The 55,118-nt window shown below is 71.6% G+C and carries 56 protein-coding genes and 6 tRNA genes; 45 read left to right on the forward strand and 17 right to left on the reverse strand.

The features are described 5' to 3' along the window. Window positions 1-98: 98 nt before the first annotated feature. The 13 genes from AMA02S_RS23135 (at window position 99) to AMA02S_RS23195 (ending at window position 12,668) form a co-directional block, all read left to right on the forward strand. Window positions 99-2,804, forward strand: a complete 2,706-nt coding sequence (locus tag AMA02S_RS23135) for a LuxR C-terminal-related transcriptional regulator (RefSeq protein WP_157430788.1) — start codon at window positions 99-101, stop codon at window positions 2,802-2,804. Between the two features lie 43 nt (window positions 2,805-2,847). Beyond that, window positions 2,848-3,903 (forward strand): 3-isopropylmalate dehydrogenase, encoded by a 1,056-nt coding sequence (locus AMA02S_RS23140; protein WP_067461493.1) that lies wholly within the window; start codon window positions 2,848-2,850, stop codon window positions 3,901-3,903. A 172-nt stretch (window positions 3,904-4,075) separates the two neighbouring features. Further along, entirely contained in the window at window positions 4,076-5,176 is a 1,101-nt protein-coding gene (locus tag AMA02S_RS23145) for a branched-chain amino acid aminotransferase (RefSeq protein ID WP_067461494.1), read from the forward strand. 290 nt (window positions 5,177-5,466) lie between these two features. Further along, complete coding sequence (cimA, locus tag AMA02S_RS23150; protein ID WP_067461495.1) at window positions 5,467-7,044, forward strand: citramalate synthase; 1,578 nt, start codon at window positions 5,467-5,469, stop codon at window positions 7,042-7,044. Between the two features lie 39 nt (window positions 7,045-7,083). Beyond that, window positions 7,084-7,365, forward strand: a complete 282-nt coding sequence (locus AMA02S_RS23155; RefSeq protein ID WP_067461496.1) for a GNAT family N-acetyltransferase — start codon at window positions 7,084-7,086, stop codon at window positions 7,363-7,365. Between the two features lie 186 nt (window positions 7,366-7,551). Then, window positions 7,552-7,923 (forward strand): SEL1-like repeat protein, encoded by a 372-nt coding sequence (locus AMA02S_RS23160; RefSeq protein ID WP_067461497.1) that lies wholly within the window; start codon window positions 7,552-7,554, stop codon window positions 7,921-7,923. Between the two features lie 65 nt (window positions 7,924-7,988). Continuing rightward, on the forward strand, window positions 7,989-9,233 hold the full coding sequence (locus AMA02S_RS42100) for a cellulose binding domain-containing protein (RefSeq protein ID WP_157430789.1): 1,245 nt from the start codon (window positions 7,989-7,991) through the stop codon (window positions 9,231-9,233). 165 nt (window positions 9,234-9,398) lie between these two features. Continuing rightward, a complete protein-coding gene (locus AMA02S_RS23170; RefSeq protein WP_067461499.1) occupies window positions 9,399-10,163 on the forward strand; it encodes a fumarylacetoacetate hydrolase family protein in 765 nt (254 codons plus the stop codon). 61 nt (window positions 10,164-10,224) lie between these two features. Continuing rightward, on the forward strand, window positions 10,225-10,860 hold the full coding sequence (locus AMA02S_RS23175) for a DUF2461 domain-containing protein (RefSeq protein WP_067461500.1): 636 nt from the start codon (window positions 10,225-10,227) through the stop codon (window positions 10,858-10,860). 156 nt (window positions 10,861-11,016) lie between these two features. Continuing rightward, window positions 11,017-11,088: transfer RNA gene (locus AMA02S_RS23180), tRNA-Gln, on the forward strand. A 22-nt stretch (window positions 11,089-11,110) separates the two neighbouring features. After that, window positions 11,111-11,183 (forward strand) — tRNA-Glu (locus AMA02S_RS23185). A 175-nt stretch (window positions 11,184-11,358) separates the two neighbouring features. Next, window positions 11,359-11,431 (forward strand) — tRNA-Glu (locus AMA02S_RS23190). 262 nt (window positions 11,432-11,693) lie between these two features. Continuing rightward, window positions 11,694-12,668, forward strand: coding sequence for a tellurite resistance/C4-dicarboxylate transporter family protein (locus AMA02S_RS23195; protein ID WP_245667756.1), 975 nt, complete (start codon window positions 11,694-11,696; stop codon window positions 12,666-12,668). A gap of 3 nt (window positions 12,669-12,671) precedes the next feature. On the opposite strand, the gene AMA02S_RS23200 is transcribed toward AMA02S_RS23195, so the two are convergent. Beyond that, window positions 12,672-14,732, reverse strand: a complete 2,061-nt coding sequence (locus AMA02S_RS23200) for an MMPL family transporter (protein ID WP_084265507.1) — start codon at window positions 14,730-14,732, stop codon at window positions 12,672-12,674. Window positions 14,733-14,845: 113 nt separating this feature from the next. Then, the gene (locus AMA02S_RS23205; RefSeq protein WP_067461502.1) at window positions 14,846-15,430 is read right to left on the reverse strand and encodes an ArsR/SmtB family transcription factor; all 585 of its coding nucleotides are present in this window, start codon (window positions 15,428-15,430) and stop codon (window positions 14,846-14,848) included. 207 nt (window positions 15,431-15,637) lie between these two features. Here AMA02S_RS23205 and AMA02S_RS23210 point away from each other — a divergent pair, with 207 nt between their 5' ends. From AMA02S_RS23210 to AMA02S_RS23250, 9 genes are all read left to right on the forward strand, one after another. Beyond that, entirely contained in the window at window positions 15,638-16,120 is a 483-nt protein-coding gene (locus AMA02S_RS23210; RefSeq protein WP_067461503.1) for a helix-turn-helix domain-containing protein, read from the forward strand. Window positions 16,121-16,299: 179 nt separating this feature from the next. Next, window positions 16,300-16,647, forward strand: coding sequence for an NADH-quinone oxidoreductase subunit A (locus tag AMA02S_RS23215; protein WP_067461504.1), 348 nt, complete (start codon window positions 16,300-16,302; stop codon window positions 16,645-16,647). Between the two features lie 14 nt (window positions 16,648-16,661). After that, window positions 16,662-17,597 carry a hypothetical protein gene (locus tag AMA02S_RS23220; protein ID WP_245667757.1) on the forward strand — a complete coding sequence of 312 codons (936 nt, stop codon included), beginning with the start codon at window positions 16,662-16,664 and terminating at the stop codon, window positions 17,595-17,597. After that, a complete protein-coding gene (locus tag AMA02S_RS23225; protein WP_067461506.1) occupies window positions 17,590-18,480 on the forward strand; it encodes an NADH-quinone oxidoreductase subunit H in 891 nt (296 codons plus the stop codon). The genes AMA02S_RS23220 and AMA02S_RS23225 overlap by 8 nt, the downstream gene beginning before the upstream one ends. Window positions 18,481-18,526: 46 nt before the next feature. Further along, complete coding sequence (locus AMA02S_RS23230) at window positions 18,527-19,039, forward strand: NADH-quinone oxidoreductase subunit J (protein WP_067461507.1); 513 nt, start codon at window positions 18,527-18,529, stop codon at window positions 19,037-19,039. Beyond that, the gene (gene nuoK, locus AMA02S_RS23235) at window positions 19,036-19,341 is read left to right on the forward strand and encodes an NADH-quinone oxidoreductase subunit NuoK (protein ID WP_067461508.1); all 306 of its coding nucleotides are present in this window, start codon (window positions 19,036-19,038) and stop codon (window positions 19,339-19,341) included. Before AMA02S_RS23230 ends, nuoK begins: the two co-directional genes overlap by 4 nt. Continuing rightward, window positions 19,338-21,248, forward strand: a complete 1,911-nt coding sequence (locus tag AMA02S_RS23240) for an NADH-quinone oxidoreductase subunit 5 family protein (RefSeq protein WP_067461509.1) — start codon at window positions 19,338-19,340, stop codon at window positions 21,246-21,248. The genes nuoK and AMA02S_RS23240 overlap by 4 nt, the downstream gene beginning before the upstream one ends. Further along, window positions 21,245-22,735, forward strand: coding sequence for a complex I subunit 4 family protein (locus AMA02S_RS23245; protein WP_245667759.1), 1,491 nt, complete (start codon window positions 21,245-21,247; stop codon window positions 22,733-22,735). The genes AMA02S_RS23240 and AMA02S_RS23245 overlap by 4 nt, the downstream gene beginning before the upstream one ends. Beyond that, the gene (locus AMA02S_RS23250) at window positions 22,735-24,162 is read left to right on the forward strand and encodes an NADH-quinone oxidoreductase subunit N (protein ID WP_067461510.1); all 1,428 of its coding nucleotides are present in this window, start codon (window positions 22,735-22,737) and stop codon (window positions 24,160-24,162) included. The genes AMA02S_RS23245 and AMA02S_RS23250 overlap by 1 nt, the downstream gene beginning before the upstream one ends. A gap of 4 nt (window positions 24,163-24,166) precedes the next feature. Here the strand turns inward: AMA02S_RS23250 and AMA02S_RS23255 are convergent, their stop codons facing one another. The 7 genes from AMA02S_RS23255 to AMA02S_RS23285 form a co-directional block, all read right to left on the reverse strand. Continuing rightward, window positions 24,167-25,252 (reverse strand): glycoside hydrolase family 113 protein, encoded by a 1,086-nt coding sequence (locus AMA02S_RS23255; protein ID WP_067461511.1) that lies wholly within the window; start codon window positions 25,250-25,252, stop codon window positions 24,167-24,169. Window positions 25,253-25,375: 123 nt separating this feature from the next. Further along, window positions 25,376-25,771, reverse strand: a complete 396-nt coding sequence (locus AMA02S_RS23260) for an NUDIX hydrolase (RefSeq protein ID WP_067461512.1) — start codon at window positions 25,769-25,771, stop codon at window positions 25,376-25,378. Window positions 25,772-25,776: 5 nt separating this feature from the next. Continuing rightward, complete coding sequence (locus tag AMA02S_RS23265) at window positions 25,777-26,586, reverse strand: SAM hydrolase/SAM-dependent halogenase family protein (protein WP_067461513.1); 810 nt, start codon at window positions 26,584-26,586, stop codon at window positions 25,777-25,779. Window positions 26,587-26,649: 63 nt separating this feature from the next. Beyond that, window positions 26,650-26,994: a DUF202 domain-containing protein gene (locus tag AMA02S_RS23270; protein WP_067461514.1), complete on the reverse strand. Its 345-nt coding sequence runs from the start codon at window positions 26,992-26,994 to the stop codon at window positions 26,650-26,652. Beyond that, window positions 26,991-27,374 (reverse strand): YidH family protein, encoded by a 384-nt coding sequence (locus AMA02S_RS23275; RefSeq protein ID WP_067461515.1) that lies wholly within the window; start codon window positions 27,372-27,374, stop codon window positions 26,991-26,993. The genes AMA02S_RS23270 and AMA02S_RS23275 overlap by 4 nt, the downstream gene beginning before the upstream one ends. Before the next feature lie 126 nt (window positions 27,375-27,500). Beyond that, complete coding sequence (locus AMA02S_RS23280; protein ID WP_067461516.1) at window positions 27,501-28,130, reverse strand: MerR family transcriptional regulator; 630 nt, start codon at window positions 28,128-28,130, stop codon at window positions 27,501-27,503. A gap of 167 nt (window positions 28,131-28,297) precedes the next feature. Next, complete coding sequence (locus AMA02S_RS23285; protein WP_067461517.1) at window positions 28,298-29,017, reverse strand: IclR family transcriptional regulator; 720 nt, start codon at window positions 29,015-29,017, stop codon at window positions 28,298-28,300. A 101-nt stretch (window positions 29,018-29,118) separates the two neighbouring features. Between AMA02S_RS23285 and leuC the strand changes: the two genes are divergently transcribed. From leuC to AMA02S_RS23305, 4 genes are all read left to right on the forward strand, one after another. Continuing rightward, window positions 29,119-30,570 (forward strand): 3-isopropylmalate dehydratase large subunit, encoded by a 1,452-nt coding sequence (leuC, locus tag AMA02S_RS23290; protein WP_067461518.1) that lies wholly within the window; start codon window positions 29,119-29,121, stop codon window positions 30,568-30,570. Between the two features lie 12 nt (window positions 30,571-30,582). Beyond that, window positions 30,583-31,170: a 3-isopropylmalate dehydratase small subunit gene (gene leuD, locus AMA02S_RS23295; protein ID WP_067461519.1), complete on the forward strand. Its 588-nt coding sequence runs from the start codon at window positions 30,583-30,585 to the stop codon at window positions 31,168-31,170. A 134-nt stretch (window positions 31,171-31,304) separates the two neighbouring features. Continuing rightward, the gene (locus AMA02S_RS23300) at window positions 31,305-31,538 is read left to right on the forward strand and encodes an SCO5555 family protein (RefSeq protein WP_067461520.1); all 234 of its coding nucleotides are present in this window, start codon (window positions 31,305-31,307) and stop codon (window positions 31,536-31,538) included. A gap of 157 nt (window positions 31,539-31,695) precedes the next feature. Continuing rightward, window positions 31,696-31,974: an HU family DNA-binding protein gene (locus tag AMA02S_RS23305; RefSeq protein WP_067461521.1), complete on the forward strand. Its 279-nt coding sequence runs from the start codon at window positions 31,696-31,698 to the stop codon at window positions 31,972-31,974. 184 nt (window positions 31,975-32,158) lie between these two features. On the opposite strand, the gene AMA02S_RS23310 is transcribed toward AMA02S_RS23305, so the two are convergent. Both AMA02S_RS23310 and cofC read right to left on the reverse strand, forming a co-directional pair. Beyond that, the gene (locus tag AMA02S_RS23310; RefSeq protein WP_067461522.1) at window positions 32,159-32,365 is read right to left on the reverse strand and encodes a hypothetical protein; all 207 of its coding nucleotides are present in this window, start codon (window positions 32,363-32,365) and stop codon (window positions 32,159-32,161) included. Window positions 32,366-32,375: 10 nt separating this feature from the next. Continuing rightward, entirely contained in the window at window positions 32,376-33,044 is a 669-nt protein-coding gene (gene cofC, locus AMA02S_RS23315) for a 2-phospho-L-lactate guanylyltransferase (protein WP_067461523.1), read from the reverse strand. 85 nt (window positions 33,045-33,129) lie between these two features. On the opposite strand from cofC, the gene AMA02S_RS23320 reads away from it, so the two are divergent. The 4 genes from AMA02S_RS23320 to AMA02S_RS23335 are packed head-to-tail and all read left to right on the forward strand — an operon-like array spanning window position 33,130 to window position 37,308. Further along, on the forward strand, window positions 33,130-33,981 hold the full coding sequence (locus tag AMA02S_RS23320; protein WP_067461524.1) for a lysophospholipid acyltransferase family protein: 852 nt from the start codon (window positions 33,130-33,132) through the stop codon (window positions 33,979-33,981). A gap of 17 nt (window positions 33,982-33,998) precedes the next feature. Beyond that, window positions 33,999-34,988 (forward strand): NAD(P)H-dependent glycerol-3-phosphate dehydrogenase, encoded by a 990-nt coding sequence (locus AMA02S_RS23325; RefSeq protein WP_067461632.1) that lies wholly within the window; start codon window positions 33,999-34,001, stop codon window positions 34,986-34,988. 13 nt (window positions 34,989-35,001) lie between these two features. Next, window positions 35,002-36,162 carry a PLP-dependent transferase gene (locus tag AMA02S_RS23330; protein WP_067461525.1) on the forward strand — a complete coding sequence of 387 codons (1,161 nt, stop codon included), beginning with the start codon at window positions 35,002-35,004 and terminating at the stop codon, window positions 36,160-36,162. A 21-nt stretch (window positions 36,163-36,183) separates the two neighbouring features. Continuing rightward, on the forward strand, window positions 36,184-37,308 hold the full coding sequence (locus tag AMA02S_RS23335) for a D-alanine--D-alanine ligase family protein (RefSeq protein WP_067461526.1): 1,125 nt from the start codon (window positions 36,184-36,186) through the stop codon (window positions 37,306-37,308). A 28-nt stretch (window positions 37,309-37,336) separates the two neighbouring features. Here the strand turns inward: AMA02S_RS23335 and AMA02S_RS23340 are convergent, their stop codons facing one another. Further along, the gene (locus tag AMA02S_RS23340; RefSeq protein ID WP_067461527.1) at window positions 37,337-39,307 is read right to left on the reverse strand and encodes a beta-propeller domain-containing protein; all 1,971 of its coding nucleotides are present in this window, start codon (window positions 39,305-39,307) and stop codon (window positions 37,337-37,339) included. 300 nt (window positions 39,308-39,607) lie between these two features. On the opposite strand from AMA02S_RS23340, the gene AMA02S_RS23345 reads away from it, so the two are divergent. The 5 genes from AMA02S_RS23345 (at window position 39,608) to AMA02S_RS42105 (ending at window position 42,445) form a co-directional block, all read left to right on the forward strand. Next, complete coding sequence (locus tag AMA02S_RS23345; protein ID WP_245667761.1) at window positions 39,608-40,267, forward strand: flavin reductase family protein; 660 nt, start codon at window positions 39,608-39,610, stop codon at window positions 40,265-40,267. A 77-nt stretch (window positions 40,268-40,344) separates the two neighbouring features. After that, window positions 40,345-41,772, forward strand: a complete 1,428-nt coding sequence (locus AMA02S_RS23350) for a protein kinase domain-containing protein (RefSeq protein ID WP_067461528.1) — start codon at window positions 40,345-40,347, stop codon at window positions 41,770-41,772. Between the two features lie 408 nt (window positions 41,773-42,180). Continuing rightward, window positions 42,181-42,254, forward strand: a tRNA-Leu gene (locus tag AMA02S_RS23355). Window positions 42,255-42,259: 5 nt separating this feature from the next. Further along, window positions 42,260-42,332, forward strand: a tRNA-Leu gene (locus AMA02S_RS23360). Window positions 42,333-42,363: 31 nt separating this feature from the next. Continuing rightward, window positions 42,364-42,445: transfer RNA gene (locus AMA02S_RS42105), tRNA-Tyr, on the forward strand. A gap of 63 nt (window positions 42,446-42,508) precedes the next feature. Here AMA02S_RS42105 and AMA02S_RS23365 read toward each other — a convergent pair. Beyond that, the gene (locus tag AMA02S_RS23365) at window positions 42,509-42,715 is read right to left on the reverse strand and encodes a DUF397 domain-containing protein (protein ID WP_067461529.1); all 207 of its coding nucleotides are present in this window, start codon (window positions 42,713-42,715) and stop codon (window positions 42,509-42,511) included. Continuing rightward, on the reverse strand, window positions 42,712-43,599 hold the full coding sequence (locus tag AMA02S_RS23370; protein ID WP_067461530.1) for a helix-turn-helix domain-containing protein: 888 nt from the start codon (window positions 43,597-43,599) through the stop codon (window positions 42,712-42,714). Before AMA02S_RS23370 ends, AMA02S_RS23365 begins: the two co-directional genes overlap by 4 nt. Before the next feature lie 75 nt (window positions 43,600-43,674). Here AMA02S_RS23370 and AMA02S_RS42110 point away from each other — a divergent pair, with 75 nt between their 5' ends. Both AMA02S_RS42110 and AMA02S_RS23375 read left to right on the forward strand, forming a co-directional pair. Continuing rightward, window positions 43,675-44,082, forward strand: coding sequence for a hypothetical protein (locus AMA02S_RS42110; RefSeq protein ID WP_157430790.1), 408 nt, complete (start codon window positions 43,675-43,677; stop codon window positions 44,080-44,082). A 158-nt stretch (window positions 44,083-44,240) separates the two neighbouring features. Next, a complete protein-coding gene (locus AMA02S_RS23375) occupies window positions 44,241-44,738 on the forward strand; it encodes an ATP-binding protein (RefSeq protein ID WP_169806876.1) in 498 nt (165 codons plus the stop codon). Window positions 44,739-44,901: 163 nt separating this feature from the next. On the opposite strand, the gene AMA02S_RS23380 is transcribed toward AMA02S_RS23375, so the two are convergent. Both AMA02S_RS23380 and AMA02S_RS23385 read right to left on the reverse strand, forming a co-directional pair. Beyond that, window positions 44,902-45,351, reverse strand: coding sequence for a DUF3515 domain-containing protein (locus AMA02S_RS23380; protein WP_439951604.1), 450 nt, complete (start codon window positions 45,349-45,351; stop codon window positions 44,902-44,904). Further along, window positions 45,344-45,577 carry an Lrp/AsnC family transcriptional regulator gene (locus tag AMA02S_RS23385; RefSeq protein ID WP_067461533.1) on the reverse strand — a complete coding sequence of 78 codons (234 nt, stop codon included), beginning with the start codon at window positions 45,575-45,577 and terminating at the stop codon, window positions 45,344-45,346. The genes AMA02S_RS23380 and AMA02S_RS23385 overlap by 8 nt, the downstream gene beginning before the upstream one ends. Window positions 45,578-45,709: 132 nt before the next feature. Here AMA02S_RS23385 and AMA02S_RS23390 point away from each other — a divergent pair, with 132 nt between their 5' ends. From AMA02S_RS23390 to thiD, 3 genes are all read left to right on the forward strand, one after another. Beyond that, window positions 45,710-46,630: a thiamine-phosphate kinase gene (locus tag AMA02S_RS23390; protein WP_067461534.1), complete on the forward strand. Its 921-nt coding sequence runs from the start codon at window positions 45,710-45,712 to the stop codon at window positions 46,628-46,630. 101 nt (window positions 46,631-46,731) lie between these two features. Further along, window positions 46,732-47,547: a cellulose binding domain-containing protein gene (locus AMA02S_RS23395; RefSeq protein ID WP_084265510.1), complete on the forward strand. Its 816-nt coding sequence runs from the start codon at window positions 46,732-46,734 to the stop codon at window positions 47,545-47,547. Between the two features lie 35 nt (window positions 47,548-47,582). Further along, a complete protein-coding gene (thiD, locus tag AMA02S_RS23400) occupies window positions 47,583-48,395 on the forward strand; it encodes a bifunctional hydroxymethylpyrimidine kinase/phosphomethylpyrimidine kinase (RefSeq protein ID WP_067461535.1) in 813 nt (270 codons plus the stop codon). A 69-nt stretch (window positions 48,396-48,464) separates the two neighbouring features. Here the strand turns inward: thiD and rpmB are convergent, their stop codons facing one another. Continuing rightward, complete coding sequence (gene rpmB, locus AMA02S_RS23405; RefSeq protein ID WP_030164391.1) at window positions 48,465-48,659, reverse strand: 50S ribosomal protein L28; 195 nt, start codon at window positions 48,657-48,659, stop codon at window positions 48,465-48,467. A 454-nt stretch (window positions 48,660-49,113) separates the two neighbouring features. Here rpmB and AMA02S_RS23410 point away from each other — a divergent pair, with 454 nt between their 5' ends. The 5 genes from AMA02S_RS23410 (at window position 49,114) to rsmD (ending at window position 55,116) form a co-directional block, all read left to right on the forward strand. Then, the gene (locus AMA02S_RS23410) at window positions 49,114-50,691 is read left to right on the forward strand and encodes a DAK2 domain-containing protein (protein ID WP_067461536.1); all 1,578 of its coding nucleotides are present in this window, start codon (window positions 49,114-49,116) and stop codon (window positions 50,689-50,691) included. A 33-nt stretch (window positions 50,692-50,724) separates the two neighbouring features. Next, window positions 50,725-52,911, forward strand: coding sequence for an ATP-dependent DNA helicase RecG (gene recG, locus AMA02S_RS23415; protein ID WP_067461537.1), 2,187 nt, complete (start codon window positions 50,725-50,727; stop codon window positions 52,909-52,911). 62 nt (window positions 52,912-52,973) lie between these two features. Beyond that, window positions 52,974-53,054: a putative leader peptide gene (locus tag AMA02S_RS45085; RefSeq protein WP_369688404.1), complete on the forward strand. Its 81-nt coding sequence runs from the start codon at window positions 52,974-52,976 to the stop codon at window positions 53,052-53,054. Between the two features lie 43 nt (window positions 53,055-53,097). Continuing rightward, window positions 53,098-54,012, forward strand: coding sequence for a HEAT repeat domain-containing protein (locus AMA02S_RS23420; RefSeq protein WP_067461538.1), 915 nt, complete (start codon window positions 53,098-53,100; stop codon window positions 54,010-54,012). A 522-nt stretch (window positions 54,013-54,534) separates the two neighbouring features. Next, window positions 54,535-55,116: a 16S rRNA (guanine(966)-N(2))-methyltransferase RsmD gene (gene rsmD, locus AMA02S_RS23425; protein ID WP_067461539.1), complete on the forward strand. Its 582-nt coding sequence runs from the start codon at window positions 54,535-54,537 to the stop codon at window positions 55,114-55,116. Window positions 55,117-55,118: the final 2 nt, after the last annotated feature.

Raw genomic sequence — 55,118 nt, forward strand, 5'->3', positions numbered from 1 at the left:
CCTGGGAAGGGCCATGCTTCGCGATCGTGTGGTGACGCGCCGTGGCCGTTTCCGGTCCGCTGCATCCGCGGCCCGTCCCGCGTCCATACGATCGGAAGGTGGGGACAACCTGGCCTTTCACCGGTCGTGGGGCGACGCTCGATGAGGTGCGCGAGCTGCTCGGGACCAGCGGCGGGCACGGCGTGGTCGTCGCCGGGGAGGCCGGAGTCGGCAAGACGCGGTTGGCGACGGAGGCGCTGAACCGGCTGGAACCCGGCCGGTACCGGGTGGTGCGGGTCGGCGCGACCCGCGCGGGCGCCCGGATCCCGTTCGGCGCGTTCGGGCACGTGCTGCCGGCGCGCCGGCCCGGGACCGCGGTGATCAACCCGCTGCGCTGGGCGGCGGACGCGGTGGGCTCCCAGGGCGACCCGGCGCGGCTGCTGCTGGCGGTGGACGACGCGCACCTGCTCGACCCGAGTTCGGCGGCCCTCGTCCACCATCTGGTCGTGCACGAGCGGGCGAGGGTGCTCGCGACCGTCCGGACCGGCGAGTCGATGCCCGACCCCGTCCTCGCCTTATGGAAGGACGACCTGGCGCGGCGCCTGGAGCTGGAGCCGCTGCCGGTGGCCGAGACGGGGACGGTGCTGGAGGCCGTCCTCGGCGGGCAGGTGGAGAGCGGCACGACCCGCAGGCTGTGGCGGGAGACCCGCGGCAACCTGCTGTTCCTGCGTGAACTCGTGCTTGCCGGGACCGCCGCCGGCCGGCTGGCACAGGCGCGGGGAGTCTGGCGCTGGCGGGGCGACCTGCCGCTCACGCCACGGCTCGGTGAACTGGTCGAGGCGCGGCTCGGCACCGTCGGCCCCGATGAGCTGGCCGTGCTGGAGTACGTGACGTTCGGGGAGCCGGTCGGCGTGCCGGTGCTGGCCGCGCTCACCTCGCCGGAGGCCGTCGAGCGGGCCGAGGAACGGCACGTGATCGACCTCGTCCGGCGGGGGCGGCGGCTCCAGGCGTGGCTGGCGCACCCGCTGTTCGGCGAGGTCACCCGCGACCGGACCCCGGTGCTGCGGGCGCGGCGCCGGCGGGCCGCCCTCGCCGACGCGGTGGAGCGCACCGGCATGGGCCGCCGCGAGGACCTGCTGCGCGTCGCGGTCTGGCGGCTGGACAGCGGTACCGCGGCCGCCCCGGCCCTCGCCGTCCAGGCGTGCCTGCGGGCCCGCGGCGCCTACGACCTCGTCCTCGCCGAGCGGTTCGCGCGGGCGGCTCTGGAGGCGGGCGGCGGGCTGGAGGCGGCGCTCCCGCTCGCCGGGATCATGTACGTGACCGGTCGTGCCGAGGAGGGCGAGACGCTGCTGGCGACGGTGGCCGCGTCCCCGGCGGACCGTCCCCGCACCGACCGGGAGCGTTCCAGATACGCCACGACCCGCGCGCTCGGTCTCGTCCTCGCGCTCGGCCGGGGCGAGGACGCGCTGCGCCTGCTGGACGAGGCGAGGACGGGCATGACCGGCCGCGTCGAGCTGCGTGACATGGACCTGCTCGGGGCCCGTGTCCACCTGCTCCTCGGCGAGTTCGCGCCGGCCCGGGAGGCGCTCGGCCGCGCACGGGCGTCCGGGCCCATGCCCGAGGACCAGGCCGTCCACGCCGTCGCGGCGGACTGCGTGGAGAAGGCGCACGCCGGACGGGCGGAGGAGTGCCTGCGGCTGATCGGCGGGCTGCCCGCCGGCGCGGTCGGCTGGCGCCACGAGGTCTCGGCGGTGGAGCTCGACCTCGCCTGCGCGCGGATGCTGGCCCTGCTGTTCTCGGGCGCGGCGGGCCGCGCCGAGGCGGCGAGCCGCGACATGCTCGAACGCTTCGCCGGATACGGCGAATGGGACCTCGGTGTGGCGGCCTTCCTCGGCCACCGGGCCCAGATCCAGCGGGTCAGGGGAGCCATCCAGGACGCGCTGCGCTCCTGCCGGGAGGGCGTCGCCCGCCTTGGCGCCGGACGCGGCGACGGGCGCACCGGGTTCGCGGGCCTCTGCCACGGCGAGATGGCGCAGTCCGCGGCGCTGCTCGGCGACCTGCCCGCCGCCGAGCGGGCGCTCGCCGAGGCCGGGCGCCGGACGCTGCCGACCTACTACCTGATCGACTTCCCGTACCGGCTGGCCGGGACGTGGGTGACGCTGCTGCGCGACGGCGCCTCCGCCGCCCGGGACGCCGCGCTCGCCACGGCCGCCGAGGCCGGTGCGCACGGCATGCACGGGTACGAGATGTTCGCGCTGCACGACGCCGTCCGGCTGGGCGAGCCGGGACGGGCCGCCGGGCGGCTCGCCGAGCTGGCCGCGCGGATGGACGGGCCGCTCGTCCAGACCTGCGCCCGGCACGCGGCGTCCGCCGCCGCGCGGGACGGCGGCGCCCTCGACGCGGTCGCCGAGGACTTCGCCGGGATGGGGCTGATCCTGCACGCCGCCGAGGCCGCCGCCATGGCCGCCCGCGCGCACCGGCGGGCCGGTTCCGGCCGCGCGTCCCAGGCGTCCGAAATCCGGGCCTGGAGCCTGGCGCGGCACTGCCAGGGCGCCCGCACCCCCGCGCTCACCGGGCTCGCGGCGCCGGGGCTCACCGAGCGGCAGCTGGAGATCGCCAGGTTCGCCGCGCAGGGACTCGGCAACCGGGAGATCGCCGAGCGGCTCGTGCTGTCGATCCGGACGGTCGCCAACCACCTCGGCGCGGTCTACGACCGGCTCGGCGTCCGCGACCGGAGCGACCTGCCCGCCGCGCTCACCCGGGACGGCCCCCGGACGAGCCCGCAGGTCGAACGCCTGCCGCGAGACCGACGTCCCGGAATTTGAGACGAAAGCCCAAGCACTGAGACGTTTGCAGTAGAGTGCGCGCATGGCTTCCCGCAGCATTCGACTGGCCGTCATCCCCGGTGACGGGATCGGCCCCGAGGTGGTCGCCGAGGGGCTGAAGGTCCTCGACGCCGTCGCCCCGTCCGGTGACCTGACGTTCGAGCAGACGCCCTACGACCTGGGCGCCGCGCGCTGGCACCGCACCGGGGAGACGCTGCCCGACTCGGTGCTGGAGGAGTTGCGCGGCCAGGACGTCATCCTGCTCGGCGCCGTCGGCGACCCGAGCGTGCCGAGCGGCACGCTGGAGCGCGGTCTGCTGCTGCGAGCCCGGTTCGAGCTGGACCACTACGTCAACCTGCGCCCGGTGAAGCTGTACCCGGGCGTCTCCACCCCGCTGGCCGGCCTGGCGCCCGCCGACATCGACATGGTCGTCGTCCGCGAGGGCACCGAGGGCCCCTACACCGGGGTCGGCGGCGTGCTGCGCAAGGGCACCCCGCACGAGGTCGCCACGCAGGAGAGCGTCAACACCGCCCACGGCGTCGAGCGGGTGATCCGCTACGCCTTCGACGTCGCGGCGTCCCGGCCGCGGCGCAAGCTCACGCTCGTCCACAAGGACAACGTCCTCACCTTCGCGGGCGATCTCTACCAGCGCACGCTGAAGCGGGTCGCCGAGGAATACCCGCAGGTCAGCACCGACTACTGCCATGTCGACGCGGCCACGATGTTCTTCGTCAGCCAGCCGCAGCGCTTCGACGTGATCGTCACCGACAACCTGTTCGGCGACATCATCACCGACCTCGGCGCCGCCGTCGCCGGCGGTATCGGCCTCGCCGCGTCCGGCAACGTCAACCCGGCCCGCACCGCCCCGTCGATGTTCGAGCCGGTGCACGGCAGCGCCCCCGACATCGCGGGTCAGGGCAAGGCCGACCCGACCGCCACGATCCTGTCGGTCGCCATGCTGCTCGACCACGTCGGCGCCGGCGAGGCCGCCCGCCGCGTCGAGCGCGCCGTCTCCGACGACCTGGCCGAGCGGGCCGCCCTCGGGGCCCGCTCCACCGCCCAGATCGGCGACGCGATCACCAAGCGAGTATCCGGCTAGGGCGCGCCTTCCCGGCTTGATCAGGGACACTCCGGGCGCGCCGCGTGGCGCGCCCGGATTTCTGTGTGCGCCGCGGGCGGAGGAGTAGGTACTAGACGAAGTACGACAATGAGGACTAAAGACGTCGATGTGGCAACGGGGCCGCACCGGCGATCCGCGAGAGGAAACCGCGATGAGCAAGACCCTGGATTTCGAGATCACGCCCAGCGAACGGCCCGCGTCCGCAGCAGAGCGGGCGCGCATCCTGGCCGATCCGGGCTTCGGGCGGCACTTCACTGACCACATGGTCACCATCCGGTACTCCGCGGACCGGGGCTGGCACGACGCGAAGCTCGAACCGTACGGCCCCATCCCCATGGACCCGGCCAGCCAGGTGTTCCACTACGCCCAGGAACTGTTCGAGGGTCTCAAGGCCTACAAGCGACCGGACGGCTCGATCGTCACCTTCCGTCCGTACATGAACGCCGCGCGGATGAACCGCTCCGCGCACCGGATGGCCATGCCGGAGATCCCCGAGCAACTGTTCGTCGACGCCGTGGAACTGCTCGTCCGCACCGACCGCGCCTGGGTGCCGGACGCCGAGGGCCACAGCCTGTACCTGCGGCCCTTCATGTTCGCCACCACCCGCGCGCTCGGTGTGAACAGCCCGGCGAACGAGTTCCTGTTCATGATCATCGCGTCTCCGTCCGGCCTGTACTACCCGCGCGGCGTCAAGCCGGTCTCGGTGTGGCTGTCGCAGGACTACACCCGCGCCGCGCCTGGCGGCACCGGGGAGGCCAAGTTCGGCGGCAACTACGCGGCGTCCTTCGCGGGCCAGGCCGAGGCCGTCGCGCAGGGGTGCGACCAGGTCGTCTGGCTCGACGCGGTGGAGCACCGCTGGGTCGAGGAGGTCGGCTCGATGAACCTGATGTTCGTCTACGGCTCCGGCTCGCAGGCCCGCCTGCTCACCCCCGCGCTCACCGGCACCCTGCTCGCCGGGGTGACCCGCGACTCGATGCTGAAGCTGGCCCCCGACCTCGGCGTCCCGGCCGAGGAAGGCAAGATCAGCATCGACGAGTGGGAGGCGGGCTGCGCGTCCGGCGAGATCACCGAGGTCTTCGGCTGCGGCACCGCCGCGATCATCAGCCCGGTCGGGCACGTCAAGGGCGCCGACCGGGCCTGGTCGATCGGCAACGGTGAACCGGGCGAAGTGTCGATGCGGCTGCGCCAGGAGCTGATCGGCATCCAGTACGGCACCCGCCCCGACCCCTACGGCTGGGTCCACCCGATATAGAGAATGCTTCGCGATCCGCCCCGGGAGGCTCGCCGTCGGCATTGCCTCCCGGGGCAGGTAGCGCGCTCGCGTGACGGTTCAGGTGGTCGCGGGATCAGATCGTCTCGACATGTGAGACGAATGTGCCATCATCGTGGACGGTATGGCAGACTGGCCGCATCATGCGCCACAGCCTCGTGATTATCGGCTGGCGCGCCGGCATCTAACGGGACAACGCCGGCGCGCAGACCTCTCACGTCCGTGAGGGGTCTTTTTTGTGTCCTGGCGCTGATCCCCTGGGGGTCCACACCATGCAAGGCGACGCTTTCCACGTCTACGACACCACCCTGCGCGACGGCTCGCAGCAGGAGGGGCTCAACCTCTCCGTGCCCGACAAGCTTGCCATCGCGCGGCACCTCGACGACCTGGGCATCGGCTTCATCGAGGGCGGCTGGCCGGGCGCAAATCCCAAGGACACCGAGTTCTTCAGGCGGGCTCGAACAGAGCTCGACCTGAGGCACGCGCAGCTCACCGCGTTCGGCGCGACCCGCCGGGCCGGTGTGCAGGCGGCCGACGACCCCCAGGTCGCCGCCCTGCGCGAATCCGGCGCGTCCGTCGTGACCCTGGTCGCCAAGAGTCACGACAGGCACGTCGAGCTGGCCCTCCGCACCACCTTGGAGGAGAACCTCGCGATGATCCGCGACACGGTCTCCCACCTGCGTGCGGAGGGCCAACGAGTCTTCCTGGACGCCGAGCACTTCTTCGACGGCTACAACGCCAACCGCGCCTACGCGCTGGAGGCCGTCCGCACCGCCGCCGAGGCGGGCGCGGACGTCATCGCGCTCTGCGACACCAACGGCGGCATGCTCCCCGACGAGCTGGCCGAGATCGTCCACGACGTGGTCTCGCTGGGGGCGCGGGTCGGCATCCACTGCCACGACGACTCCGGCTGCGCCGTCGCGAACTCGCTCGCCGCCGTCCGGGCCGGCGCGACGCACGTGCAGGGCTGCGCCAACGGCTACGGCGAGCGCAGCGGCAACGCCAACCTGTTCACCGTCGTCGGAAACCTCCAGCTCAAGCGGGGGATGCCGCTCGTCACCGACGCCCAGCTCGCCGAGATGACCCGGATCGCGCACGCCGTCTCCGAGGTCACCAACGTCGTGCCCGCCTCCCAGCAGCCCTACGTGGGCCTGTCGGCGTTCGCGCACAAGGCCGGCCTGCACGCCTCCGCCGTCAAGGTCGACCCCGACCTCTACCAGCACATCGACCCGTCCGCCGTCGGCAACGACATGCGGATGCTCGTCTCCAGCATGGCCGGTCGCGCCTCCGTCGAGCTGAAGGGCAAGGAGCTCGGCTACGACCTGTCCGGCGAGAAGGCCAAGGCCGTCGTGGAGCGGGTCAAGGACCTGGAGGCCACCGGCTACACCTTCGAGGCCGCCGACGCCTCGTTCGAGCTGCTGCTGCGCGAGGAGCTCACCGGCGTCCGGCAGCGGCACTTCGAGGTCGAGTCGTGGCGGTCCATCGTGGAGCGCCGTCCGGACGGCTCCATGGTCAGCGAGGCCACCGTCAAGCTGCACGCCAAGGGTGAGCGGATCATCGCCACCGGCGAGGGCAACGGCCCCGTCAACGCCCTGGACAACGCGCTGCGCGTCGCGCTCGGACGCCTCTACCCCGAGCTGGCCCGGCTGGAGCTCATCGACTACAAGGTCCGCATCCTGGAGGGGACGCACGGCACCGGTGCCCGCACCCGGGTGCTCATCGAGTCCGCTGACGGCGAGCGGGAGTGGGGCACGGTCGGCGTCGAGGACAACGTCATCGCCGCGTCCTGGCAGGCGCTGGAGGAGGCCGTCACCTACTGCCTTCTGCACGCGGGCTACGAGGCCGGCTGATCCGGGAATGACCGCGGCCGCGCGGGCATTATCGGGGGCATGGGAAACGAGATCACCGACAACGCGCCCCGCGGCCGCTACGAGATCCGGGTGGACGGCGACCTCGCCGGGTTCGCCGAGTACGAGACGCAGCCCGGCCAGGTCGTCATCACCCATACCGAGGTCGATCCCGCCTTCGAGGGGCGGGGCGTGGGCGGCGCCCTGGCCAGGGGTCTGCTGGACGACCTCCGGGCCAAGGGTGTGTCGGTCGTCCCGCGCTGCCCGTTCATCAGGACGTGGATCGACAAGCACCCCGACTACGCGGATCTCGTGGCCGCCTGAGTGTTTCGTCCCGGACGGTCGCAGGTGTCCGAGATGCTTGCCGATCGGCTGGAACGGGAGAAATTTCGGCGAACATAGGGAAATCGGTGGCGGATTTCCTGTGCTGCCGTCACCATTGTTCCTAGCACGGCACGTGTGACGTTCCCGCGTGCCGTCCCCCCGCCATCGAACCACCGGAGTGATCGCATGCCTGTCCGACCCTGGAGCCCCGAGGACCTTGGGTGTCCCACGGACGGTAGCTGGGTCGATGTGGCGTTCGGGCTGGGCGAGATGTACGAGCACGAGAACGACCTGGAGTCGGCCGCCGACTGGTATCGGCGCGCCGCAGAGTCCGACCACGCCGAGGCCGCGCTGCGTCTCGGTGCCGTGCTCGGCCGGATGGCCGACGACCATCGCGCCGACGACTCGGCCGAGGATCTGCTGGCCGAGGCCACGCGCTGGCTCAGCGGGGTTCCGCTGGCCGCCGCCCCCGACGCCATCGAGCTCATCACCGACATGCTCAACCGGCACCAGCGGCAGGCCGCCCGCCGCGGCCTGGAGCCCGCCGCCACCGGTTGACCCGAACCGATCGGCGCTTCCCGTCGTCGGACTCCATGAGATCGACGACAGTGGAAGGTGACGAGTTGAGCGGCGAGGAACCCGGGTACGTCCCCCCGGATCACAGGACCACCGCCGAGTTCCGCGTCCCCGGCGACACCGCCGCGGACCCCGGGGTGACCGGGCCGGACGTGACCGCCACCGACGAACCCCTGGATCCGAACGCGACGTTCCAGGACGTCCCGTCCGATGACCTCCCGGCGGACGATGTCCCATCGGACGACGTCCCGCTCGCGGAGCCGCCGGCCACTGTCACCGATCTCGGCGAGACGCCGGTCACCATGACCGACTCGGCCGCGCCGCCGGTCACCATGACCGACTCGGCCGCGGCCCCGGCGACCGTCACCGACCTCGCCGCAGAGCTCCAGACCTCCCCGGACGCCGTGTCCGCCGGAGAGCCCCAGGACGCGGTGGCGCGGACCCCCGCTCCGGCGCCCAAGCCCGTGGCCGAGACGTTCCCGTGGACGGCGCAGTTCGGCGCACAAGAGCAGCCGCCCGCGACGCCGGCCCTGGCCGGAGCCGCGCTGCACTCTCCGCCGCCCCCCGCGCCCCCCGCGCCATCGGAGGCCGCGCCGCCGAATGAGGCGACCGCTCCGGCCTCCCCGGTCTCCCTCCCGCCGGTGGTCTCGCCGTCCGGCGGAGCGCCCTCCCGCCCGCGGCGCTCGCTGCTCGCCGCCGGGATCGCCGGCGCCGCGCTGCTCCTGATCGGGGTGGTCGGCGCGGCGCTGCTCCTAATCGGCGGCGGCTCGGACGACAAGGACGGCGCGTCCACGACGCCGTCCGCTGTGCCCTCGTCCGGCACGACCGAGGCGCCCACCGGTGCCCCCTCGACCGCGCCCATCGGCGGCCCCACCGGTCCGGCGACGCCCGCCCCGTCCGGTGCGCCGACCGCGACACCTCCCGGGCAGCCGCCCGGCGGGACCGCTCCAGTGGTGCCCACCACCCCGATCGGCCCGGTGGTGACCGGCAACGGGATCACCTACCAGCTCGTCCAGCAGGACGAGGGCTACTACGAGGGCAGCCTGATCATCACCAACCGGACCGGACGGCCGATGACCGCGTGGCGCCTGACGTTCGACGCGCCGTCCGCCGAGGTCAAGAACATCTGGGGCGCGCGGCTCGTCCGCGGCGGCGCCCAGGCCGAGATCGAGAACCTTCCGGGAGCCGCCGCGATCCCGCCGGGCGGAACCTGGGAGGTCCGGTTCGGCGCGGAAGGCGCGGCGGCGACTCCGAAGCGGTGCCGTATCAACGGCAAATCATGCGGCTTCTGACCATCGACGGAGCTCGGCCCGGACCACGGACGGCTTCCCTGCGGCCTCCGGCCTGAGGAGCGGGGCGGCGGTGAACGGCTGCGTGTGGGCAGGCGACCGAGGGACGGCCGGCCGTCTCCTCCCCGCGCAGGAAACCCGCACCCGGTGCGGCGCTAGGCTTCTGACATGCGTATCGCCAGGTTCGCCACCGATGAGGGCATGTCCTTCGGAGTGGTGGAGGAGAACACCGTCGCCGCCATCGCGGCCCATCCGTTCGGAGAACTGACCTTCACCGGGCAGCGCCTCCCGCTCGCCGACGTCCGGTTGCTGGCGCCGATCCTGCCGAGCAAGGTCATCGCGATCGGCAAGAACTACGCCGACCACGCGCGTGAGATGGGCAGCGAGCCGCCCGCCGAACCGGTGCTCTTCGCCAAGCCGTCCACGGCGGTGATCGGTCCCGGCGAGCCCGTCGCCTACCCCCAGAAGCTGTCCCAGCGCGTCGACTTCGAAGGGGAACTGGCCCTCGTCATCGGCCGGATGTGCCGAGAGGTGCCCGCCTCCCGCGCAGCCGAGGTGATCCTCGGCTACACCTGCGCCAACGACGTCACCGCCCGCGACCTGCAGAAGAAGGACGGGCAGTGGACGCGGGCCAAGGGGTTCGACACGTTCTGCCCGCTCGGCCCCTGGATCGAGACCGAGGCCGACCCGTCCGATCTCGCGATCTCCACCACCGTCAACGGCGAGGTCCGCCAGGACGCGCGCACCTCCCTGTTGCTGCACGACGTCCCGTCGCTCGTCGAGTACGTCAGCCAGGTCATGACGCTGCTGCCCGGCGACGTGATCCTCACCGGCACCCCCGCCGGGGTCGGCCCCCTGGAGATCGGCGACGAGGTGACCGTCACCGTCGAGAGCGTCGGCTCGCTCACCAACCACGTCGTCGCCCGGGAATGACGGGCGTCCTGTCGTACGGCGTCCCTAAGCTGGGAGGGGCGCCGTAGGGAGGGGAGGGCCAATGACGTTCACCGGCTTCACCAGCAAGGCGTTCGAGTTCTACGAGGGCCTCCTGGCCGACAACAGCAAGTCCTACTGGACGGCCCACAAGGCGACCTACGAGCAGCACGTGCGCGGGCCGATGACGGACCTCTGCGCCGAACTCGAAGGGGAGTTCGGCGCCGCCAAGCTGTTCCGCCCCTACCGCGACGTGCGGTTCAGCAAAGACAAGACCCCGTACAAGACCCATCAGGGCGGCCACACGGGCGAAGGCTTCTACGTCCAGATCGACGCGGACGGTCTCCTCGTGGCCGGCGGCATGTACGCGCCCACCCCCGAGCAGCTCCGCCGCTATCGCGCGGCCGTCGACTCCGACGCCTCCGGCAAGGCACTCCAGGCCATCGTCGACGACCTCCGCTCCTCGGGGATGGAGATCGCGGGCGACCAGCTCAAGACCCGCCCCCGCGGCACCCCCGAAGACCACCCCCGCCTGGACCTCCTGCGGCACCGCTCGCTGTACGCCCACGAGGGCTGGCCCGCCGATCCCTGGATGCGGACCTCCGAGGTCGTCTCCCGCGTCCGCGGGTCGTGGCGGCGCCTGCGTCCGCTCGTCGACTGGGGGAACGAGCACATCGGCCCGGCCGACTCCACGCGCTGACGCGGCCGCCCCGCCGGCCCGTCCGAACGCCCTCACCTCGGCCCTTGGCGCCGCCCGCGCGAACCTCGGGAATCGTTTTGGCCCAGGTCTCCGGGTCCTGTATTCTCCTTGAGGCGCGAGCGACCGGCCGGAGACGGCCAGAGCTCCGTACCACACTGGGGTATGGTGTAATCGGCAGCACGAGTGATTCTGGTTCACTTAGTCTAGGTTCGAGTCCTGGTACCCCAGCTGCGTCCATTCACATGGACAGGCCCCCGTCGTCTAGTGGCCTAGGACGCCGCCCTCTCAAGGCGGTAACGGCGGTTCGAATCCGCTCGGGGGTACGGTGGCTCACGTCACTCACAGTTCTTCTTTTATCGCTCAATTCGAGTCCCGATCGCCGTCGCCGGTGTTCGGGGCTTTTTGTCGCTCGGGCACCGGGAACCGGTTCGAGGTGGGGGCCGGTGTCCGGTAGGCTGGGCGAGGCCCGAGCGGGAGATCGCAAGGGTTCACAGTCCGGCCCCCGTCGTCTAGTGGCCTAGGACGCCGCCCTCTCAAGGCGGTAACGGCGGTTCGAATCCGCTCGGGGGTACATACCAGAAACCGCAGACCGCCATCGTGGGCGATCTGCGGTTTTTCTCATCACCGCCGGCAGAGGATTCGGTCGGGAAATCGAGCCGGTGGATCGGCTCGTGACGTTCGGCGCGGCACGGTGAAGGTGGCGGCGAGGGCCAGACCCCACCTGGGTGCGCTCAGCGGGTGCAGGCCACGCTCATGCGATACGGACCGTCCGGGCCGCAGATAGAGCAGATCCGCGCCTCGCCAATCCGACCGGCACACGGTAGAAGAAGGCGGTGGACGGCAGCCGAGCGTTGAGGGGCGTCGCCCAACCATGGGGCGCGCAGGTAATGGCCACCGGCATCATCTCGGTGGGTCTGCGCCTCGCCGGCGCACTGTGGGCCGCGCGGGGCCTGATGCTGGTCACCGCCGCGTTGTGGCTCGTCCTCGCGATGACGTTCGCCGGGCTGCTCCTCGACGGCACACGCCGGGAGGCCCTGTCCGCTCCGGCCGCCCTGACGAGCGTGGCGGGCACCGGCGTCCTCGGAAACGGGATCGCGCTCTCCGGTCACTCCGCCGTCGCGGTCGTTCCCCTCGCCCTCACCACGGTGCTCTGGCTGCTGCTCCTCCCGCGTGTACTGCGCCGCCTCTCCCGACGCCTCCCGGGCTCGGCATACCTGGTGACGGTCGCGACGCAGTCGGTCGCCGTGCTCGCGGCGACGCTGGCCACCCCGCTCTCGGCCCCCTGGCTGGCGTGGCCGGCCGGCATACTGCTCGGCGCGGGCCTCATGCTGTACGTGCTGGTCCTCACCCGTTTCGACTTCGACCAGATCCACCGCGGCGCGGGCGACCACTGGGTGGTCGCCGGGAGCCTGTCGATCTCGGCGCTCGCCTGCGCCAAGGTCACCTACGCGGCGGACCGTCCGGAGCCGCTGGAGTGGCTGACGCTGGCGATCCTGGCAGCGGCGCTCGCCTGGTACTGCGTGCTGGTCGCCTTCGAAGTCCTGCGTCCGCGCCCCCGCTACGATCATCGCCGCTGGTCAACGGTCTTTCCGCTCGGCATGACGGCGGTGAGCGCGATGACGGCCGCCACGGTCTGCGCCGTCCCCTGGCTCACCGCCGTGGGCGAGGCGCTCCTCTGCCCCGCCGTGCTCGTCTGGCTGATCGTCGCGTGCGGCACCGTTCGCCAGGCCTTCAGATCAGACGGAACCGACGGTCGCTTGTGCGCGGAGGCCCCGGCCGCCGACATCCCGCGGCAGGGGCCTCCGTGAACATCAGTGGTGAGCAGCCTCACGGGGACGGGCGTGAGTCGAGGGGCGGTGGGAGAGGCGGCCCGGCCACCAGAAGTGGCGGCCGGTGTCGAGGGCGAGGGCGGGGACGATGATGGAACGGACGAGGAAGGTGTCGAGCAAGACGCCCAGGGCGACCAGGACGCCGATCTGCACCATCATCGTGATGGGCATGACGCCGAGGACGCCGAACGTACTGGCCAGGACGAGTCCGGCGCTGGAGATGACGCCGCCGGTCAGGCCGAGCCCGCGCAGAATCCCGGTGCGGTGGTCGTAACGGGCGACCTCCTCGCGGACGCGGGAGACGAGGAACAGGTTGTAGTCGACGCCCAGGGCGACCATGAACAGGAAGCCCATGAGGGCGACCTGGGTGTCCAGGGCCGGGAAGCCGAACGCGTAGCGGAAGAGGAGCCAACCGGCGCCGAGGGCCGCGAAGTAGGACGCGACGACGGTTCCGATGACCAGCAGCGGCGCGACCAGGGCCCGCAGCAGGGCCATGAGGATCAGCAGTACGACGCCGAGGACGAGCGGGATGACGATGCGGCGGTCATGGGCCTGGGCGTCGGCCAGGTCCAGTTCGCTGGCGGCGCCGGCGCCGACGTTCGCGTGCGGGACGGCCTGGCGGATGCTCTTGACGGTGTCCCTGGCGGCCCGGCTGTCAGGCGGTGCGGTGAGGATGACGTCCGTTCTGGTGAGGCGGCCGTCGGTGCTCGGTTGGGGTCGCTCGACGCGAGCGACGCCGGGGACGTTGTGCAGCGCGGTGGTGACGGGCGTGCCGGAGATGACCTGGATCGGGCGGGTCTGGTCGCCGGCGTAGTGCTCGTTCAGGAGCCGTTCGCCGACGGTGGAACTCGGGGTCGTCGTCAGGAAGTGCTCGCGGTCGAGGCCGGTGTTGATGCCGAGGGCGCCCGCGGCGAGGCCGGCGAGGACGGCCGTGCCGGCGACCCAGACGAGGCGGGGACGGGCGGCCACGCGGCGGCCGATGCGGTCCCAGACGCCGCCCCCGGCGGGCGTGGTGTCGCCGTGGCGGGGGATGCGGGGCCAGAAGATCCAGCGGCCGAAGATCACCAGCAAGGCGGGCAGCAGCGACATGACCACGACGAGGCCGCCGAGGACGCCGATGGCGCCGATCGGCCCCAGTGCGTAGTTGAACCCCATCTTGGCCGCGAGCAGGCAGAGTAGGCCCAGGCACACCGTGGCCGCGGACGCGATGACCGGGGCGGCGGCCCGCTGGAGGGCGACGCGCATGGCGTCGTGCCGGTCGGGGTGACGGCGCAGTTCCTCGCGGTAGCGGGCGAGGAGGAGGAGCGCGTAGTCGGTCGTGATGCCGAAGACGAGCGCGTTCAGGATGGCGGACATGCCGTCCGCGACGTAGAGGCCCGCGTGTTCGGCGAGGAGGTACACGACCGCGCTGGTGACCTGGAGTGAGATCGCCGCGTTCACGAGGGGCAGCAGCCACAGGATCGGGCTGCGGTAGGTGATGAGGAGGACGGCCGTGACCAGGACCATCGTGATGATGAGGAGCAGCTTGTCGATCTTCTCGAAGGCGTCGCCGACGTCGAGGGCGGAGCCGGCGGGGCCGGTGAGGCGGACCTCCAGGCCCGGCGGCGCGTTCTGCTCGATCCGGTCGCGGATCTTCTCGGCGTTCGCGGAGAGGTCGTCGTCGTCCGAGAGCGGGACGTTCAGCATCAGCGCGCGTCCGTCGCGGGACGGAGCGGGTGGTGCGATCGGGCCGCCCGCGACCGGCGCCAGGGCGCGGCGATCGGCTTCGGCGCGTGCGCGGTCGGCGGGGGTGATCCCGGTGTCGCGGACGTAGGCGACGATTCCCGGCGCCAGCTGGCCGCCCGCGAAGCGTGGCGTGAGCTCCTCGACCTTCGTGGACTGCGCGCCGCGCGGCAGTTCGGCGGTCGACTTGCCCTCGACGACGTCCGGGAGCTTCCCGGCGAAGGGGACGGCCACGAAGACGATCGCGATCCAGAGCAGCAGGATCGCCCATTTGGTGAGGCGCCCGGTGGGGAGCGCGGCGAGTTTGCGTGAGAGCAGCACGAGGTGCTCTCCTTTCCGTGGAGGTGTCGTGTCGCGGTGAGCACGCCGGAAGGCGTGGTGATGCGGGGCTTCCACCCGCCCGGGCCGCCGAGCTGCAACTCGGTGGCCCGGGTCTAGTCGGTCCGGTCGTCCTCCTCGGTTATCTCGGGGAACGCCAGGAGCCTGACGAGCAGGGTGCGCGCGTCCGGCGGCGGGTCGCCGTCGACCTGCTTGTAGCGGTACAGCAGTGCGATGTAGTCCTCGAAGAAGGGGCGGACCTGCTCCATCGTCAATGTGACGGTGGAGAAGGAGAACAGCAGGGCGTCCGCCCACGCGCCGAGGTCGTCGCGTGCCCGCTGGAACCGGGCGAGCTGCTCCCACTCGTTCGCGAGTTCCAGTCGGGTGAACTCCTCCACCGCCTCGCGCATCCGCGATGTCTGCTCGCTGTAGCGGGGGAGTCGCCGGTCGGCCGCGACGACGCGCCACCAGCGCTCCCGGCCGCGGCCGAGCTCGGGGACCTCCTCGATGAAGCCGTGCCTGGCGAGCTGGCGCAGGTGGTAGCTCGTCGCACCGGTGCTCTGGCCGAGCGCGCGGGCGAGCGTGGTGGACGAGACGGGACCGCGCCGCATGACCTCCGCGATTCGCTGCCGCAGCGGGTGCGCGAGGAGCCGTACCTGACGCGGGTCGGTGATCTCCTCGGGCGGCGGTTGATCCGTCATGCCCAGGACGCTATGGCTTGCCAAGGGTCTTTGCAACGATTCTTGGCAAGGTTCACCGGACGGGGTGAGGGCGCTCGCCCCGGCACGACCTGAGGGGGAGGACCGACCTCACTCCGGGGGCCGAGAAGTGTTTCCGTGTCCTTGGCTGACGGGCGCGGCCACGGTCAATTAAAGTCATTGGGCAGTTCGAGGAGGGAAGGGGACCAGGTGGGCACCGTGCAGGAGACCCAGCCCGGGGCGACGTTGGCCGAGAAGGTCGAGTGGCTCATCCGCAACCTGTGGCCCACCGACGCGGAGCCACCCCGCAACAACGTGGAGACGGCCGGCGCGATCGCCCGAGCCACCGGTGAGGACATCTCGTCCACCACGGTATGGAAGCTGCGCACCGGGCGGCAGGAGAACCCCCAGCTCAAGACGCTCACCGCGCTCGCCACGTTCTTCGGCGTACCGATCGGCTACTTCGGCTTCCCGGGCGAGGTGGGCCCGATCGACGAGGACCTCACGCTCAAGGCGTTGCGCCGCGACGTCGAACAGGGCGTCATCCGCCCGGAGGTGCTGCGCGCGCTGGTCGACCTTTCCCCCGAAGCCCGCTGGGTCGTGGACGAGATGATCCTCGGCGCCGCGGCGGCCGATCGGCTGCGTTCGAGCAACTCCGGTCCGGAGGGCTCGCCTGGCGGCTCGCTCCCCTGACCGTGCTTGGGTGAGCGCGACATCGTTTCGCGATCTTCCCGGTGGGCCTCGCCTTCGGCTTCGTCTCACCGCTCGATAGCGCTCTCGCGTGACGGCTGAGGCGCTGCGAAAAGACCGTGCGGGAATGGGAGGGGGTGTTTCCGGGGAGGAGGAGCACGTAGCCGCCACCAGGAGGGACGATGCCGCCGTATGCCGTGGTCCTCTCGGTGCTCGGGCTGGTCGGGGCCGTTGTCGCCGGGATCTACGCCGTGTCGTTTCTGGTGGCGCCGCCTGGGGTGACCTGCGCGGGGCCCTTTCTGTCGGGTGGGCGGCCGGTCGAGCATGCCCTGTCGCGGTTTCACGTCCGCTGGTACGCGGTGAGCATGATCTTTCTCGCCTTCGACATGGAGATGGTCTTCATGTACCCGTGGGCGCTCGTCGTCGCGTCCGTGGGGGCGAAGGCGGTGGTCGAGATGTTCGTCTTCCTCGCCCTGCTCATGGTCGGCGTCCTCTACGCGTGGCGGGAGGGCGCGCTGCGATGGGCCTGAGGGAGGGGCTCGCGATGGACCGTCCGTTCGTGGTCTCGGCGGCGGACGGGACGCGGGAGCGGCTCGTGGTCGAGGCCGATCTTCGCGCTCGGGGCCGCCAGCAGGCGCTCTCACCTGCGGAGACCGGGTACCTGGTGGTCTGCGGGAGCCCCGGCGCGGTGTTGGGCGAGGCCATCGAGACGGTGTGGACGGACATGCCCGAGCCTCGTGTTCGAGCGGGCCGCTCCCTGGCGGACCCGTCCCCGTCGGGTGAGGTCGCGATGGCCGATCGGGCGGACGACCGCGACGGGTTGCGGCTGGACGTGCTCCACGTGCCGCTCGGTCCCGTCCTTGCGCATTGGCCTGCGGGATTGAGGCTGGACCTGGCGGTGCAGGGAGACGTCGTGCAGAGCGCCGGGGTGGCTCTTGTCGACACCGCGAGCGGGTCGTTCTGGGACGAACCATGGCGTGTGGGGGGCGAGGGGGACGCCGAGCGGCGGCGGGCGGCGTCCCATCTCGACAGCGTCGCGCGGCTCCTGCACGTGGCAGGCTGGGCGGGGGCGGCGCTGCGGGCGGCCGACCTGCGCGACGCGGCTCTGGGGAGAGTCCCGGATGATGCGCTTCTTCGGCGGTTCGTGCCGTTCGCCCGCAGGGTCGGACGGTCGCGGGTCCTGCGGTGGATGACGCGGGGGCTCGGCGTCCTGTCGGCGGACGAGGCGGAGCGGCACGGGGCGGGCGGTCCCGCGGTGCGCCGTCCGGGTGATGTGAAGGAGCGGCTGGACGGCTGGCTGTTCGAGATCGGCCGCGCGTTGGAACGCTCCGGGCCCGCGGACGAGGGGCCGCGCGGGCCGGTCGGCGCCGCGTCCGGGCAGGCGCTGGCGGCGCTGCTGCCCGCGCTGGTCGAGGGCGCGGACCTGGCGGCGGCCCGGTTGATCGTCGCCAGCCTCGATCCGGATCTCGCCGATGGTTGAGGTGCTGGTGCTCGGGGTCCTGGCGCTCGCGGCGGCCTTCCTGGACGCGGTGCTCGCGGACGGGCAGAGCGGGGCCGGCGTGCGGGCCTCCGGGGCACCGTTGCGCGAGGCCGGCAGGTTGCTGACGCAGCAGCGGCGGACGACGTGGCGGGCTGACCGGCTGCTGGTGCGGGTGGGAGTGATCTCGCTGCCGGTGGCGGCGGCGCTGGCGGCGCTCGTGGTCCCGTTCGGCGACCACGTGGCGGTGGACGTGCCGGTCGGGGTCGTGTGGTTCAACGCGATGGAGGTCGTCGCGTGGGCGTCGGTGTGGCTGGCGGGATGGGGCGCCAACTCGGCGTTCGCGCTGGTCGGCGGGTACCGCTTCCTCGCGCAGGGCCTCGCCTACGAACTGCCGCACATGTTCGCGCTGATCACGGCGGCGCTGGCCGCGCATTCCCTGGACCTGCGCGAGATCGCCGCCGCGCAGGACGGCCTGTGGTTCGGCGCCTGGATGCCGGTCGCGTTCGCCGTCTACCTCCTGTCGGTGCCGGCCATGGCGTTCTGGGGGCCGCTCGGTCACCCGGTGGGGGCCGATCTGGCCGGGGGCGCCATGGCCGAGCTGTCCGGCCCTGACCGGCTGGTCTTCTCCGCCGGACGGTACGGCCTGCTCACGGTGGGAGCGGCGGTCGCGGTCCCGCTGTTCCTCGGCGGCGGAGCGGGGCCCTTGCTCCCCGGCTGGCTCTGGTCGCTGGTGAAGACGTCCGCGGTCCTGGCCTTGCTGGTGTGGGTGCGGCGGCGCGTGCCGGTCCTGCGTATGGACCGGTTCATGGAGGCGGCGTGGACGGTGCTGATCCCGGCCGTCCTGTTTCAGATGCTCATCGTCGGGATCGTCGTCGTGAACTAGCGCGAGTGGGCCGGTGGCAGCGGGAGGGGACGCAGCGGGAGGGGACATGGAGACGGTCGCGTTCTGGGTCCTGGGCGTCGCGGCGGTCGGGGCCGGCGTGGCGGTGTTCGTCGTGGACTCGATGGCGCGGGCCACGTTCGCGCTGCTCACCTCGTTCCTGTGCACCGGAGGTGTGTTGCTGCTCGCCGGGCTGCACTATCTCGGTGTGCTGGTCATCCTTATGATGATCATGGAGATGCTGGTGATGGCCGTCTTCATGATCATGTACATGATGAATCCGGCCGGGCTGATGCCGATGACGATGCTGCACAACACGCGCGGCGCGCTCGCCATCGCGGGTGCCGCGTTCGCGGCGATGGCGGCCGGGATCGTCACCGTTCCGTGGCCGGAACGCCGGGGGAGCCCGCCACCCGACCCCACATTCGCGCTGGGCGAGTCGATCATGGGACCGGCGATGCTGGTGATGATCGTGATCGGCCTCGCCATCCTGGCCACGATGATCGCCACCGTGGTGCTGGCCACGGACCGCGGACGCTACGACCGGGACGGCGCGCAGTGAGCCTCCAGGCGTTCCTGCTACTCGCCGCCGCGCTGTTCTCGGTGGGGCTGTTCGGCGCGCTCTCGCAGCAGTCGGTCGTGATGCTGCTGATGGGCCTCGAACTCATGATCAACGGGCTGCTGGTCGCGGCGGCCGGATTCTGGCTGCGCGTCTCCCCGTCCGGCGCGGACGGGCAGGTCCTCGTGCTCGTCGCCATCACCGTGATGGCGCTGGAGATGGCCATGGGGTTCGCCGTGGTGACCGCGCTCTTCCGGGCCCGCGACGTGGACGTCACCGACGACGCGGGGGATCTCAAGGGATGATCTTCGCTGTCTGCGGGACGCCGTTGCTTGCCGGGGCGCTGCTGTTGCTCGCGGGGCGCCGTGCCGACCGCGCGGCCCCGGTGGCGGGCGTGGCCGTCGCGGTCTTCGTCCTCGGAATGGCGGTCACCGCGGCTGTCACCCGTCCGGTGGCGCGGTTCGCGTTGCTGCCGGGATGGCCGGGCGGCCTGGCGGTGGACGCCCTGTCCGCCGTGCTGGTCGTGACCGTCGCGTCCGTCCTGGTGGCGATCCTGATCTACGCCGCGGGGGAGCGGTACGGGGCCAGGTTCTTCGGGCTCATGCTGGTGTTCGCGGGCGCGATGCTGGTCACGGTCACCGCCTCCGACCTCGTCCTGCTGCTGATGGGCTGGGAGGTGATGGGCGCGATGTCCTACGCGCTCATCGGTTACGTCTGGCAGGACGCGGACCGCGTGCGCTCGGCGGACCTCGCCTTCCTCACCACCCGGACTGGTGACGTCGGCCTCTACGCCGCCGCGGGCTTCGCCGTAGCGGGCGCCCACTCGCTGAGCCTCGAAAGCCTGCCAGGAGCGAGTTCGCCTTGGCGCGACCTCATCGCAGGTGGCGTCGTGCTAGCCGCGCTGGGAAAATCGGCACAACTGCCGTTCTCGTTCTGGCTGTCCAGGGCGATGGCCGGTCCGAGCCCAGTGTCGGCACTCCTGCACTCGGCGACCATGGTCGCCGCCGGCGCCTACCTCTTGCTGCGCCTGAACCCGCTCTTGGCAGCAACCGGCTGGGCGGACATGTTCGTCGCCTGGGCGGGTGCCCTGACCGCACTGGTTCTGGGAGGGGTTGCACTCGTCCAGGACGACCTGAAGCAACTCCTGGCCGCGTCCACATGCGCGCAACTCGGCTTCATGATGCTGGGTGCCGGGGTCGGCTCGGTGGTCGGTGGCGCGTCCCTCCTTGTCGCCCATGCGGCGGTGAAGAGCCTGCTGTTCCTGTGCGCAGGCTCCTGGCTGACCTTCCTCGGCACGAAACGTCTGGGCGAACTGTCGGGGGCCGCCCGTCGCCGCCGCGTGGTCGGTCTGACATTCTCCGTGGGCGCGCTCGCCCTGGCCGGTCTGCCGCCCTTGTCGCTCTGGGTCACCAAGGACACCGTCTTGGCGGCGGCAGGGGAGCGCTCGTACGCCCTGCTCGTCGTCGGTTTGGCGGCCTCCGCGTTGTCCGCCGCCTACACCGCCAGGGCATTGCGCATCGTCTGGCGGCCCGTCCGGACGGACGGGAGTGACCATGAGGGCGTGCCGGAGTGGCTGCCGCTCACACTGCTCGCCGTCGCGTCCTGCGTCCTCGGCGCCGTCCCATGGCGGCGGGTTCTCGACGGGCCGCAGGAGATCACACCGGACGCCTGGGGAGCGGCCACGGCCGGGACGCTCGCGGTCGTCACCATGGTGGCTGTTCTTCTCGCCGGTCGTGCGTCGTTCCTGGTCTTCTCGGTGTGCGCGCTCGCCGTGTTTGGTGTGCTGGCGGTGATCGGGCCGCCGGAGACCGGCGCGGCCGGCGCGCTGGCCGCGGGGGCGATCGTCGTCGCCTGGACGAGGCCGCGGCTTGCGGCATCCGGGTGGGGCCTGGGCTGGCTGTGTCTGGAGCGAGCCGCCGAGGTCGCCGTGGTGCGTCCCGTGTTCGGCGCGGCGCGGGCGCTGGCGCGGTTCGACGACCGGGTGGTGGACGGAGCCGTCCGCGGGGTGGCCCGCGGCGGGGTCTGGGCGGCGGGGCTGGCCGGACGCGGGATCGAGGTACGCGTGGACGGCCTGGTCGGTGCGGTCGGGCGCGCCACCCGGGGGCTCGCCGCGCTGGCACGGCGCCCGCAGACCGGGCAACTCCACATGTACTACGCCCAGGCCGCGGTGGTGCTCGCGGTGCTCATCGTCGTCGCGGTCCTGGCGGGGTGACCGTGCTCTCGCTGCTGATCTTCCTTCCGCTGGCCGCCGCGCTCGGGGTGATGGCGGTCCCGCGCCGGGCGGTGGCGTGGACGTGGGTGGTCGCCGGCGTCGCCGAGCTGGCGCTCGTCGTCGCGATGTGGATCGGGCACGGGACGCGGCAGGGGATGTCGTATGAGACGGATGTCCGCTGGATCCCGTCCGTTGACGCGGGGTACCACGTCGGCGCGGACGGGCTCTCGCTGCCGCTGCTCACCCTGACCGCCGGGCTCTTCGCGGCGTGCGCGGTCTACTCGCTGCGGCAGGAGCACCGGGTGCGCGAGTTCGCCGTCCTGTTCCTCTTCTTGGAGACGGTGTGCCTCGGGGTGTTCGCGGCCCTCGACCTGCTGCTGTTCTTCGTCTTCTTCGACCTGTCGATCGTCGGCATGTACTTCGTGATCCTGCTGTGGGGTCACGGCGAGCGCGGATGGTCGGCGCTGAAGTTCTTCCTCTACACCTTTCTCGGGTCGCTCGTCCTGCTGCTGGGATTCATCGGCCTCTACCTGGGCGCCGACCCCCACACCTTCGACATGGTGGAGCTGACCCGCACGCCGCCGCTGGACGGGTCGCCCGGCCTGGCCGGGCTGACGCTGCTCGCCGTCGGGATCGGCCTGGGCGTCAAGACACCGGTCGTCCCGTTCCACACCTGGCTGCCGCCCGCGCACACCGACGCGCCCGCCGCCGGGTCGGCGATCCTCGCCGGGGTGATGCTGAAGATGGGCACGTACGGGCTCGTCCGGATCGCGATGCCGATGTTGCCGGACGCATGGCGCCGCCACGCCTGGGTGTTCCTGGTGGTCGGCCTGGTCAGCGTCCTGTACGGGGCGCTGGTGGCCCTCGCGCAGGAGAATGCCAAGCGGCTCGTCGCGTACACGTCCGTCAATCACATGGGGTACGTCGTCCTGGCGCTGGGCGCGGCCGGGTACGCCTCCGGCGACGCCGACGCACGGCGTCTGGCCGTGACGGGTGCGGTGACGCAGATGGTGAGCCACGGACTGGTGACCGGTGCGCTGTTCCTGCTGTGCGGGGTGCTGTACGACCGGGCGCGCAGCTACGACCTCGGACGGTTCGGTGGCGTCGCGGGCACCGCGCCCCGCTTCTCCGCGCTGCTCGCGGTGGCGGCGTTCGCCTCGCTCGGCCTGCCGGGACTGTCGGGTTTCGTCGCCGAGTTCCAGATCTTCGCCGGGACGATCGGGAGCGGTACCGCGGCGGCGGTCGCCGGCGCCCTGGCGGTGCTCGGCATCCTCCTCACGGCCGGGCTGTTCCTGCGCGTCCTGCACCGTGTCCTGACGGGCGCGCCCGGCGAGCTGACCGCCCGGGTCACCGACCTGCAGCGGGCCGAGGCGGGAGCCGTCGTCCCCCTGCTGGCGCTGTCGCTGCTCATCGGTGTCGTCCCGCGCGTGCTGCTGGACACGATCGAGCCGCTGTCGGCGGCGGTGGTCGCCCTGGTGGGGCGGTGATGAACGAGAATCCGGCCGATCTCGCGCCGGAGCTGTGCGTGCTCATCGCCGCCGTGCTCGGCCTGGTCAACGGCATCTTCCTGCCCCGCACGCGGCAGTGGCGGGTCGCGCTGATCTGTGTGGCCGGGCTGGTCGCGGGGCTGGTCGCGGCCGCCGTCGCCGCGACCCGCGCCGATCTCATGGCGTTCGCCTCCTTCGAGATCGACCCGGTCACGCACGTCACCCGGTTCACGGTCCTCGGCTCGACGCTGCTCGTCATCCTCCTCGCGGCAGGGCCGGTCCCTTGTCGGGAGGTGACCCCGCACACCCCCTGGAAGGGACAGGTGCGCGGGCATCCGCGCGAAAGCGAACACTACGTCCTGATCCTCCTCTCGGCGCTCGGCACGCTGGCGCTCGGTGCCTCGTCCGATCTGCTGGTGCTGGTGAGCGCGTATCTGCTGGCGAGCATCCCCGCGTACGCGCTCGCCGGTTTCGGCAAGGACCCGCCCGGTACGGAAGCCGCGCTGAAGTACTACCTGATGGGCGCGTTCCTCGGCGTGCTGATGCTGACCGGTGTCACCCTTCTGTACGGGGTGGGCCGGGGCACGTCCTACATGGTCCTGAGGGAGAACCTGGGAGACGCCCCGGCGGCCGCCATCGCGGTGGGCGTCGTCGCGCTGCTGGCCGGGCTGCTGTTCAAGGCGGGCGCTGTCCCCGGGCACTTCTGGGTTCCGGACGTGGCGGAGGGGGCCTCGCCTCCTGTCGCCGCGCTCGTCACCACCGTCCCGAAGATCGGCGCCTTCGCGGCCCTCTACCGGATCGGCGCCGACGCGCTGCCTCCCGGCGCCGCCGGATGGCCCGTCCTCATCGCGGTGGTCGCGGCCGTCACGATGACACTGGGGAACCTCGCCGCGTTCGGCCAGGACAACGTCCGGCGGCTGCTGGCCTATTCGACCATCAGCCAGGCCGGCTACCTGATGGTCCCGGTCGCGATGGCAGGGCGGACCGACCTCGCGCGGCCCGCCCTGCTGTTCTACCTCGCCGCCTATGCGGTCACCAATCTCGGCGCGTTCGCCGTGGTCGTCGCGACGGGACGGGACGACCTGCCCGGCTACACCGGTCTTCTCCGGGCCTCGCCGCCCCTCGGCCTGTCCCTGATCGTCTGCCTGCTCGGCTTCATCGGGACACCCCCGACCGCCGTGTTCGTCGGAAAGGTCCTGATGTTCGGCGCCGCGCTGGACGGCCACTACACCTGGCTGGCCGTGGTCGCCGCCGTCAACACGGTCGCGAGCGTCTTCTACTACCTGCGCTGGATCGTCCCCCTGTTCGGCCGCCCGGCCGGGAAGACGCCATCGCCCTCGGGACGCATCGCCACGGCGGTGGCCGTCGCCGCCGCGCTCGTCTCGATCGCGCTCGGCGCCGGCAGCGGCATCGTCCTGGCCATGTGATCGCCTACGGTGCGTAGCGGCGGGCGAGGGTGCGGAACGCGTGCTTCGGCTCCCAGTGCCCGGTGGCCTCGTAGCCGCGGCCGGACTCCGGTGGCAGCACCTTGACCAGCGCGAACCCCGCCATGTCGAGGTCGCGGCGGGAGTCGCGATAGTGCGCCGAGTCCGCTTCGATGAAGTCGTAGACGAACGCGCCGTACATGCCCTCGGCCTGGTAGATGTCCAGCAGTTCGGAAATGTAGTGGGACTGCACCCGCTCGTCGCGCACGTACCCCGCCGGGACGACGGGCGGGTCCTGCGTCCAGTCGATGATGTCGAAGCCCATCCCGCCGCGCTTCTCAGCGCCCCGGTACGTGCAGCAGCCGAACTCGGTGATGACGACCGGCTTGCCGAACCGGTGCAGCGCCCGCACCTCCTGGACGTAGGTCGCCTCGTTCGAGGCGTCCCGGTACAGGTCCACGCCGACCACGTCGAAGCGGCGCCAGGCGACCGCCTCCCAGACCCCGGACGTGTAGGTGAGGTGCCCGCCGAACAGCGGCCGGACGGTCCGTAGCGCCCGTGCGAGGAACGCGTTGAGCCGCTCGTTGTAGCCCGCGCCGGCGGGGGTTTCGAGGTTGGCCGACCGCTCCAGGTAGTCGTTCCCGGGGACGAGACCGGACATGAAGATCGTCAGCTCGCAGCCCACCGAGATCCCGACACCGGGATGGGTGCGGCGGAGCCGCTCTGCCGCACGGGCGACGGAGGACAGGAACGCCAGCGTCGTCGGCGCGTCCTGGTCGAACTGGCGCGCCTCGATCCACACGAACAGGCCCTCGTCGGCCGCGCAGCGCGCCGCCAGCATCAACCGGCCCAGGTCCGAGCCGAGGAGGATCAGCGCGTTGCAGTGCAGGTCGCGGCGGATCGCGCGGATCTCGCGTCGCACGTACTCGGGATTCCAGACCTCGCGCTCGGTGTCGTAGTTGACCCCGTGCTGGGGCAGCGGCCGCCGGGTGGTCGCGGCGCGCACGGACGGGACGGACGCCGTGTAGGCGAACGCGGCCGCGGCGGCCGTTCCCGCGAGCATGGTCCGGCGGTTGATCGGCACACGTGGCATTGCTCGGCTCCTCGCTGGTCGGTCCGCCCGATAAGCGAGTCTCGTCCCGACGGCCCGTCCGGGCAGCGGCCATAGGTGGCGGTGTCCGCGACCAAAGTCGACGGGACCGCGCCCGAAGGTCGATCAGGCGAGCAGGCCGCGCTCCTCGGCGAGGTCGAGGGCGGCCCGGGCGGCGGGCGCGAGCAGGTGCCGCTCGCCGCGCCCGACATAGCGGTACTCGTCGACCTCCCCGGCCGCAGCCATCGCGCCGCTGTAGGACGCCGTGAAGCACGCCATCCGCACCCGTGCGAAGTCGGGCTGGTCGTGCGCGGGGGCGCGGACCACACCCAGCTCGCGGAAGGACGCCTCGTCCAGCTCCAGATCGAGTTCCTCACGAACCTCGCGGGACAGCGCGGACCAGTCGCTCTCACCCGGTTCCCGCTTGCCGCCCGGTAGGTACAGCAGGTCACGGCCTCGTGAACGGACGGCGAGCATCCGGCCGCCCGACACCTGCACCCAGGCGACGACGTCGAGCTCCATGCGGGTCAGTCTGCCAGCCCGATCGTGACGGCGCCGTCCGGGCCCAGACCGAACCGCTCGGCGGCCGATCCCTGGTTGACGGCCAAGCCGAGCCGCCCGGACGAGTCGACCCACAGCAGCGGCTCGCCCACCGGGACGCTCCCGAACGTTTCCGCGAACGCGACCCGCTCGGCGCCTCCGGACCAGCGGACTTCCAGCGCGGCGCCGTACTCCAGAGCGCCGAGGGCGGCGGTGAGGTCGTCCGGGCCCGCGTTCAGTATCAGGCTGCCGAACCGGTCGACGTACAGCGGGGCGGCGATCAGGGCACGGTCGCCGATCTCCGGCGCCGCGACGTCGAGGGGGAGCGGCGCGGCGGGCGGGCCGAGCTCCGCGACGTCCACGCCGAGGGCGAGATGTGCGGCGGCAGGGGAGAAGACGTCCCGCCCGTGAAAAGTTGTGGACACCGAGGGCAACCGGTACGCCGGGTTCTCCAGGACGTGCGCGCGGATCACGCCGCCCACCTCCTCCGCCGCCGGGACCAGCAGCCCGTTGTCGGGTCCGACGAGCAGGTCACCGCGTCCGGTCTCGATCGCCAGCGGACGCCGTGGCGTGCCGACGCCGGGATCGACGATGCCCAGGTGCACGCCCTTCGGCAGGTAGGGGAGCGCCTGCCGCAGCAGCATCGCGCCCTCGGCGACGGCATACGGCGTCACCTCGTCGGAGAGCACCAGCACGGTGGCGGCCGGCGCGATCGAGTAGACGACCCCCGCGCAGATGGCCGTGTAGGCGGCACCGAAGTCGGTGGTGAGGCTGACGAAAGGACGGGCATCGGGCACACGACGACCCTACGGCGACACGTGCCTCGGAGCGTCTCGCGGAAGCGTCCCTTGGCGGGATGTTCAGCCGGGGAGCCCGGAGAGGACGCCCACCAGTCCCAGCAGCATGGTGAGCCCCGTCGTGATCAGGATGGACAGCGGATCGGTCACCGTGGTGCCCGCTGCCACCCGGCGCCGCCGGTTCCGCAGAGCGGCCTGGGAACGGCGCAGGAGGAGCGCCGACCCGCCGCAGACGACCGCCGCCGCGGTCGCAGCCCCCGGAGTCGACGGGGCGAACCGCACGCACAGCAGCCCGCCGACGATGAGCGCGAGCGTGGTGCGCGACCATGCCAGCGCCGTCCGCTCCGGTTGCGCGCCACGGTCCGGTGCCGGGCTACGGTCCGGTGGCGCGCCCGGACCCCCGGTCATCGGGTGGCCAGGATCGCCGCGAGCAGCGTCAGCGCCCCTATCGCGAGGCCATAGGACATGATCGGTGCCAGTGCCGGGGGCGGCAGCGTCTCGGCGCGGCGGAGCGCCCGTTCGGTCCGGAGCCAGCGGCGGAAGGCCAGCGCTGCCACGAGCGCGCCGGTGGCGGAGAAACCGATCGCCAGGCCGCCGCGCAGCGGGGCGTCCAGCAGATCCCCGCTGAGGGCGGCGCCGATACCGCCCGCGATCAGTGCGAGGGACGTGCGGATCCAGGCCAGGAAGGTGCGTTCGTTCGCCAGGGAGAAGCGCGGATCGGGGTCGGTGCCTTCGGCCAGCAGGCGATCGGTCCACCTGCCGCCCGGGGGGTCCGGTGGTGCGGTCATCGAAGGGTCACTCTGCAATGCTCGTTGTGCGGGGGTGGCGACCGCCACCCCAGAGCATTCATATTAGGCGAACAAACGGACATTTAATTCCGACATAATGGGCCGGAATTAACGACAATTCCCAGGTCAGCCGGTACCGAAGCGGCGAGCCGAGGCGTCCTCCTGGGCGAGCCGGTGGAGCGCCGTGAGGACTTGTTCGTACAGGACGGTGGAGACCAGAAGCGAGTGGACCGTCCGCGCACGGGGCATGTCGGCGGCGACCCGGCCGATCTCGTGGTCGGCGACCTCGGTCGCGGCCTTCACGTAGGGCCGCAGATCGGTCAGCGTGATCGGGAAGCCGAGCTTGCGCAGCGCGACGAACGTGTGGGCCAGCAGATCGCGGGCGGGGGCGCGGTCGGTCACGGTCCAGCCGAGCTCGCGGACGAGGGCGTCGACGTCCTCGCGGGCGGCGCGCCAGTGCGGGTCGTGCGGGGCGGCGACGTGCGGGCCGATGGCGGACTGGGTGGTGCCGAACAGCTCGTGCAGGCTGACCTCGTCGTCCTCGATGGCGGCGATGATCTGCTGGATCGCCGCGACGGGCAGATCGCCGACGTCGCGTAGCGCGCTGATCAGCCGCAGCCGCTCCAGATGCGGGCGGCCGTACTCCGAGCGGGTCGCGCTGACTGACGAGCCCTTCGGGAGCAGGCCCTCCCGGATGTAGAACTTGATCGTTTGGACCGTCAGGCCACTGCGATCACTGAGCTCGGAGATCTGCACCGCTCACCCCCTTGACTGGAGGTTAACGCTATCCAGGGTGACCCATTGGATACTGTCACTATCCAACGGGCTCACATGGTCAAGACCAGATCCGTCCTGGAACGGCCTGCCCTGGGGGCGCGCGGCGGCGCTGTCAGACCGTGGCGGGCGCATTGTTGGACGCCGTGTCAGGAGGCGGTGCGGCGCATGCCTTCGGAGATCTTCTCGGCGGCGGCCACGACCGGGCCCGCGTGCAGCCTTCCCGGGGCGCGGGTCAGGCGTTCGAGGGGGCCGGAGACGGAGACGGCGGCGATCACCCGTCCGCCGGCGCCGCGGATCGGGGCCGAGACCGACCCGACGCCCTGCTCCCGCTCGCCGATGCTCTGCGCCCAGCCTCGGCGGCGGACGGACGCCAGCGTGGTCGCCTCGAACTTCGCGCCGCGCAGCCCGCGGTGCAACCGGTCGGGCTCCTCCCATGCCAGCAGGATCTGCGCGGCCGAGCCCGCCGTCATGGGAAGGGCGGCACCGACCGGGATCGTGTCGCGCAGGCCGCTGGTGCGCTCGGCGGACGCCACGCAGACCCGGACGTCCCCCTGACGGCGGAAGAGCGAGGCGCTCTCGCCGGTCAGGTCGCGCAACTGGGCGAGGATCGGCTGGGCGATGGCCAGCAGGCGGTCCTCGCCCGCCGCGACCGCCAGCTCGGCCAGCCGCGGGCCCAGGATGAAACGCCCCTGTGTGTCCCGGTGGACGAGACGGTGGTGCTCCAGCGCGACGGCCAGCCGGTGGGCGGTCGGGCGGGCCAGCCCGGTGGTCTGGACGAGCTGGGCGAGCGAGGTCGGGCCCGCCTCCAGGGCGTTCAGCACGAGAACCGCTTTGTCAAGTACGCCGACTCCGCTAGAGTTGTCCATGACTTGATATTGCCGTCTCGCAATTTGAGATGCAAATCGGGGATGAGCGGGAGTCCGCGGCGCGACGGCGCGCCGCCGATCATGACAGTGAGGTGGGAGTGATGGGCCGTACATTGGCCGAAAAGGTGTACGACGCGCACGTCGTACGGCGTGCCGAGGGTGAGCCGGACCTCCTCTACATCGACCTGCACCTCGTCCACGAGGTCACCAGCCCGCAGGCGTTCGACGGGCTGCGGATGGCCGGCCGCCAGGTCCGCCGCCCCGACCTGACGATCGCCACCGAGGACCACAACGTCCCGACGACGGACCTGCTCAAGCCGATCGCCGACCCGGTGTCGCGCACCCAGGTCGAGACGCTGCGCAAGAACTGCTCGGACTTCGGCGTCCGGCTGCACCCGATGGGCGACGCGGAACAGGGCATCGTCCACGTCATCGGCCCGCAGCTCGGCCTGACCCAGCCGGGCATGACCGTCGTCTGCGGCGACTCGCACACCTCCACCCACGGCGCGTTCGGCGCCCTCGCCTTCGGCATCGGCACCAGTGAGGTCGAACACGTCCTCGCCACGCAGACGCTCCCGCAGATCCAGCCGAAGACGATGGCCGTGACCGTGGTCGGCGCGCTGCCCGAGGGTGTCACCGCCAAGGACCTGATCCTGGCGATCATCGCCAGGATCGGCACCGGCGGCGGCCAGGGCCACATCATCGAGTACCGCGGCGAGGCGATCAGGTCGCTGTCGATGGAGGGCCGTATGACGGTCTGCAACATGTCCATCGAGGCCGGCGCCCGCGCCGGGATGATCGCCCCCGACGAGACGACCTTCGCCTACCTGAAGGGCCGCCCCCGCGCGCCGCAGGGCGCGGACTGGGACGAGGCCGTCGAGTACTGGACGTCCCTGCGCACCGACTACGACGCGGTCTTCGACAAGGAGGTCGTGATCGACGCGGCCGAGCTGACGCCGTTCGTCACCTGGGGCACCAACCCGGGGCAGGGCCTGCCGCTCGGCGAGTCCGTGCCGGACCCCGCGTCCTACGGTGACCCCACCCAGCGCCAGGCCGCCGAGCGGGCACTGGAGTACATGGGGCTGACCGCAGGGACGCCACTGCGCGACATCGCCGTGGACACCGTCTTCGTCGGCTCCTGCACCAACGGCCGCATCGAGGACCTCCGCGCCGTCGCGGGCGTCCTCAAGGGCCGCACGGTCGCGAGCGGCGTCCGGATGCTGGTCGTCCCCGGCTCCATGAAGGTCAAGAAGCAGGCCGAGGACGAGGGCCTGGACGAGGTCATCTCCGCCGCCGGCGCCGAATGGCGCGAGGCCGGCTGCTCGATGTGCCTCGCCATGAATCCCGACAAGCTCACCCCGGGCGAGCGCAGCGCCTCCACGTCCAACCGCAACTTCGAGGGCCGGCAGGGGCCCGGCGGCCGCACCCACCTGGTGTCGCCCGCCGTGGCCGCCGCGACCGCCGTCACCGGCCGTCTGGCCGCGCCCCTGGACCTCGGCGCAGCCGAGGGGGGCTCCGGGGCGTCGTCCCCTCAGAAGAACATCGATCTGTAAAGGGGACCGATCATGGAAGCGTTCACCACCTACACCGGGCGCGCGGTGCCGCTGCGCCGCAGCAACGTCGACACCGACCAGATCATCCCGGCCGTCTGGCTGAAGCAGGTCAGCCGCACCGGCTTCGACAAGGGCCTGTTCTCCGCCTGGCGCGAGGACCCCGAGTTCGTCCTGAACCAGTCCCGCTACGACGGCGCCGGCATCCTGGTCGCCGGGCCGGACTTCGGCACCGGCTCGTCCCGCGAGCACGCCGTCTGGGCGCTCCAGCAGTACGGGTTCCGCGTCGTCATCGCGCCGCGCTTCGGGGACATCTTCCGCAACAACTCCACGAAGATGGGGCTGCTCCCGGTCATCCTCACCGGTGAGCAGGTCGAGGACATCCAGGCCCGGGTCGAGCAGGACCCCACCCTGGAGATCACCGTGGACCTGGCCGACCGCGAGGTCCGCTACGGCGGCGTCACCGCCACCTTCGAGATCGACGACTACACCCGCTGGCGCCTCATGGAGGGCCTGGACGACATCGGCCTGACGCTCCGCCACGGCGACGCCATCACCGAGTTCGAGGGCCGCCGCGCCCCCTGGCAGCCCGTCACGGTCTGACCCGTTTCGCCCCGGCCCGTTCCACCGTCCTCGACGGTGGACCGGGCCTTTGGCGACCCCGGATGTGCGCCCCCGTCCCCGCACCAGGGACAATTCAGGTGTACGAAGCCCGGACGAACTGTTGGGGGCACGAATTGAGCACGGTCCCATGGACCGGGCCGGAATGGGACGATCCGGCGCTGACCCGGCTCGCACGGCAGCTGCGCGACGCCCACCGGGCCGTCGCGCCGCTGCCGCCGGAGACGCGCCAGCGGCTCATCCGCCACCTGCTGGCGATCACCGATCTGGCCAAGAGAGACGCAGAATTGGCCGCTCGCAGGCTCGACGCGTTCCTTGCCGATTTCCACGAGGTGCCCGACGTCCGTTAGCGTGCCCAGTGGCCGGATCTGGTCCGGTCACCGGCGAGACGGGGGCGAGACCGACAAAAACGCCAGCGACACGGCAACTCATGCGTGCAGGTGATTGTGTCGATGCTAGAGGTCCCTTAGTTTCGTTCGGGCAAGGGGGGAACTAGAGGAGTAACCCATGAACAAGCGTGAGCTGGTCGACGCCATCTCTGACCGGCTGGGCAGCAAGAAGGCCGCAGCTGAGGCCGTCGACGCGATTCTGGAGACGATCCAGGAAACCGTCGCCAAGGGCGACAAGGTCGCGATCACGGGGTTCGGTTCGTTCGAGAAGGCCGACCGGCCTGCCCGCACGGCCCGCAACCCCGCAACGGGCAAGACCATCCAGGTCCCCGCGACGTCCGTGCCGAAGTTCAAGGCCGGCGCGGACTTCAAGAACCTGGTGGCAGGCAAGAAGTAGCCTCGTCGAACAGCACCCGGGACCGTGCCAATACGGTTCCGGGTGCTGTTCTATTTCCATCAAGCCGCGTGAGGCTCGCCTTCGGCTTTGCCTAACGCGGGCTGATAGCGCGCTCGGGGTGAGAGCCGAGGATGTTCGGTGCTCCGCTTCACTTGGGCGGGGCCGGTGAACGGTGGCGGTCCGGCTAGGGCGCGGGGAGCGGGAAGGTCGACAGGGTGACGACCGACACGCGGTCGCCGTCCATCGCGAGGTTGACCCGCTGGCCGAACCGCGCCAGCCGCAGCCCGCCCGCGTCGAACGCCTCGGCGTCGAAGGGCAACTCCGTCCCGTCGTCGAGGAGCACGCTTCCCGACCGGGTCTCCGCGTCGAATGCCTTAACGGTCCCCTGCATGCCCCGCACCCTACCCCTGTGCCGTGCTCTGGAGCCGGGACGCGATCGTCGTGGTGCGAGGGCCGGCGCCGAGGGCGAGGGCGGCCCTCAGGTCCTCCGGGGTGTCGACATCGCGACGGACGCTGTCGGTGGCGGGGAGGAGCAGTTCGCGGGCGCCCCGGGCGCGATGCGCGGTGCGGGAATCGGCGCCGAAGGCCGGGGAGAAGGGGACACCGGGGCGCGCGGTGTAGAGGGTGGTCCCGGTGCCCGAGGCGTCCGGAACGAACGCCTCGGGCACCAGCGCGGCGGCGTCGAGGACGTGGGCGAGTTCCTCTGGCCGCAAAGCGGGCAAATCGGCTGAAAGTGCGCCCGTGCCGGTGTTCGGAGACAGCTCCCGGCCCCGGCCCGCCCCGTACACCAGGGCCGGGTTCAGGCCCGCGTCCGGCTCGTCGGGCACGATTCGGGCACCGAGGGCCGCCAGCTCGGCGGCCGGGAGGGGATCATCGGTGACCACAATCACATCGCCGACCCGGGGGCAGCGCAGCGCCGCGGCGACGGTGTCGGCCGCCAGCGCGAGCGCGAGGTCCCGCCGGTGCGGGCCCGCCGCGGCGGACATGCGGGTCTTCGCCCGCGCCAGCACCTTGACGGGCACGATGAGCGACCACTGGAGAGGAGGCGCGCTGGGCGCTGCTGTAGACATGGCAACTCGACACTATGCGCACGCAACCGCGAGACTTGAGGACACCCCGCGTTCACGTGGGGGACCGACCGAGGAGGGACGGGGCATGAGCCACGGGTATTCACCGGCCTGGCGGAAGCTCACGATCGTCATCCTGCGCCCGCTGCTGTTCGGGCTCCTGAAGCGGGACTGGCGCGGCCAGGGGAACGTGCCCGCGACGGGCGGTCTGATCATCGCCGCCAACCACATCTCCGAGGCCGACCCGCTGGCCCTCGCCCACTTCGTCTACGAGTCGGGCCGCTACCCGGTCTACCTGGCCAAGTCCACGCTGTTCGACGTCCGGCTCCTGCGCGGCGTGCTGCGCGGGACGGGCCAGATCCCCGTCCACCGCGACAGCGCCGACGCCGCGCACGCCCTCCAGGACGCCGAGAAGGCGCTGGTCGACGGCGAATGCCTGATGTTCTATCCGGAGGGCAGTTGCACCCGCGATCCGGAGCTGTGGCCGATGACCGGGCAGACCGGGGTGGCGCGGATGGCGCTCCAGACCGGTGCCGCGGTCGTCCCGGTGGCGAGCTGGGGCGCGCATGAGCTGCTGCCGTACAAGAAGGGTGAGCAGAAGGGGCTGGCGGGGAGCCTGAAGAAGGGGTTCCATCCGTTCCCCCGCAAGCGGATGAAGGTGATCGCCGGCCCGCCCGTGGATCTGTCCCGCTACGCGGGGCGGCCGCTCGACAAGGACACCCTGCGGGCCGCCACCGACGAGATCATGGACGCCATCACCGGCCTGCTCGGCGAGCTGCGGGGCAAGCGGCCGCCGGCGGAGCGCTACGACCATCACAGGGTGCTGGAGGAGCGTCGCAGATCGGGTGAGGCCACCGTGCCCGGACCGAGGCCGGACGGCGTCGCGGCGCCGGACGCCGCCGTGTCCGAGGCCACCGAAAGGAAGGCGGACGGCTCGTGACCTTCCGCACCGCCGTGATGGGCTCCGGATCCTGGGGCACGACGTTCGCGAAGATGCTGCACGACGCCGGCGGCGAGGCCGTGCTGTGGGGCCGCCGGCCCGAGATCGTCGAGGCGATCAACGAACGGCACGAGAACGCCGACTACCTGCCCGGCGTCCGGCTGCCCGACGCGCTCCGCGCGACCACCGATCCCGCCGAGGCCCTTGCCGGGGCCGACTTCGTCGCGCTGGCCGTCCCGGCGCAGACACTCCGCACGAACCTGTCCGGGTGGGTGCCGCTGCTGCCGTCGCAGACCGTCCTCGTCAGCCTCATGAAGGGCGTCGAACTCGGCACCACCCGGCGGATGTCGGAGGTGATCCGGGAGGTCGCCGACGTCCCCGAGGAGCGGGTCGCGGTGTTCAGCGGGCCGAACCTGGCGCGCGAGATCGCCAACGGCGAGCCGAGCGCCGCGGTCGCCGCGTGCGTGGACGAGGAGGCGGCGCGGGGCCTTCAGGCCGCCACCATGACCCCCTACTTCCGCGTGTACACCTCCACGGACGTGATCGGCTGCGAGCTCGGCGGCGCCGTGAAGAACATCGTCGCCCTGTGCGTCGGGATGTCGGTCGGGCTCGGGTTCGGCGCCAACACCCAGGCGATGCTGATGACCCGCGGGCTCGCCGAGATCGCGCGGCTCGGCGCCGCGCTCGGCGCGGACGAGCACACCTTCGCCGGGCTCGCGGGAATGGGCGACCTCGTCGCGTCCTGCATCTCGCCGCTGGCGCGCAACCGCACCTTCGGCGAGAACCTGGGGCGCGGCATGACGCTGGAGCAGGTCATCGCCGTGACCAAGCAGACGGCCGAAGGGGTGAAGTCCTCCGAGCCGGTGCTGGAGCTGGCGCGCAAGCACAACGTGGAGATGCCGATCACCGAGGCGGTGACCGCCGTCCTGCACCACGGCATGCCGATCAAGGAGGCGGCGATCTCGCTGATCTCGCGTTCACCGAAGCCGGAGCGCTACGGAGTGTGACATGCTCTGAGCGATGTGCAAAGACTTCCGGGAGCTCGGCGAGAACAGCCGCGCCGTCCATCTGCCGTCGCCGCCGCTCGGGCACGACGAGGGCGGCCATGGTGCCGCGCTCGCGGCGGCACTCGCCGCGCTGGAGGGATATCGGCTGACCGCGCCGGTCGAGGCGGCGGTGTTCGCCTCCGGTGCCGCGGCCGTGACCGCCGTGCTGCTCGCGTCCGCCGGCGCCGGCGCGCACGTGATCGTGCCCGCCGCGGCGCCTGACGTGCTCCGCGCGCTCCTCGTGCGGCTCGGGCTGGAGACGTCCTTCGTTCCCATGGACGACCCGAACGCGGTGCGCGCGGCGCTTCGCCCGTCCACCGGGCTCGTCTGGGCCGAGGCACTCGCCGACCCGACCCTCGCCGTGGCCGACCTTCCGCTGCTCGCCGAGATCGCGCACGACGCCGGGGCACTGCTGGTCGCCGACTCCACGTTCACCACGCCCGTCGTGTGCCGGCCCTTGGAGCACGGCGCCGACCTGGTGGTGCACGCGTCGGCCGCGCTCCTCGGTGGCCAGGGCGAGGTGGAGGGCGGCGCGGTGGCCGGGCACGCCCGGCCGATGGAGGGAGTCCGGCGGGTGCGCGCCGAGACCGGAGCCGTCCTCGCGCCGGACGCCGCGTCCCGGCTGCGCCGCGGCCTTGAGACGCTGCCACTGCGGGTGCGGCGGCAGTGCGACACGGCCGGTGTGTTCGCCGCCTCGATCGTGCGGCACCCCGCCGTCCAGTCGGTCCGCTACCCGGGCCTGTCCGGGCATCCCGGGCACGGCCTGGCGCGGGTGCTGTTCGACGCGGGACCTGAAGGCACCCGGTTCGGCGCGGTCGTCACCGTCGTCCCGTACGGCGGCACCGCGGCGGGGGAGGCCCTCGCCGCCGCGCTGCGGCTGGCCGTCCCGTCGGCGTCGTTCGGCGGCACCCGCACCACGGCAGCCCCCACGACGTCCACCACGCACCGGCTGCTGAACGGCGCCGGATCGTTCGTCGCAGGGGTCGATCCGGGCACGGTCCGGTTCTCGATCGGGCTGGAGGACGCCGACGACCTCGTCCGCGACGCCGGCGAGGCTCTGGACACGCTCGCCGGTGCGTCCGCCCGGGTGCCATCCCTGTCACCGCCCGCCCCGCTCGTGGCCGACCCTGGGTGATCACAGGTAGGGTCGGGCATCATGTCCCAGGACTCTCGTAAGATCCGCGTGGCGGTGGTGTTCGGCGGGCGCAGCTCGGAACACGCGATCTCGTGTATCACCGCTGGTGCGGTGATGGCCGCCATCGACCGGGACCGCTACGAGGTGGTGCCGGTCGGCATCGCCCGCGACGGCCGCTGGGTGCTCGCCGCCGCCGACCTCCGGCTCGCCATCGAGGACGGCCGGCTTCCCGAGGTGACCGGCGAGGGCAGCGCGCTCGCGCTCCCGTTCGACCCCGACAGCCGCGGCCTGATGGTCGTGGAACCCGGCCGGGTGCCGAGCACGCTCGGCGAGGTCGACGTCGTCCTGCCGCTGCTGCACGGCCCCTACGGCGAGGACGGCACCATCCAGGGCATGCTCGACCTGGCCGGCATCCGCTACGTCGGCGCCGGCGTGCTCGCCAGCGCGGTCGGCATGGACAAGGGTTTCATGAAGCTCGTGTGGCAGGCGCGCGGCCTGCCGGTCGGGCCGTATGTGCTGATCGGCGACCGGGAGTGGCGGCGCGAGCGCAAGCGTATGGTCGACGAGGTCAAGGAACTCGGCCTGGCGGACGGTCGGCCGGTGTTCGTCAAGCCCACGCGGGCCGGTTCGAGCATGGGCATCACCCGCGTCACCTCCGAGGACGCTCTGGAGGCCGCGATCGAGACGGCCCGCGAGCACGATCCCAAGGTGATCGTCGAGGCCACGATCGAGGGACGCGAAATCGAGTGCGGCGTGCTCCAGGGCCTGGACGACGGCCCGGCCGAGGCCAGCCTTCCCGCCGAGGTGCTGATGGCGGGCGGCCGCGATTTCTATGACTTCGAGACCAAGTACCTCGACGGCGCCACCACCATGGCGATCCCGCCGGACCTGTCCGCCGCGGAGATCGAGGAGGTGCGGCGCCTGGCCGTGCAGGCGTTCGACGCGCTCGACTGCGAGGGTCTCGCCCGGGTCGACTTCTTCCACACCCACGACGGCCGCTGGATCCTCAACGAGATCAACACGATGCCCGGCTTCACGCCGGCGTCGGCGTTCCCGAAGATGTGGTCCGCGACCGGCCTGGACTATCCGGCGCTGGTCGACCGCCTCATCCAGACGGCCGCCAACCGCCCCACCGGCCTGCGCTGACCCACCGGCCTGCGCTGAGCCGGCGCGCTCAGCTCGCGGTGAAGGGGAGCCAACCGCGGTCGGCGAGGGTGGCGGCGTCGGTGGCGCGCGCCCCGTCCTCGGAGAACGTCCACAGCGTGCCGCCCACCATGAGGGAGCGGCGGATCGAGTTGCCGTAGTCCCGGCCGGGGTGCCGGACGCTCCCGGCCCTGCTGATGCCATCGCCGGTGATCTTCAGGGCGAGTGCCTCGTTCATCCCGGTCCGGTTCCCCGACACCGGGACGACGGTCAGGCCGGTCGACGGCCAGTACATGAACGCGTGCGGCTCGAACTCCGACTCGGAGGAGGCGCCCGGCAGCCGGTAGACGCCGACCCGGCGGGGTTCGCCGCTGACGTCGAACAGCGACGCCTGCAGGCCCTTGGTGCGGCCGGAGGCGTCGGCGTCCTGCCCGATGCCGAGGATCTTGCCGTCGGCCATCGGGTGCAGGTACGCGGAATAGCCGTTGATCTTCAGTTCGCCGGTGACGCGGGGGTGTCGCGGGTCCTTGAGATCGAGCACGTAGAGCGGATCGACCTGCCGGAACGTCACGACGTAGGCCGTCGCACCGATGTAGCGGACCGAGTAGATCCGCTCGCCCTGGCCGAGCCCGCCGGCCCGCCCGACCTCGTCGAGGCGGGGACCGTTCTGGGCGAGGACGTACAGCGTGCTCGCGGACTGCGGCGCGGGGCTGCCCGGCTGGGGCATGCCCGACTCGGGGGCGCTCGTCGTGGCGACGCGAAGGTGCCCGCCGAACTCCGACAACGCGTACTGGTTCAGCAGGTTGCCCGCCACCGACCCGGATGCCACGTAGCGCGGCCGTCCGGCGCCCCGGACGTCGAACTTGTGGATGTCCGTGCGCTGCGTGACGGGCGCGGGCCGCTTGCCCGGCGTCTCTCGGGTCAGCGGGCGCGGAGGTGTGCCCGTGATGTACAGGCTCGACCCGTTCCCGTACACGGTTTCGCCGTCGGCGGCGACGCTGACCGGCGACGGATCAGCGAACCCGCGTGCCAGATCGAGCGTCAGGACGGTCAGCATGGTCGTGCCGGTGTACGAGGCGGGGCGGCTGACCTGCTCGCACGGTGCGCGGTACGTCTTGGCGGCACCTCCCTCGCCCACGGTGAACCGGGGAAGCCACGCGTCGAGCGGGGCCTTGCGCACGATCTGCTGGTTGCGTTCCGTGGCCTGCCGTTCCGACTTCGGGTCGCCCGGCGTGCGAGGCGGCGAGGGGAAGTCGATGTGCGGCGACGAGCGCACCACGACGCGTGCGGTCGAGCCGGTCTGCCGCGCGTCCACGTAGCTGCTGTCGGACGTCATCGTGCCGACCACCTTCGGGGCGGCGGCGAGGTCGACCAGCGTCATCCGTGTCTGTGGCCGCGCGGGGCCCGGAGGGGTCGGCGCGATCTCGTCATTGGTCCGTGGCGCGGGCCGGTCGTACACGACCATCGGTGACTGGGGCGTCAGGATCAGGGCGCGGTCGCCGCTCAGCAGGAGCCGTGAGTTCGTGCCGCCGGCCGGGAATCCGTCGCGTTCGGGGAGGCTCAGCGTGTGCACGACCTTGCGGGACGCGGGGTCGATGACCTGGAGCCTGCCGCGGGCGAGCGCGACGATCCGGCGGCCGTCGGTCTTGACGATGTCGGGCTCGTCGGCGGCGGCCTCGTGGTTGTTGGTGGTGGAATGCTGGGGCGCGGTCGCGGACCGCCCTTCGGGGGCGGCGGGGAGCGCGCCCTTGTTCAGCGAGGTCTCGCCGTCCTCCATACCGGCCAGTGGCACGGGAAGGCCGTCCAGCCCGTAGGGGCCGACCCGCTCGGCCGCCGCGCCGCGCAGTCCGTCCAGGAGCGCGTCGCAGCTGTCGTAGGCCACCAGCCGCATCGGCGGCGCCGCGGTGGGCTCGGCGGAGGAGGATCCGGTGGACCCCGTGCATCCGGCGAGCAGCAGCATCGTGGCGGCCGGTGCCAGGGGAGCGTAGGTGCGGGCGCGCATAGACCTTGGACGCTCGTTCTGAGTCTCCGGTTCCCCCCGATATGTCTCCTCGGCTCGGGCGGGTGAGGAGGGTCACCGGCCAGGCCGTTGTCGAGTGTCGCGGACGCGAGTAAATTACTGGACTGCTCGTCAATAAGGTTCGGGCCGGGGTGGCAGCCCGGATGCCATCTCGACGTCCTGCTCCCGTCCGGGCGCCGACGCCAGTACTCCCTGTGCGGTGACCCCGCCGACCTCCGTACCTATCGGATCGCCGTCCGGCGGCTGCCCGACGGCGGGGGCGGCTCGGTCGAGATGCACAGGATGACCGAGGTCTCGACGGTCAGGGTGCGGGGTCCTCGCAACGCGTTTCCCTTCCTCCCGCGTGAGCGCTACATGTTCCTCGCGGGCGGCATCGGCATCACCCCGATCCTGCCCATGGTGACGGCCGCGGACAGGCTCGGCGCCGACTGGCGTCTGGTGTACACCGGGCGCACGCGGGCTTCTCTGCCCTTCTTGGACGAGCGGCCCTCCGGCCGTGTCCTCGTGCGAACCGACGACGAGCACGGCCTCCCCGACTGCACCGACCTGCTGCGGGACGTCGAACCCGGCACGGCCGTGTGCTGCTGCGGCCCCGCCCCGATGATCGACGGCGTCCGGGCGGCGGGCACCGCACTGCCCGAGACCACCCTTTACTACGAGCGGTTCGCCCCGGCGCCCATCGTGGACGGGTGGCCCTTCGAGGTCGAGCTGCGCCGCGGCGAGCAGGTCCTCGGCGTGCCCGACGACCGGTCCGTCCTCGACGTGATCAGGGACGAGCGGCCCGCCGTCGCCTACTCCTGCGGGCAGGGCTTCTGCGGGACCTGCCGCACCGCCGTCCTCGCCGGAAACGTGGATCGGCGCGTGCCGTCCGATCCCGGCGAGGGCACCATGCTGATCTGCGTGTCGCGTGCCTCCGGCGGCAGGATCACGCTCGACTTGTGACCCGCTGGAGGCCGTGACGGTCGTCCGGATATGCCAACCTTGGAGTGATTGGTCCCCACCCCCGAGGAGCGCGTGCGTTGCCGACCGACATGCCGGGCCAGATCGGCCCCTACCGGGTGGTGGACCGGCTCGGCGAGGGCGGCATGGGCACCGTGTACGTCGGGCTGGACGCCTCGGGACGCAAGGTCGCCATCAAGGTGATCAGGCGGGAGTACGCCGCCGACCGGCAGTACCGGGCCCGCTTCGAGGCCGAGGTCGCCGCGGCGCAGCGCGTCCGCCCGTTCTGCACCGCCCCCGTCCTGGACGCCGACCCCGGCGCCGAGCCCCCGTACCTGGTGACCGAGTTCGTCAACGGCCCTAGCCTGGACGACGCCGTGGCCAAGGACGGGGCGCTGCGCGGCGCCGACCTGGAGGCCGTCGCGGTCGGCATCGCCACCGCGCTGACCGCCATCCATGACGCGGGCGTCGTGCACCGCGACCTCAAGCCGTCCAACGTGCTGCTGTCCACGTTCGGCCCGCGGGTGATCGACTTCGGTATCGCCCGCTCACTGGACGGAACACGGCTGACCGCGACCGGCGGCATCGTCGGCACACCCGCGTTCATGGCGCCCGAGCAACTGCACGGCCTCGGCGCGACCCCGGCCTCGGACGTGTTCGCCTGGGGAGCGACGGTGGCGTTCGCCGCCCGCGGCGGACCGTGCTTCGGCGGCGACTCGATCCCGGCGATCATCCACCAGATCGTCAGCTGCGACCCGGACCTGGGCGGCCTGAGCGGCACGCTGCTGGAGGCGGTGCGCGGCGCCCTCGCCAAGGACCCGGCGGCCCGTCCGTCCGCGCAGGCGCTCCTGGACCGCCTCATCTCCAGCGGTGCCCCGCGCCAGGAGCCTCGGCAGGAGCCCCGCCCGGCGACCCAGGCGCCCCGGCCTCAGAAGCCCGGCCCCTCGACCCCGCCGCCCCGTCCGCAACCCCCACAGGCCGCGGCGCCGCAGACGCCCTCGCCCTCGCCCGCGCTGGCCGCGGGCGAGGCCGAGGCGCTCGTCGAGCGGCAGTACCGGCAGGCCGCACAGGCGGGCGACCCGTCCGCGATGCGCAACCTGGCCGTCCTGCTCAGCCAGCAGGGACGCACCGCCGAGGCCGAGACGTGGAACCAGTACGCCAACGCGGTCGCGGCCCGCGCCACCGCGTACCCGCAGTCCACCGGCTACGACGTCTACGCCGCCACGCAGCCCGCGCACCCGGCCGCCCACGCGAACCCGCACGTCAAGCCGCCGTACAATCACGCCGCGATCTACGCCCTGTCGTTCGGGCTGGTCGGCCTGATCACGTGCGGCCTGCCGTCCATCCCCGCGATCGTCGCCGGGCACATCGCCTGGGTGAAGATGCGGCGCAACGGCGAGCGCGGCGCCGGCATGGCCGTCACCGGGATCGCCCTCGGCTGGATCATGGTCGCCTTCTGGGCGCTGGTCGCCTTCGGCATGTCCCTCCCCGACGAACCCACACCCTGACTGGTTTCTATTGGGGGAGTGCCCCCCAGACCCCTGGCTGCGCGGCTCGCCACCTCCTCGCTCCGCTGGCGCTCGCTCCGGTGCCTATCCCGTAACCGTTAGTTGAGGTTCAGTCTGTCGGGGTGTGGTTCGGACGTGTTGCCTGCGGGGCGCGCGCTGGGCATGCCTGCTTCGCGTCCGTCCCGTAAAGGCGTTGCGGGGGTACGGCTGGGGTGGCACTGTAAACGGCGTCGGGCCGTTTAGGACGGCGACACGAGAACCTTGAGAGGAGGACCGGCCATGGCTCTGGAGCAGCTGCGCTATCGACTTCTGTCGGCGTCACCCGCCCGCCCCGGCCGGTTTCTCATCTCCTAGAGGCCCCGTCCGAGCCGCCGCGAGTGACGCCACCTCGCGAAGTCCGAACGACATGCGGCTCTACCCCAACTGGTAGAGGGGCCACTCTCAGGAAGTGGATGTTCCGGGTTCGAGTCCCGGGGGCCGCACGTATGCCTCCGTAGTCCAACGGTAGAGACAGCGGCATGAGGTGCCGTGTGCTGCAGGTTCGAATCCTGCCGGGGGTACGCCGCGGGTCCTGAACACGGGCTCGCACGCGGGGTGGCGCCGACGCGGGAGAGTCGGGCCTGGCTGTAACCCAGGTGCTTCGGCTGAGTGGGTTCGAATCCCACCCGCCTCACAACAGTGGCTGAACGACCCCGTCGCTCCGAACTGCGACGGGGTCGTTGGCTCGAAATTGCGACTAGGTGATGTCGTACCGCCCCGCCCGGACGTCCGCCAGAACTGCGGCGAACTCGCTGCCGAGCAGCAAGATCGGGGGGTCATCTGGCTGTTTACTGTCGCGGACCGCGACCAGGCCCGTGATCGGTGCGACTTCGACACACTCTTGCTGCCCGTTGCTGCGGCTCGACTTGCGCCAAGATAGCGGCTGCTGGCTGGAGTAGTTCACTTCCTGAAGTCCTTTGCTACTTGGTCGAGGAAATTCGTACTATTCGCTTCACTCAGGGCTGATTCCCAGATGGACGCGAACGCGGCTTCGTAGCGCGCAACTTCTTCGGGCTTTTCGAGATAGAGGGCACCGGTGAAGCCCTCAACGTAGATCGTCGTCGGTTCACTCGGCCGACCATCGCCGTTGCCGGGGAATTGCATCATCACGAACTGGCCGGACATGATGCCGGGGTGCAGCCCATGAGTGAACGGCGTGACGCGGACAGAGACATTCTCAAGTTGGTTCACCTCGGCCAGGCGGGCGAGCTGGCAGGCCATGATTTCGCTACTGCCGATGACCGGGCGCAGCACGGCCTCGTGCAGCACCATGTTCACCTGGGGAGGTTCGATAGTCCGGGTCAGGAGTGCCTGGCGTTGGATGCGCACTTGTACACGCCGTTCGATCTCCTCATCGCTCTTGCCGAGGTTGTCGGCTCGTATCAGCGTACGGGCGTAGTCCTCTGTTTGTACCAACCCTGGTACTCGTTCTGACTGATAGGACGACAGGCGCTCGGCCGCTTCCTCCAACCCGATGTACAGGTCGAAGCTCTCCGGGATGACGTCCCCGTAGGCGTGCCACCATGATTGGCCGTTCTTCGTCTCTTTGGCGAGGCCGACAAGTCCCGCTGTGAGCTTTGCGGGGGCACCGTAAATTCTGCATATCAGCTCAACGTCATGCCCGCGCATCGACGTGTGCCCGTTTTCGATACGCCACATGGTCGTTTCTGACCATTCCATGGCTTCCGCTGCTGCCTTGACGGTAAGACGAGCCTTACTGCGCAGCTCGCGCAGGTGTCGCCCGAGTTGGCGACGGGGCACCGTCGTCCCGGTCGGCCGTGCCGGCATCGCATCACCTCTCTACCCTGGCTTTCATCCGTAATGAAAGCATCCGATCGACCAGCCTGCAAGGAAGGATTCTAGGTGTTGATTTCCAGGAGGATAATCCTTTCTGAAAGACTTGCAGATCGCATCATTGCAGTGCTCTACTCGGTGAGGCCGGACGTCGAACTTCAGGGTGAAGGATGCAAAGGGGGGCAAATGCATGTGAATCCGTGGTTATCGTGCGACCGGCTGAGGTTGACGCCATGGAATGGCGTAGATGTCCCCTGCGACAACCGCCTTTGTCTGTATTTGGCAGAGTTCGCGCTTATCAACTGGTGCGACATACCTGTCTTGTACCTCTGTGCCGGCGACTGGGTGGCCACCTATGACGAGATCACATACGTGCGCCATCTGGTCGACGTCACCGGCGAAGCTCGATACCGGATCACCACCAGAGCCGAGCGACGAATCAAGCTCAAGATCATCGGGGGGACGTGCATCCCATGACACGCGGATACCGGAGGACGCACGGGGAGGGGGCGGTATCCGCGCCAGGCGGCAGGACCAGCGCTGTAGGGGATCAGGGCACACGATCCCCGCGAGCCGCTTCTCTCGCATCGAGCTCCGGCGCTGGTCCTGCATCCCACGCGGAGAAGGCGCAGAAGATGAACCTTCGCCGTCCGGTGCAGACCTGCCTGACCTTCACTCCCGTCGCCAGCACGGTCGGGTGGTCACGTCGGCTCACCGCCGACAGGCTCACCGCCTGGGACATCGGGCACCTGGCCGATGAGGTGACCTTGATCGTTTCCGAGCTCATGACCAATGCCGTGAAGGAAATCGGTCGAACCAACGGCCACGACGTGGCGTCCGGTCAGGTGCCGATGACGCGCTACACCGCTGCCACCGAAGGTCAGTGCGTCCGGCTGCACCTGACGTATGACGGTGAGCATCTGCGTATCGAGGTATGGGACCCGATTCCCACGCCACCGGTCATGGGCACACCGGCAACCGATGACGAGAGCGGGCGAGGGCTGCCCATCGTCCAATTGCTCAGTGCCGACTGTGGGTGGTTCTGGTGCGAGACAGGCCCAGGTCTACCCTCAGGCTCGTGCGGCAAGGTGGTGTGGGCGACGGTGCGCGTAGACAGGTCCATGCAGGCGTGACCGGGTTCGACTGGTTGACCGGCTGAGTCGGTGCGCTTGCCCCGTCACGAGCGTGCCCTCGCCGAGGGAGACGAAGCGAGCGCCCGCTACCGCACATCAGGAAACGCATCCTCAAGGAGGAGCCGCCACGCGCCTGAGCCGCCGACCCCGGTCCGTGCGTCCTTCAGATCTGGCCTTCGGGCTTCTGGGGGATCGTGGCGCTGATGGGGCCGCCCAGTTCGATCAGAACGTTCCCGGGCGGGCTGTACTTGGCGGGGACCGTCACCTCGACATACGCCTGCCTGGCCACGGCGGTGAAGGTCACGGGACGGTCGAGCGGCTCCCCGAACCAGTCGATCCCGTTGATGGTGACCAGCTGTGACTCGGGCCGCAGCGCCGCCGGTCTCGGCACGCCGCAGCGCAGGGCGATGGCGGGCGATCCCCAGGCCGCCGTCAGCATCGAGTCGGGGGAGGTGCTCCGCCCAGACTGGCCGTGCACCTTCTCGGGCAGCCGCAACCCCTGGCACAGCCGGGCCGTCGCCGCGTCCGGTTTGGGTGCGGGCACCTGCACGGCGGTGTCGCCGCACGCGGTGGGGAGCAGGGCGAGCCCTGCCAGCAGGAACGCGTTAGATATGGACGATCGGGCAGGTGAGGGTGCGAGTGATCCCCTCGACCGACTGGATCTGCGCCACGACGAGCTTGCCCAGCTCGTCCACATTCCGCGCCTCCGCTCGGACGATCACGTCGTAAGGACCCGTGACGTCCTCCGCCAGGGTGACCCCAGTGATGCCGGCGATCTCGGCGGCCACCTCGGCCGCCTTGCCGACCTCGGTCTGGATGAGGATGTAGGCCTGCACCATCACGTCCTCCCCGGGCGGAGAATTAGCCGTCGAACGGTCACCGTATCGTGTTACGCGCCCCGGTGGGCGGACGGGGTGCCGCGTGCCCCGGGTGAAGGGTGTGAGAAGGCCGGAACACAAGGAAAAGGGCGGATGGGGACGATCGGGGAGCTGGGCGAGTTCGGGCTTATCGACCTGCTGACACGGCGGTTGCCGCTCGGCCCGGCCGTCCGGCTCGGGCCCGGCGACGACGCGGCGGTGGTCGCGGCGCCGGACGGCCGCACGGTCGCCACCACGGACCTGCTGGTCGAGGGGCGCCACTTTCGCCGCGACTGGTCCGGCCCCTACGACATCGGTCGCAAGGCCGCCGCGCAGAACCTCGCCGACGTGGTCGCGATGGGCGCCCGGCCGACGGCCCTGCTCGTCGGATTCGCGGCTCCGCTCACCACCGAGGCCGCCTGGGCCGAGCGGCTCTACGAGGGGCTCGCCGACGAGTGCCGTGCGGCGGGGGCCTCGGTCGTCGGCGGCGATGTCGTCGGCGCCACGGAGATCACGCTCGCCGTGACCGCGCTCGGTGACCTCGGCGGGGAGCCGCCGCTCACCCGCTCCGGGGCACGTCCGGGCGACGTCGTGGCGGTCAGGGGGAGGCTCGGGTGGTCCGCCGCCGGGCTGGAGCTCCTCACGCAAGGGCGGGACGAGCCCGCCGAGCTGATCGCCGCCCACCGCCGCCCAGAACCCCCGTACACGGCGGGCGCTGAGGCGCGCGGGGCGGGTGCCACCGCGCTCATCGACGTCAGCGACGGTCTCGTCCAGGACCTCGGGCACATCGCCGCCGCGAGCGGCGTGCGGATCGACGTCGACTCGGCGGCCGTACCGGCCCCGGCGATTCTCGGACCCGACGGCCTGCGCCATGCTCTCGCGGGCGGTGAGGACCACGCATTCGCCGGAACGTTCCCCACGAACGCCGTCTTGCCCCCATCCTGGAGTTCGGTCGGAGTCGTCACGGAGGGGGCGGGAGTTCTGGTGGACGGGCGTGAGTCGAGACACGGTGGCTGGGACCATTTCCGCGCATAAAGGTCCTGTAAACGGACTGTGTCCACTAGTGCTCGTTCATGCATCAGGTAGGCATGTTCGGTACTGGTTTGGTATACCTCCTGTGATCGAAGAGGAATGGGATGGGACGACACACCAAGCTCGGCCAGCCGGACGACGAGCCTGTACCGGACGCCCAAGCGCCGGCGGGAACGTTCTTCGCGGCCCCCACGGGGCCGTCCTACGAAGCCTTCTCCGGTCCGACCGATGACCAGGTGTTCGTGTCGTCATACGAGAACGAGGCCGACTTCCCGGATGCCCGGTTCCCGGACGCTCGCTTGCCCGACGCCCGGTTCCCGGACGCCCGGTTCTCGGACGCCCGCGTCCAGCAGGAGCCCTTCACCGAACCGGCCGTCCACGCGGGGGGTTCCGCCAAGAACCGCCTGAGCCGGCTGCTCGCGGTCATTCCCGTCCCGCTGCTGCCGATCGTCGCGCTCGTGGTGGCGGTCGGCGTCGTCGCCTACGCGCTCAGCACCCAGCAGATCTCTCTCAACTTCGCCGGCGGCGCCCCCAAGGAGCCGACCAACGGCCCCCGTGACAGCCAGGTCTCCCAGCGCGGCCCCGGCCAGCGCGCCAGCCGCGGCGCGGGCCGGCCCGACGGCATCGTCGTCGCCTTCCGGGTGATCTCTCGCACCCCGCGGACCTTCAAGGCGACCGCGACGATCACCAACCAGGGCCAGACGGCCGTCCCGCGATGGGCCCTCGCCTTCAAGATCCCGGCCGTGTCGGTCCGGGCCGTGAGCGGCGCCGCCGTCGTCAGGACCGGCACGCTCGCGTTCGTCCGGGGCCGGACCCAGATCGCCTCCGGCCAGTCCGTGCGGATCGTCTTCACCGCCACCGGCACACCCAAGAAGCCGACCTATTGCATCCTGAACCGGTTGGCCTGCACCCTCGTTTGATGGCCGCGGCACCGGGCCGTCCTACAGTGGACGACATGAAGCAGCCCGTCCCGCCACCGCAGGCCCCGCCGCTCGTGCTCACCATCGCGGGTTCGGATTCGGGCGGAGGCGCCGGGATCCAGGCCGACCTGAAGACGATGCTCGCCCTCGGCGTCCACGGGATGAGCGTCATCGCCGCGGTCACCGCGCAGAACTCCCTCGGTGTGCAGGGCTACTGGGAGCTCCCGCCGGAAGCGGTCCGCGCGCAGCTCGACTCCGTGCTGTCCGACATCGGCGTCCACGCGATCAAGACGGGCATGCTCGCCTCCACCGTCCTGGTCGAGACCGTCGCCGAGGCCCTGAGCGGCTCTGAGGCGCCGTCCGTCGTCGATCCCGTGGGCGTCTCCAAGCACGGCGACTCCCTGCTCGCCCCGGACGCCGTCGACGCCGTCCGCGCGGCCCTGCTGCCCGTCGCGACCGTCGTCACGCCCAACCTGTACGAGGTCGAGCAGCTCACCGGCATCAAGGTTGTGGACGAAGGGGGACTGCGCGAGGCCGCCGAGGCCGTCAAGGCGCTCGGCCCGCGCTGGGTCCTCATCAAGGGCGGTCACCTGCCCGGCGAGCCCGCTGACCTGCTGTTCGACGGCGAGCGAGAGTACCGCTTCACCGCGCCCCGGCACGACAACCGGCACACCCACGGAACCGGCTGCACCCTCGCGTCCGCGATCGCCTCCCACCTCGCGCTGGGCGACGACATCCCCACGGCGGTCGGCAAGGCCAAGCAGTACGTCACCGGCGCCATCGCCGCGGGCTTCCCCCTCGGCGCCGGCATCGGCCCGGTCGACCATGCCTGGCGCCAGCGCGCCTGATCCCGCACATGCGAAAGCCGGCCCACCGGACAGGAACCCGGTGAGCCGGCCGAAGCCTCTCGCCTTCGGCTAGACCGTCGGCTTGACGACCTTGCCGGCCTTGATGCAGGACGTGCAGGCGTTGATCCGCTTGGTGCTGCCGTTCACGACGGCGCGCACACGCTGGATGTTGGGGTTCCAGCGGCGCGGGGTGCGGCGGTGCGAGTGGGAGACGCGCATGCCGAAACCGGGTCCCTTGCCGCAGACGTCGCAGACGGAAGCCACGGGAAACTCCAAGTGGGTGTCGATACTCTAAACCGGAGCGCCGCCCGACGCCGTTGCAGGCGAGCCGGGCGTCGTGGGCGCTCACTGATCGGCGCCCCGGGACGAGGCGCACGAATCAGAGTAGCCGACCCCCCGCCACAGAGGCGAATCGGCCCGCCCGCCACCCGTCACGATGAGGCCCTGGAAAAGTAGCCTGGAGACGGCCGAGTGGCCCGCAAGGCAATGGAGGACAGGTGGACAGGTCCGTCCGCGATCGCGTGCGAAGCCAGAGTCGAGCGGAGCGGGAATCTGATCGCGTAGCGAGCCGCCAGGCGAGTCGGAGCGATGCGGCGATCGCCGCGGTGTCCGTTGAAGGAGGGCGTTCAGCGCCCGACGCCGAAGGCACTGCAAACGAACACAGCGGTGCCCGTTGAAGGAAGGCGTTCAGCGCCCGACGCCAAGGGCGACGCCGTGGATGACGCAGTGGATAGCTCTCGCGGCGGAGGCGCTCGGCCGGACGCGGCGGGAGATCGACGCCCTCAACGTGTTCCCCGTCCCGGATGGAGACACGGGAACCAACCTGCATCTGACGGTTCTGGCCGCCGCCGAGGCGCTGGACGGGCTGCCCGGCGACGCGGGCACCGCCGAGACGTGGCGGTCCCTGGCGCAGGGGGCGCTGCTGGGCGCGCGCGGCAATTCCGGTGTGATCCTCAGCCAGGTGTTCCGCGGGCTCGCGGACACACTCGGACCCGCCGGTGAACCGCCGGACGGAGTGGTGTTCGCCGAGGCGCTGGAGCACGCGTCGGTGCTGGCCCGCCGCGCGGTCGAGCATCCCGTCGAGGGGACGATCCTGAGCGTGCTGGCCGCCGCTGCCCAGGCGGCGGCCCTGGCGGCGTCCCAGGTGTCGGCGAGCGGATCGCCCGCCGTCGCGCGGGCCGCGGCCGACGGTGCCCGGCAGGCGCTGCGCCGCACCACCGGGCAACTCGACGTGCTGGCGCGCAGCGGGGTGGTGGACGCGGGCGCCGCCGGTCTCTGCGTGGTGCTCGACGCCCTCGCCGCGGTGATCACCGGGGAGTACCCCGAGCGCTACGAGGTCCCGGCCCGGGTCCAGGGAACCGCGTCCGCCCGGCAGGAGCGCGCGGAGCCGCGGGGCGGCGGGTATGAGGTCATGTATCTGCTGGACGCGCCGGACGACGCCGTCGACCGGCTGCGCGAGACGCTCGACGCGCTCGGGGATTCGCTGGTCGTCGTCGGCGGTGACGGGTTGTGGAACGTCCACGTCCACGTGGACGACGCCGGTGCCGCCGTCGAGGCGGGGCTCGGTGCGGGGCGCCCGCACCGGATCCGCGTCACCTACCTGCACGCCGGGACCGGGGAACCGCACCCGCCGCACACCGGCCGCGCGGTGATCGCGGTGACCGCCGCCGGGGGACTGGCCGCGCTGTTCGAGGGGTGCGGCGCGCGGGTCGTCCGCCGCGAGCCGGGGGCGGTGCCGCCGCTCGCCGTGCTGGCCGAGGCGATCCTCGCGGCCGGCGACGAGGTGGCGGTGCTGCCGGACGGACCGGAGACCCTCGCGCTCGCCGAGGCCGCCGCCGAACGCGCCCGGGACGGCGGGGCCAGCATCTCCGTGGTGCCGGCCAGGGCGTCGGTACAGGGCCTGGCGGCACTCGCGGTGCACGATCCGCTGCGCCGCTTCGCCGATGACGTGATCGCGATGACCCGCGCCGCGGGCGCCACGCGTTTCGGGCATCTGGAGGCCGCCGCGGAGGAGGCCGTCACCAGCGTGGGCCTGTGCCAGCCCGGCGACGTCCTCGGGCTGATCGAGGGCGATGTCGCGATGATCGGGACGGATGTCGCCGACGTCGCCCGGCACGTCCTGGACCGGATGCTGTCCGGCGGCGGCGAGCTGGTCACCCTCATCGTGGGCGCCGCCGCGCCGCCCGGCCTCGCCGCGCGGCTGGAGGAGCACCTGCGGATCCGGCACCCCGACGTCGAGGCCGGTGTGTACGACGGCGGGCAGGAGCGTTATCCCCTGCTCGTCGGCGTCGAGTGATTCTCGTCCCCGCCATGGGCTAGAAAAGACTGCGTGGCGAACCTCGACGAGCCGTTGCGCAATGTTCTCGGCGACAAGACGGCCAAGGTGCTGGAGAAGGGTCTCGACCTGAAGACGGTCGGTGATCTCCTCCACCACTACCCGCGCCGCTACGCCCACCGCGGTGAGCTGACCCCGCTCAGCGGTCTCCAGGACGGCGAGCACGTCACCGTCATGGCCGAGGTCGTGAAGGTCCAGGGCCGCGCCATCAGCCGCCAGCCCGGCTACATCCTGGAGATCACCGTCACCGACGGCACCGGGCAGCTCAAGCTCAGCTTCTTCGGCCGCAAGGGCTCCTACCGCGCCGAGAAGGAGCTGTCGCCCGGCACCCGCGGCCTGTTCGCCGGGAAGATCAGCACCTATGTGCCGCGTAGCGGCAACGTCCAGCGGCAGCTCACCCACCCGCAGTACAAGGTGGTCGCCGAGAAGAGCGCCGAACAGGCCGCGCAGGAGTGGGCGGACGAGATCATCCCGATCTATCCGTCCACGAAGGGCCTGGCGATCGAGACGATCGGCACGTCCGTCGGGATGGTGCTGGACCAGCTCGACCTTCCCACCGACCCGATGCCCGGGGCTCTCCTCGGTCGCCGCCGCCTGATCGGCCTGGGCGAGGCGTACGAGGGCATCCACCGTCCGAAGACGTGGGACGAACTGGGCCGCGCCAAGGCCCGCCTCAAGTGGGACGAGGCGTTCGTCGTCCAGGTGGCCCTGGCCCAGCGGCGCCTTGCCGCCGCCGCGCTCCCGGCGACGCCGCGGCCCCCGACCTTCGGTGGCCTGCTCGCCGAGTTCGACGCGCGCCTGCCCTTCGAGCTGACCAAGGGGCAGCGCGAGGTCGGCGAAGAGATCGCCGCCGATCTGGCCATGGCACACCCCATGCACCGGCTCCTGCAAGGCGACGTGGGCGCCGGTAAGACGGTCATCGCGCTGCGGGCCATGTTGCAGGTCGTCGACAACGGGGGGCAGGCGGCGTTGCTCGCGCCCACCGAGGTCCTCGCGCAGCAGCACTACCGGTCGATCACGACGATGCTCGGCGATCTCGCGCAGGCCGGGCAACTCGGCGGTGCCGAGCACGCGACACGGGTCGTGCTGCTCACCGGGTCGCAGGGGGCGAAGGCCCGCAAGGCGGCCTTGCTGGACGCCGCGTCCGGCGGGGCGGGGCTCGTCGTCGGCACCCACGCGCTGCTCCAGGAGAGCGTCCAGTTCGCCGATCTCGGGCTCGTCGTGGTGGACGAGCAGCACCGCTTCGGCGTCGAGCAGCGGGACGCGCTGCGCGAGAAGACCGCCGGAGGCCGCCCGCACGTGCTGGTCATGACCGCGACCCCCATCCCGCGGACGGTCGCGATGACGGTCTTCGGCGATCTGGAGACATCGGTGCTCGGGCAGCTCCCGGCGGGCCGGTCGGAGATCAGGACGCACGTGGTGCCGCCCGAACGCCCCGCGTTCCTCGCCCGCACCTGGGAGCGCATCCGGGAGGAGGCAGCGCAGGGGCGGCAGATCTACATCGTCTGTCCACGGATCGGCGAGCAGGAGGGCGACGAGGGCGACGCCTTCGAGCAGGAGGGCGACCGCCGCTCACCGCTCGGGATCATGGAGCTGCTGCCGAAGCTGGAGGACCTGCTCGCCGGGCTGCGCGTCGGCGTCCTGCACGGCAAACTGCACCCGGACGAGAAGGACGCGGTGATGCGCCGGTTCACCGACCGGGAGCTGGACGTCCTGCTCGCCACCACGGTCATCGAGGTGGGGGTGGACGTACCGAACGCCACCGTCATGGTGATCATGGACGCGGACCGGTTCGGGGTCTCCCAGCTCCACCAGCTGCGCGGCCGGGTCGGTCGCGGATCCCTGCACGGCCTGTGCCTCCTCGTCACCGACGCCGAGCCCGGCAGCAAGGCCCGGGAGCGCCTCGACGCGGTCGCCTCCACCACCGACGGCTTCACGCTGTCGCGCCTGGACCTGGAGCAGCGCAGGGAGGGGGACGTGCTGGGCGCCGCCCAGGCCGGCCGTTCGTCCAGCCTCCGGCTCCTGACCCTCCAGCGGGACGAGGACGTGATCCGCGACGCCCGGGAGGAGGCGACCGCGCTGGTCGAGGCCGATCCCGAGCTGGCGGATCACCCGGGGCTCGCCACCGTCCTGGACTCCCTGTTGGACGAGGACCGGGCCGACTTCCTGGAGAAGGGATAGGTTTTCCGATTTTTCCGACTAATTAAGTTGACTTCATTCGCGTGCCGGGTGACGATGGGCGCGTGAACCCGAGTGAGGCCCTGACCATGCGCCTGCACGTCGACCTCCGGCGGCAGGCGAGCGCCCTGTGTTCCCGTCGCTGATCCCGCACTCTTCCGGATCCGACGGCTCACAGGAGGCCGCACCATGACGATCACCCAGGGGCCCGGGCTGTCCGCCCGCGTCCTCGACCTGCACCGCATCCAGAATCCCGGCCTGGACGACGTGGAGTTGTACCTCCGCGACAGCCAGCCCGAAGTCCGCGCCGCCGCCCTCAAGGTGCTCACCGGCACCGTCCGCAAGGGCAACGCACCGCGCGGCACCGGCGACACCCTCGCCTGGGCGCTCGCCGACGAACACGAGGACGTCCGCCGCGTCGCCGCCGACGCCCTGCGCGGACTGCCCGAGCTGTACCTGGGCGACGACGGCGTCGCCGCCCTCCAACTGGCCGCCGCCCGCGGCCGCGACCCGTTCGTCCGCGAGACGGCCACCGACCTGCTGGAGATCCTCGCCCAGGGCGCCGCCGAGCTGTACGCGCAGGGCTTGCAGGACGGCGAGCCGCACGTCCGCATCCAAGCCGTCCTCGGCCTGGTGGCCCTGCGCGCCGGCGCCCGTGTCGCCGAAGCCGCCGACGACCCGTCCCGCGAGGTCCGGGTCGCCGTTGCCGAAGGACTGGCCAGGCTCCCGCTCCCGGCCGGGCAGGCCGCGCTCGAGGCCCTGCTCACCGACCGCGACCCCGTGGTGCGAATGGCGGCGCTCGACACCGCGGCGGAGATCGGAGTTCCCGCACCCCTTGATGGCCGCGTCATCACCTCCACGGCCCACGCCAGCTGGCAGGTCCGCCGCCGAGCGGTCCTCGCCCTGGGCGCCGCCGACCCGGCCGTGGCCGTACAACCGCTCCTCCACGCCTTGAACGACCGCACGGTTGACGTCCGCCGGGCCGCCGTCCGAGCCCTGGAACAGTGGGCCGGAGACCACCCCGAGGTGGTCACGGCCCTGACCGAAGCCCTCACCGACCCAGACCCGGGAGTCCGCACCCAGGTCCGCTGGGCCCTTAGTTAACTGGGGGGCGCCCCCCAATCCCCCCGGCTGCGCGGCTCGCCACCTCCTCGCTCGCTGGCGCTCGCTGCCGGGCGCGGCGCGCCGGGCATGCCCGCTGCGCTCGCTGTACTCGCTCCGCGTGCCTGTCCCGTAACCGGCGGCTGGGCTTCGAACCTGCCGGGGCCGGGGTTCAGGCCGGTGGTTGAGGTCCGAACCTGCGATGACCGGAGTTCGAGCGGGGGTTGGGGTTCAAGCCCTGCGAGGTGGGGTTCAAGCCCTGCAAGTTTGGGGGGCCGAAGACTGCGGGTGGAACCGCTGGAAAACGCAGGTCGCCGGTGTCTGGGCTGGGATACCGGCGGCCTGCGGGCAGACCGTGGTGTGATGCGCTGGGGCATCGACGGTCTGTTGCCGGATCGTCGGTGGCTGGCTGGGGCGCCGACGTTCCGCGGCCGGGCCGTCGGTGCGTAGAGCTGGGCACCGACGGCCCGCCGCCGCGCCACGGTGTCCGTCCGATCCGGGGCGCGGCGCCGCGATACTGGAGGAATGACCAGGGTCATCGCGGGGACCGCGGGTGGACGGCGGCTGGCCGTACCCGCGGGACGGGACACCAGGCCGACCAGCGATCGCGCGAGGGAGGGGCTGTTCTCCACCGTGCTCGCCCTGCTGGGCCCGCTGGACGGGCTACGGGTTGTCGACCTGTACGCGGGATCCGGGGCGGTCGGTCTCGAAGCGTTGTCCCGGGGTGCCGCGCATGCCCTGCTGGTCGAGTCGCATCCACGCGCGATGAAGGTCGTCCGGGAGAACGCGGAGACGCTCGGGCTGCCCGGCGCGGTGCCGTGCGCCGACAAGGTGGAGCGGCTCGTCCGCCGGCCACCGGACGAGCCGTACGACCTGATCTTCGCTGATCCGCCGTACGCGCTGCCGGACGCCGCCGTCACCGGTCTGCTGGAGGACCTACGCGACCACGGCTGGGCCGCTCCCGATGCGCTGGTCGCCGTCGAGCGCGCCGCCCGGGGGCCCGCGCTGCGCTGGCCGGACGGGTACGCCGCAGAACGCGACCGGCGCTACGGAGAAGCCGTCTTCTGGTACGGGCGCGCCACGGGTCAGCCTCCCCTCATTGGGTAGAG

It is taken from the genome of Actinomadura macra NBRC 14102, from assembly GCF_001552215.1.
GTDB classification, from domain to species: Bacteria; Actinomycetota; Actinomycetes; order Streptosporangiales; family Streptosporangiaceae; genus Spirillospora; species Spirillospora macra.

Excerpts from the sequence above, each read along its gene's own strand:
- AMA02S_RS23140 (WP_067461493.1), top strand. The coding sequence starts at position 2,848 with ATGGCTTCCCGCAGCATTCGACTGGCCGTCATCCCCGGTGACGGGATC.
- AMA02S_RS23145 (WP_067461494.1), top strand. The coding sequence starts at position 4,076 with ATGAGCAAGACCCTGGATTTCGAGATCACGCCCAGCGAACGGCCCGCG.
- cimA (WP_067461495.1), top strand. The coding sequence starts at position 5,467 with ATGCAAGGCGACGCTTTCCACGTCTACGACACCACCCTGCGCGACGGC.
- AMA02S_RS23155 (WP_067461496.1), top strand. The coding sequence starts at position 7,084 with ATGGGAAACGAGATCACCGACAACGCGCCCCGCGGCCGCTACGAGATC.
- AMA02S_RS23160 (WP_067461497.1), top strand. The coding sequence starts at position 7,552 with ATGCCTGTCCGACCCTGGAGCCCCGAGGACCTTGGGTGTCCCACGGAC.
- AMA02S_RS23170 (WP_067461499.1), top strand. The coding sequence starts at position 9,399 with ATGCGTATCGCCAGGTTCGCCACCGATGAGGGCATGTCCTTCGGAGTG.
- AMA02S_RS23175 (WP_067461500.1), top strand. The coding sequence starts at position 10,225 with ATGACGTTCACCGGCTTCACCAGCAAGGCGTTCGAGTTCTACGAGGGC.
- AMA02S_RS23205 (WP_067461502.1), bottom strand. The coding sequence starts at position 15,430 with ATGACGGATCAACCGCCGCCCGAGGAGATCACCGACCCGCGTCAGGTA.
- AMA02S_RS23215 (WP_067461504.1), top strand. The coding sequence starts at position 16,300 with ATGCCGCCGTATGCCGTGGTCCTCTCGGTGCTCGGGCTGGTCGGGGCC.
- AMA02S_RS23220 (WP_245667757.1), top strand. The coding sequence starts at position 16,662 with ATGGACCGTCCGTTCGTGGTCTCGGCGGCGGACGGGACGCGGGAGCGG.
- AMA02S_RS23225 (WP_067461506.1), top strand. The coding sequence starts at position 17,590 with ATGGTTGAGGTGCTGGTGCTCGGGGTCCTGGCGCTCGCGGCGGCCTTC.
- AMA02S_RS23230 (WP_067461507.1), top strand. The coding sequence starts at position 18,527 with ATGGAGACGGTCGCGTTCTGGGTCCTGGGCGTCGCGGCGGTCGGGGCC.
- AMA02S_RS23240 (WP_067461509.1), top strand. The coding sequence starts at position 19,338 with ATGATCTTCGCTGTCTGCGGGACGCCGTTGCTTGCCGGGGCGCTGCTG.
- AMA02S_RS23250 (WP_067461510.1), top strand. The coding sequence starts at position 22,735 with ATGAACGAGAATCCGGCCGATCTCGCGCCGGAGCTGTGCGTGCTCATC.
- AMA02S_RS23255 (WP_067461511.1), bottom strand. The coding sequence starts at position 25,252 with ATGCCACGTGTGCCGATCAACCGCCGGACCATGCTCGCGGGAACGGCC.
- AMA02S_RS23260 (WP_067461512.1), bottom strand. The coding sequence starts at position 25,771 with ATGGAGCTCGACGTCGTCGCCTGGGTGCAGGTGTCGGGCGGCCGGATG.
- AMA02S_RS23270 (WP_067461514.1), bottom strand. The coding sequence starts at position 26,994 with ATGACCGGGGGTCCGGGCGCGCCACCGGACCGTAGCCCGGCACCGGAC.
- AMA02S_RS23275 (WP_067461515.1), bottom strand. The coding sequence starts at position 27,374 with ATGACCGCACCACCGGACCCCCCGGGCGGCAGGTGGACCGATCGCCTG.
- AMA02S_RS23285 (WP_067461517.1), bottom strand. The coding sequence starts at position 29,017 with ATGGACAACTCTAGCGGAGTCGGCGTACTTGACAAAGCGGTTCTCGTG.
- leuC (WP_067461518.1), top strand. The coding sequence starts at position 29,119 with ATGGGCCGTACATTGGCCGAAAAGGTGTACGACGCGCACGTCGTACGG.
- leuD (WP_067461519.1), top strand. The coding sequence starts at position 30,583 with ATGGAAGCGTTCACCACCTACACCGGGCGCGCGGTGCCGCTGCGCCGC.
- AMA02S_RS23305 (WP_067461521.1), top strand. The coding sequence starts at position 31,696 with ATGAACAAGCGTGAGCTGGTCGACGCCATCTCTGACCGGCTGGGCAGC.
- AMA02S_RS23310 (WP_067461522.1), bottom strand. The coding sequence starts at position 32,365 with ATGCAGGGGACCGTTAAGGCATTCGACGCGGAGACCCGGTCGGGAAGC.
- cofC (WP_067461523.1), bottom strand. The coding sequence starts at position 33,044 with ATGTCTACAGCAGCGCCCAGCGCGCCTCCTCTCCAGTGGTCGCTCATC.
- AMA02S_RS23320 (WP_067461524.1), top strand. The coding sequence starts at position 33,130 with ATGAGCCACGGGTATTCACCGGCCTGGCGGAAGCTCACGATCGTCATC.
- AMA02S_RS23325 (WP_067461632.1), top strand. The coding sequence starts at position 33,999 with ATGGGCTCCGGATCCTGGGGCACGACGTTCGCGAAGATGCTGCACGAC.
- AMA02S_RS23330 (WP_067461525.1), top strand. The coding sequence starts at position 35,002 with ATGTGCAAAGACTTCCGGGAGCTCGGCGAGAACAGCCGCGCCGTCCAT.
- AMA02S_RS23335 (WP_067461526.1), top strand. The coding sequence starts at position 36,184 with ATGTCCCAGGACTCTCGTAAGATCCGCGTGGCGGTGGTGTTCGGCGGG.
- AMA02S_RS23340 (WP_067461527.1), bottom strand. The coding sequence starts at position 39,307 with ATGCGCGCCCGCACCTACGCTCCCCTGGCACCGGCCGCCACGATGCTG.
- AMA02S_RS23345 (WP_245667761.1), top strand. The coding sequence starts at position 39,608 with ATGACCGAGGTCTCGACGGTCAGGGTGCGGGGTCCTCGCAACGCGTTT.
- AMA02S_RS23370 (WP_067461530.1), bottom strand. The coding sequence starts at position 43,599 with ATGCCGGCACGGCCGACCGGGACGACGGTGCCCCGTCGCCAACTCGGG.
- AMA02S_RS23375 (WP_169806876.1), top strand. The coding sequence starts at position 44,241 with ATGAACCTTCGCCGTCCGGTGCAGACCTGCCTGACCTTCACTCCCGTC.
- AMA02S_RS23385 (WP_067461533.1), bottom strand. The coding sequence starts at position 45,577 with ATGGTGCAGGCCTACATCCTCATCCAGACCGAGGTCGGCAAGGCGGCC.
- AMA02S_RS23390 (WP_067461534.1), top strand. The coding sequence starts at position 45,710 with ATGGGGACGATCGGGGAGCTGGGCGAGTTCGGGCTTATCGACCTGCTG.
- AMA02S_RS23395 (WP_084265510.1), top strand. The coding sequence starts at position 46,732 with ATGGGACGACACACCAAGCTCGGCCAGCCGGACGACGAGCCTGTACCG.
- thiD (WP_067461535.1), top strand. The coding sequence starts at position 47,583 with ATGAAGCAGCCCGTCCCGCCACCGCAGGCCCCGCCGCTCGTGCTCACC.
- AMA02S_RS23410 (WP_067461536.1), top strand. The coding sequence starts at position 49,114 with ATGACGCAGTGGATAGCTCTCGCGGCGGAGGCGCTCGGCCGGACGCGG.
- AMA02S_RS23420 (WP_067461538.1), top strand. The coding sequence starts at position 53,098 with ATGACGATCACCCAGGGGCCCGGGCTGTCCGCCCGCGTCCTCGACCTG.
- rsmD (WP_067461539.1), top strand. The coding sequence starts at position 54,535 with ATGACCAGGGTCATCGCGGGGACCGCGGGTGGACGGCGGCTGGCCGTA.